Origin of the sequence: Clavibacter sp. CT19 (genome assembly GCF_027858075.1) — a bacterium.
Classification (GTDB): domain Bacteria; phylum Actinomycetota; class Actinomycetes; order Actinomycetales; family Microbacteriaceae; genus Clavibacter; species Clavibacter tessellarius_A.
Map to the genome: position 1 here is coordinate 1 of NZ_JAQHYR010000012.1, position 55,330 is coordinate 55,330.

A 55,330-nucleotide genomic window follows, 5' to 3' on the forward strand; every position below is an offset into this window, starting at 1 on the left:
TCACGCCCCGCGTCCCGGACGCACCAGAGGGGCGGGTGGCCGATGCCACCCGCCCCTCTCCGTCGTCCCGCGTGATCCGCGGCGCCGCGTCCTACGCCGCGTCGACCAGGTTCCGCCGGGCGTCCGGCACGCAGTGCGTCAGCACGAGGCCCGTGACGTCGCGCGGACCGTTGTGCCCGAGGTTCGCGAGTCGCGCCAGGTCCGCCTCCGAGAGCGTCTGCGACCGCAGCGGCGGCAGGTCCTTCACCTCGTCGAGGGCGATCCCGAGGCCGTCGCCCACGCGCTGCCCGAGCTCGTCCTCCACCAGGTACAGGTGCCAGACCATGCGCTCCTGCACGCCGCGCGAGCCCTGCCCGATGAGCTCCACGAAGTTGGCGACGAGGTCGTCGCGCTCCCACTGCTCCATGAGCAGGTAGCGCTGGCCGGCCTGCGTGTAGTCGTCGGTGCGGGGGATCCGCTTGCGCGTGAGCCGGCCGGTGATCTCCGGACCCTGCTCGTCGTGCGTCGGGTGCTGCCCCTCGCGCAACCCGCCGTCGATGGACGGCTCGTAGTTGATGTGCGGGTTCTGGCCGCCGTGATCCTGGTGGAACGTCATCTGCCCGTCGCGCTGGTTCGTCGCCACCTTCGCGTGCTGCGGCGCGTTCACCGGCAGCTGGAGGTAGTTCGGGCCCACGCGGTAGCGCTGCGCGTCCGAGTAGGAGAAGGTGCGGCCGACGAGCATCTTGTCGTCGGAGAAGTCGAGGCCGTCCACGAGCACGCCGGTGCCGAACGAGAGCTGCTCGTTCTCGGCGAAGTGGTTGGTCACGTTCCGGTCGAGCACCATCTTCCCGACGGTCTTCGGCGGGAAGTCGTTCTCGGGCCAGAGCTTGGTGTCGTCGAGCGGGTCGAAGTCGAGCTCCGTGTGGTCGTGGTCGTCCATCAGCTGCACGCGCAGCTCCCACTCGGGGAAGTCGCCGCGCTCGATGGCCTCGTAGAGGTCCTTCGAGGCGTGGCCGAGGTCGCCGCCCTGCACGACGGCCGCGTCGGCCGCCGTCATGCTGCTCACGCCCGCCTTCGGGATCCAGTGGTACTTCACGAGCTTCGTGCCGCCGTCGGCGTCCACCCACTTGTAGGTGTTCACGCCGAAGCCCTGCATGTGGCGGTAGTCGGCGGGGATGCCGCGCGGGCTGAACAGGTTGACGATGAGGTGCATCGACTCCGGCGTCTGCGAGATGAAGTCGAAGATGCGGCCCGGATCCTGGCGGAACGTCACGGGGTCGGGCTTGAACGCGTGGATCACGTCGGGGAACTTGATCGCGTCGCGGATGAAGAACACGCCGAGGTCGTTGCCCACGAGGTCCCAGTTGCCGTCCTCCGTGTAGAACTTCACGGCGAACCCGCGCGGGTCGCGGGCGGCCTCGGAGGAGTCGCGGCCGCCGATCACGGTGGAGAACCGGATCGCGACGTCGGTGCGCTTGCCGGCCTCCTGGAAGAGCTTGGCGCGCGTGTACTTCGCGATGGGCTCGTCGCCCCACGTGCCGGTGGCCTCGAAGTAGCCGAACGCGACGGCGCCGCGCGCGTGCACGACGCGCTCCGGGACCCGCTCGCGGTCGAAGTGGCTGATCTTCTCGAGGAACTGGTAGTTCTCCAGCGTCGCGGGGCCGCGGGCGCCCACGGTGCGCTGGTTCTGGTTGTCGTAGACGGGGTGGCCCTGGCGGTTGGTGAGGACCTCGCGGTCGTCGCCGTCGGCGGGGCCCCGGGAGGAGACGTCGGTCATGGGGAGTCCTTTCGTCGTCGTCCCCCCAGCCTGCCGAGCGGGCGGCGACACGCCCAGCGCCGGGCCCCGACTCCCAGCGCATGCGGACGGCGCTCCGGGCGCGGGCCGCGGGGTCAGCCCGCGCGGCCCCCGGCCCACCGGCGGCGGCGCAGGACGCCGACGGCCACGGCCGCGGCGCCCGCGAGCGCGAGTCCCGCGGCGATCACGGCGTTCTGCGCGAGCGTGTTGACGCCCACCCCGGCGATGCGCGCGGCGCCGGCGGCCTGCGGGACGGATGCCGGGGACGCTGGCCCGGGATCCGTCGCGTCGTCCCCCGCCGCCTCCTCGCGCTCGCCGGGCGCCGGCGGTTCCGCATCCGCGGCCGCCGCGAGCTCCGGCGTCGACGCGGGCGCGACCCGGTGCATCGTCGCCCGCTCGTACGCGTGGGCCATGGCGAGCAGGTCGCCGTCGCGGCTGCGCGGGGCCGCGAGCTCGAGGCCGACGGGCGCGCCGGTCGACGTGAAGCCCGCGGGCACCGAGATCGACGGGATGCCCGTGTTCGCGCCGATGTCGCAGAAGGTCGTGCCGGCCCAGGCGGGCGTCGCGCTGGTGGCGCTCGTCGGCATCGCGAGCGCGTCGACGCCGTGCTCGACGAAGAACGCGTCCATCGCGGCCCTGCCCGCGTCCTGCTCCGCGATCGCCGTCTCGTAGTCGGGGTGCGGGATGTCGCGCTGGCCGAGGAAGTGCGCGATGTCACCGTCGGTGAGCGCGCTCGGCCGGTCGGCCATCACGTCGGCGAACGTGAGCACGTCCGCGGGCGCGGTGCGCGCGGCGACGCGCGCCGGCCAGGTGGCGGGCGTCTCGCGGAGGAAGCGGTCGATGGACGGGCGCATGTCCATCCAGCCGCCGCTCTGCAGCGTCCCCTCCACGAACTCGCGCGTCAGCGGCACCTCCACCACCTCGGCGCCCTGGGCCTCGAGGTCGCGCACGGCCTGCTCGATCAGCGCGGTCGTCTCCGCGAGGCCCGGCTTCTCCGGGTCCTCCTCGAACGACCAGCGCACGACGCCGATCCGCTTGCCCGCCAGCGCGTCCGGGCGGAGGCCCGCGACGTAGGCGTCGGTGCGCTGCGGGTCGGCCACCTCGGTGAGCGGATCCGCCGGGTCGCGCCCCGCGAGCACCTCCATGAGCAGCGCGGCGTCGGCGACGGTGGTGGTCATCGGGCCCACGACGTCCTGCCGCGGGGAGAGCGGCACGACGCCCGCCGTGCTCGTGAGGCCCATGGTCGGCCGGAATCCCACGAGGCTCTGGTGCGCGGCCGGGCCGAGGACGGATCCGCACGAGTCGGTGCCGAGGCCCGCCGGCGCGTACGCGGCCGCGACCGCCGCGCCCGTGCCGCCGCTGGATCCGCTCGCGCTCCAGGACAGGTCGTACGGGTTCGCGGTGCGGCCGCGCGCGGAGCTGAGCGTGTGGGTGCCGTGCCACGCGAACTCCGACATGTTCGTCTTCGCGAGGATGATCGCGCCGGCCGCCCGGAGCCGGGCCACGACGGTCGCGTCGTCGGCCGTGCGGTAGTCGCGGAGCACGGCGCTGCCCGCGGTGGTGGGCATGTCGGCGGTGGCGAGGTTGTCCTTCACCACCACGGGCACGCCGTGGAGCGGACCCCGGACGGTGCCGGCGGCGCGCTCCGCGTCGCGCTCGGCGGCCGTGGCGAGCGCCTCGTCGTTGACGGTGATGACGGCCTTCAGCCCCTTCCGGTCGCCCTGCGGGTCGTCGTAGGCGGCGATCCGGGCGAGGTAGGCGCGGGTCAGCTCGACCGACGTCGTGCCGCCGGAGGAGAGGAGCGCGGCGGCGTCGGCGAGGGTCAGGCCGACGACGGCCGGGGCGGTCACGGGCGCGTCCGTCGCGGCGCGGGCGACAGGGGAGCCGAGGCCGAGGCCGATCCCGATGCCGCCGAGCGCGAGCGCGGTCGCGAGGGCGCCCGCCGCGAGGGCGCGGGCCACGCGGCCGCACGCGCCGCTGATCCGCGTGCGGGGGCGGCGGCGAGCGGGCATGCGGATCCATCCGGACGGGGGAGGGGCGTCTCCCCAGTCTGGGAACCGGGTGTTGCGGCGGCGTTTCGGGCGCGGGACGATCCGGGGTCGCCGCCTACGGTGCGGCGCGCGGGCGGGGCGCCCGCCGGCCGGGTCAGCGCTGCTTGGGGAACAGGATCCAGAGGATCAGGTACAGCAGCACCTGCGGACCGGGCAGCACGATGGAGATCACGAAGATCAGCCGCACGAGGAACGCGCTCATGCCGAAGCGGTTGGCGAGGGCGGCGCAGACGCCGGCGATGATCTTCCCGCGACGGGGACGCATGAGGGTGGCCATGCACCGAGCATGGCAGGCGCGGGTGCGCGGCGGGTGGGGCGAGGGGCGGATCCGACCCGCGGCGGATCAGGCGGGGTCGTCGCTCGCGGACGCTCCGGCCGAGCCCGACAGCGCGCGCGCCTCGTCGAGCGCCGCGATGACCTTCTGCCCGCCCCACACGACGAACAGGAGCCGCTGCCCGGTCTCGAGGGTCACCGCGAGAAGGCGGGTGAGCCCGCTCGAGGCGTCGCGGGCGTCCGCGATCCGGGCGATCGGCACGTCCAGCTGGCCCCGCACGAAGTTCACCGGGTGCGCGCGGAACCGGAGTCCGTCGGTCGTCACCGTGAGGACCCCGCCGACCGCTTCCGTGCCGGCGAGGCGGGAGACGCCCGGGTCGGGTCTGCCGCTCGCGCGGGGGAAGGTGTCGATGCGTAGCGGGCCGGAGCCCTGCGTGGCGAGGTGGATGACCACGTTGGCGGGGCGACGGATGAGGGTGTGCGGTGCGGAGGGCTCGGTCACGCCCCGACGCTAGCGCTCGGTGCCGCGCGCCCGTCGGAGCAGCGGACGTCTCCCCGTGAGTTCTCCCGCGTCTCGCTTTGGGCACAAACCCATGGTGCGATACTCGTAGCGTCGAGCCGGGGCTCGGCGTCTCCTCGCGGTGCGGCGGGCCAGGGCGGAGCCGCCCATCGAGCCGCCGACGCCCCGATCAGCGGGAGGAGTCGGATGGAGCAGCACCGGTCGGCCCTGCCCGCGCGCGTCGTCGCCGCGTTCCACTCCGCCCCGAGCCGCGCCGCCGGGGTGGACCTCCTGCTCGCCGCCCTCCTCGACTCCTCGTCCGCCACGGGCGCCGCCGTCGTGCTGCCGCGAGCGGCCGAGGTCGCCGTCGCGGGGGAGACCGGGGCGGACCTGCGGGCGCTGCTGTCCTCGCCCGACCCGTCCGGCGGATCCGGCGTCGTGGTCGTCGGGATGGACGATGCCGCCTCCGCGGTGCCGGGCACGGACAGCGACCTCGGCGCCGGTGCCGTCGCGCTGCACCGCGCGTCGGGGCCGCTCGGCGAGGCCGATCGCGTGGTCGCCGAGGAGGTGGCCGTGCACGCGCGCATCGCGCTCGCCGCGTGGGACTCCGCCGACGACCTCGCCCGCGGCCTCGCCTCGCGCTCCGTCATCGGGCAGGCGCAGGGCATCCTCATGGAGCGGTTCTCGCTCGACGCCGACCGCGCCTTCCAGGTGCTCCGCCGCTACTCGCAGGACGGCAACGTCAAGCTCGTCGAGGTCGCCCGCCGCGTGATCGAGACGGGTGCGCTGCCCACCGCCTGAGCCGATCCCCGCGCGCCGCGGCCCTCCCGTCGCGGGATGCCGCACCCGAGATCACGCCCGGCGGCGCTCCCGCCACGCGATGCCGCAGCCGCGATCACGCTCAGCAGTGCTCCCGTCGCGCGGTGCCGCACCCGACGTCAGGCCGAGCGGCGGTCCGCCACGCGCGCCCGGATCGGCGACACCTCCGCGAGCGGCGCGGCCTCGGGCAGCGCCTCCGGCTCGCCGCGCGTGAGCTCGGCGCGCAGTCGCCCGAGGATGCGCGCGAGCAGCCGCGACACCTGCATCTGCGTCACGCCGAGCTCCGCGGCGATCTCGCTCTGGCTGCACTCGTCGACGAAGCGGAGGTGCAGGATCCGCCGGTCGCGCTCGCTGAGCACCCCGCGCGCCGCGTCGAGCAGCACGCTGCGCTCGGTGCGGGCGTAGCCGGGGTCGTCGGCTCCGAGGGTCTCGGCGAGCGACGTGCCCTCCTCCTCGTGCACCGTGAAGTCGAGGGAGGCCGGCCGCAGGCTGGAGTGCGCGGCCAGCGCCTCGGCGACCTCCTCGCGCGTGTGCCCGGTGTGCGCGGCGAGCTCCGCGTCGGTCGGCGTCCGGCCGAGCCGCTGCGCGAGCGCGGGCGCGACCGCGGCGAGCGCGTGCCGCAGCTCCTGGATCTGCCGGGGCGGTCGCACGACCCAGCCGTTGTCGCGGAGGTGGCGCTTGATCTCGCCGGAGATCGTGGGGATCGCGAACGACACGAACGGCGCGCCGAAGCCGGGGTCGTAGCGGCGGGCGGCCTTCACGAGGCCGAGGTAGCCGACCTGGCGGAGATCGCTCCAGTCGTGGGCGCGGCCCGAGTGCTGGCGCGCCAGCTGGTCGGCGAGCTCGAGGTGGTCGAGCACGATCTGGCCGTGGAGGCGGCGGCGCTCGGCCTCGCCCGTCGGATCCCCGCCCGCGGCGGCGGCGCGCACGAACCGGTCGTGCGTCACCCGGCGCTTCTCCTCGCGCGCGGCGGCGAGGCCGGCGGGTACGGCGGCCGTGCGCGGCAGCGTCGCCGGCATCCGCGACGGCGCCGTCGTCCGCGGCGCGGATGCGGCCGGACGCGGCGAGGCGGACGAGGTGGCGACGGGGGCGCGCGAGCGCAGCGATGCGGTCACTCGGGACCTTCCGGACGGGTGTCGGACGCGGCACGCTGCTTGACCGCTCCTCCAGAGAAGCACTGCTCCTCGGGCGCGCCTAGGTCGGCCGAGCACTTCTCCTCCTGCTTCTCCTGCTCCGCCGGTGGGCCGGGCGTGTCGATCGGGCGCGGATCCGCACCAGTCCGGAGCAGCGCCCCCGGCCGGGGGCTCGGCCCGCCCGCCGGTAGGCTCGATCCCCGTTCCCCGCCGCCCCACCGAACGGACGCCCCATGAGCCTGTTCCGCACCAAGAGCATCGAGTCGTCGCTCGCCGACGCCGCGGGAGGCGAACGCAGCCTCACCCGCTCCCTCGGCACGTGGGACCTCATGCTGATGGGCGTGGCCGTCGCGGTCGGCGCCGGCATCTTCTCCGTCGGCGCGAAGGCCGCCGGGAACTACGCCGGACCGTCCGTCACGCTCGCGTTCGTGCTCGCCGCCGTCACGTGCGGCCTCGCCATCATGTGCTACGCCGAGTTCGCCTCAGCCGTGCCCGTCGCGGGCAGCGCGTACACGTTCACCTACGCGACCATGGGCGAGCTGCTCGCGTGGATCATCGGCTGGGACCTCATCCTCGAGATGCTCACGGCGGCCGCGGTCATCGCGAAGTACTGGGGCATCTACCTGGAGTCGGCGCTGAAGCTCGCGGGGCTCGACATCCCGTCCACCATCACGGTCGCCGGCGTCGGCATCAGCTGGGGCGCCGTGCTCATCACCGCGATCTTCACGGTGCTGCTCGTGCTCGGCACCAAGCTCTCCAGCCGCGTCTCGAGCGTCTTCACCGTGCTCAAGGTCGCGGTCGTGCTGTTCGTGATCGTGGTCGGCGCCTTCTACGTGAAGGCCGAGAACTACTCGCCGTTCATCCCGCCGCAGCGCCCCGCCGAGGGCGCATCGGCCGACGTCTGGACCCAGTCGCTCTTCTCCTGGGCGAGCGGCCAGGAGCCCACGCAGTACGGCCTCTACGGCCTGCTCGCCGGCGCCTCGCTCGTGTTCTTCGCGTTCATCGGCTTCGACGTCGTCGCCACGAGCGCCGAGGAGGTCAAGGACCCGCAGCGCACCCTGCCGCGCGGCATCTTCGCGGGCCTCGCGGTCGTCACCGTGCTCTACGTGCTCGTGACCCTCGTGCTCACCGGCATGGTGCCGTACACGGTGCTGGCCGATGCGAAGGAGCCGTCGCTCACGACCGCGTTCACCGCGGTGGGCGCCGGATGGGCGGCGCAGGTCATCTCCATCGGCACGCTGCTCGGCCTCACCACCGTGCTCATGGTGCTGCTGCTCGGCCTCGCGCGCGTGGTCTTCGCGATGAGCCGCGACGGCCTCCTGCCGCGCGGCCTCAGCCGCACCTCGGCGAAGCGCCGCACGCCGGTGCGGGTGCAGATCATCGCGGGCGTCGTGGTCGCGGCCCTCGCCGGGTTCACCGACGTCGGCGTGCTCGAGGAGATGATCAACATCGGCACGCTGTCCGCGTTCGTGCTCGTGAGCATCGGCGTGATCGTGCTGCGGCGCAAGCGCCCCGACATCCGCGCGTCGTTCCGCGTGCCCTTCATGCCGTGGCTGCCGATCCTCTCGGCCGTGCTCTGCGTGTGGCTGATGCTCAACCTCACGACGCTCACCTGGGTGCGCTTCCTCGTCTGGCTCGCGCTCGGCTTCGCCGTGTACTTCCTCTACGGACGCCGCCACTCGCTCGTCGGCAAGGAGGAGGCGCGGATCGCCGCGGGCGGGGAGCCCGCGCCCGAGCTGCCGTCGGCGGCGACGCCGCGGGACTGATCCCGGTCGCCCCCGCGACGCCCCTCGCGGCCGCCGTGTCCTCCCGCACGCGGCGGGCGCCGTGCGTGGTGCGGTCGTCGTGCGTGGTGCGGGCACCGTGCGGGGTGCAGGCGCCATGCGTGGCGCGTGCGTCGGCGGCGCGCGTCAGGTCTGGCAGCGCGGGCACCAGTAGGTGACCCGGTCCTGCGAGCCCATCCCGGGGCGGACCGGATCGCCGAGCTGGCCCTGCTGGATCCTGGTGCCGCAGCGGAGGCACGGCTTGCCCTTGCGCCCGTAGACCCAGTCGGTGCGGCCGCGGCGGAGGTCGCCCGTGGTGGTGCGCTCGATGCGGTCGCGGTTGGCGCGCATGGTGCGGCGGGCGAGGGCGATCATCGCGGGCAGGTCGGCCACCTCGCGCACCGGCCGCGTGGGCAGCACGCCGCGCAGGAAGCAGAGCTCGGCCCGGTAGACGTTGCCGATGCCCGCGGCGTTCCGCTGGTCGAGCAGCGCCAGGCCGATGGGCCGGTCGGGCTGCGCCTCGATGCGCCGCACGACCTCCGCCGCCGCCTCCTCGCCCCAGTCCGGCCCGAGGATGTCCGGCCCGAGGTGCCCGACGACCGTGTGCTCCTGGTCGCGCGGGATCACCTCCAGCACGCCCAGCGAGAACCCCACCGTGACGCGCTCCGCCGTCTCGAGCACGACGCGCGCCTCGAACGCCGGCCGCCGCCACGCGGTGCCGTGCTGGTAGATGTGCCAGGAGCCCTCCATCTTGAGGTGGCTGTGGATCGTGACGTCGCCGATCCGATGCAGGATGTGCTTCCCGACGCTCACCACCTCGTCGACCTCCTGCCCGGCGAGGTCGAGCGTCGCGTACTTCGGCACGCGGAAGTCGCTGCGCGTGAGCACCTGCCCGCCGATCGCCTCGTGCAGGTGCGCGGCGGTGCGGTAGACGGTGTCGCCCTCAGGCACGGGCGCGTCCCGCGACGGGGGTCGCGATCGCGCCGGCGTCGGCGCTCGCAGCCGGGCGCGCCACCGTGCCCGCGCGCCCGCGCCCGCGCCCGCTCACGACCGCATCCGCAGCCCGCGCGGCGTCGCCGAGAAGCCGTGCTCCTGCAGCGCCGCCCCGAGCGGCGTGCCCAGGATGAACGCGCCGTTGACCCTCTCGATCGCGAGCTTCGCGACCCCGCCGCGCCGCACGATCCCGCCGAGCGACTCGGCCGCCGCGCGCAGGACCGCCTCGTCGTCGTCGAACTGCAGCACGGTCTTGCCGCCGCGCTCCACGTAGAGCACGAGCTCGCCGTCGACCAGCACCACGAGCGCGCCCGCCTTCCGGCCGGCGCGGTGGCCGGTGGGCCGCTCGCCCCGCGCGTCGACGCTGCCGGCGAGCGCGACGGTGCTGCCGCTGCCGCTGCCGCTCGCGCCGCCTGCCTCTGCCTCGGCGTCCCGGCTCGCGCCCGCGCCGTCGTGCCCCTCGGCCGACGACCCGTCGAGCTGCGGCCACGGCAGCGCCGCCCCGTAGGCGTTGGCCGGATCCGTGGCCGCGAGCGTCAGCGCGTTCAACGGCCGCTCGCCCGCATCCGGATCCCGCGTGAACCCGCGCAGCCGGTCGACCGTGCCGCCGGTGGAGAACTGCGCCGCGCCCAGCGTCTCGATGAAGTACCCGCGGCGCGCACGACCCGTGTCCTCGAAGCCCGCGAGCACCTTGTACGTGAGCGCGAAGCCGCCGGGCACGCGCTCGGTCATGACGGACCCGCGCGTGACCACCCCGTACCGCTCCAGCAGCAGCTCGGCCGTGCCCGCGGCGCGCACGGTGGCGTCGGTCTCGGCGAGCGGCACGATCGACCAGCGCCCGGCCGCCGTCGGCGGCCCGGTGCGTGTGGGCATGTCGGGCCGCGGCATCCGCCCGCCGCGGTACATGCGCCCGCGCGGCGCCCGCTGCGGCGTCTTGTGCGCGGTGGATCCGCCCGCGAGCAGCGCCCGCAGCGGCGACAGCGTGTCGTTCGTGACGAGGCCCGCCCACACGAGGTCCCACAGCGCGGTGACGAGCGCCTTGTCGTCCGTGGATCCGACGGCGTCGCTCAGCTGCCGGAAGAAGTAGCCGCCGCCCGTGCCGAGCGTGGTGAGGATCTCGCGCTGCAGCTCGTCGGTGTCGTGCGCGTCGGGCTCGGGGAGCGTCAGCGCCACCTGGTCGGCGAGGTGCAGGCTGACCCAGCCGTCGGCGCCCGCGAGCGTGCCGGCGCCCGACCAGATGACCTCGCCCGTGGACGTGAGCTCGTCGAGGAACGCAGGGCTGTAGTCGCGCACCCGGGCGGGCAGCACGAGCGTCTCCCACGCGGAGGCGGGTACGGGCGCGCCCGCGAGCTGCTCGATGACCTGCAGGACGCCGTCGACACCGCGGAGCCCGCGTTCGCGATCCGCTCCCGCCACGTGCTGCCACGCCGGGAGGAACCTGGCGTACGCGGCCCGTTCGACCGGCTCGACCTCGCTGCGGAGCGCTGCGAGCGACCGGCTGCGGAGGCGACGCAGCACCTCGACGTCGCACCACTCGCTGCCGGAGGCGCCCGGCCGGAACTCGCCCTCGACCACGCGCCGCTGAGCGCCGAGCCGGGCGAGCGTGTCGGCGATGACGGCGGATCCGAGGCCGATGCCGGTGGCCGCGTCCGCGATGGTGAACGGGCCGTGCGTGCGCGCGTACCGGCCGACGAGGTCGCCCAGCGGATCGGCCACGGGCTCGACGAACGCGAGCGGCGTGCCGATGGGGAGCGGCACCCCGAGGGCGTCGCGGAGGCGGCTCGCGTCCTCGATGGCGGCGACGCGCGGCTGCCCTCCGAACGACACGCGGAGCGCGCGCTTGCCGGCGACGAGCGCGTCGAGGTGGTCGGCGGCGGATCCGGCCTCCTCGGGCTCCAGGCGCGCCGCGACCTCCTCGGCGTCGAGCGGCCCGAGGATCCGCAGCAGGTCGGCCACGCCCTCGAGCCCCTTCGCGCGCCGGTCGGGCGCGAGCCGCTGCAGCTCCAGCTCGGTGCGCGCGATGACCGCCGGATCGAGCAGCTCGCGCAGCTCCGCCCGGCCCAGGAGCTCCGAGAGCAGCCCGGCGTCGAGCGAGAGCGCGGCGGCCCGGCGCTCGGCGAGCGGGCTGTCGCCCTCGTACATGAAGGCGCCGACGTAGCTGAACAGGAGGCTGCGCGCGAACGGCGACGCGTCCTCCGTGGTGGTCTCGACGATCTTGATGCGCCGGGCCTCGATGTCCTTCGCGAGCGACGTGAGCGCGGGCAGGTCGTAGACGTCCTGCAGCACCTCGCGCACGGTCTCCAGCACGATCGGGAACGCGGGGAACTTCCGCGCCACGTCGAGCAGCTGCGACGCGCGCTGGCGCTGCTGCCAGAGCGGAGAGCGGCGGCCGGGGTTGTAGCGCGGAAGCAGCAGCGCGCGGGCGGCGCACTCCCGGAAGCGCGACGCGAAGAGGGCCGATCCGCCCACCTCGCGCGTGACGATGGCGTCGAGCTCGTCCGGCTCGAACACGAACAGGTCGGCCCCCGGCGGCTCGCCGTCGGTCTCGGGGATGCGCACGACGATGCCGTCGTCGTTGGCCATGGTGGCGCCGTCGATGCCGTACAGCTCGGTGACCCGCGCCCCGACCGCGAGCGCCCACGGCGCGTGCACCTGCATCCCGTAGGGGGAGTGCAGCACCACGCGCCAGTCGCCCAGCTCGTCGCGGAAGCGCTCGACCACGAGGGTGCGGTCGTTCGGCACGTGGCCCGTGGCCTTCTTCTGGTCGTCGAGGAATGCGAGGAGGTTGTTGACGGCGCGGTCGTCGAGACCCACGCGGCCGGCCCGGGCCCGGGCGTCGTCCACCGCGGATCCGGACAGCTCGCGCACGAACGCCCCGATGGCGCGGCCGAGCTCCAGCGGCCGGCCGAGCCCGTCGCCCTTCCAGAACGGGAGCTTGCCGGGTTCGCCGAACGCGGGCGTCACGAGCACGCGGTCGTGCGTGATCTCCTGGATCCGCCAGCTCGTGGCCCCCAGCGCGAACACGTCGCCGACGCGCGACTCGTAGACCATCTCCTCGTCGAGCTCGCCCACGCGCGACGCCTTCTCGCCCACCATGAACACGCCGAACAGGCCGCGGTCGGGGATGGTGCCTCCGGAGGTGACCGCGAGCCGCTGCGCGCCCGGCCGCCCCTCGATGGTGCCCTCGTCGCGGTCCCACACGATGCGCGGTCGCAGCTCCGCGAACTCGTCGGACGGGTAGCGGCCGCTCAGCAGGTCGAGCGTGGCCTCGTACGCGGAGCGCGGCAGGGTCGCGAACGGCGCGCTCCGCCGCACGATGTCGAACCACTCCTCGACGCCCACCGACTCGAGCGCGACGGCCGCCACCGTCTGCTGCGCGAGCACGTCGAGCGGGTTCGCGGGCACGCGCAACGACTCGATCTGCCCGCTCGCCATGCGCTCGGCGGCGACGGCCGAGTGGATGAGGTCGGCCCGGTGCTTGGGGAAGATGACGCCGCGCGAGACCTCCCCCACCTGGTGCCCGGCGCGGCCGACGCGCTGCAGGCCGCTCGCGACCGACGGCGGCGCCTCGACCTGCACGACCAGGTCGACGTCGCCCATGTCGATGCCGAGCTCGAGGCTCGAGGTGGCGACCACGCAGCGCAGGCGCCCCGACTTCAGGTCGTCCTCGATGAGGGCGCGCTGCTCCTTGGAGACGGATCCGTGGTGCGCCTTGGCGAGCACCGGATCCGCGCCCTCGGTGCTCCCCGCCTGCGCCATGACCTCGGCGGGCGGGCGCGCGGCCGTGCGGCGCGTGGCGGAGAACGCGGTGGCGTCCGCGCCGCCGCCCGACGCCGTGGAGGTCGACGACGTCAGCGCCGCGGCCCCCGCGAGCACGGGCACGGCATCCGCGGTGGCCTCCGCCGAGCCGGACGCGATCACCCGCCCCTCCGCGTCGATCCGCCCCTCCTCGATGCGCCCGGTGTAGATCTCGTTGAGCCGCGCCGTGAGCCGCTCCGCCAGCCGCCTGCTGTTCGTGAAGACGATGGACGACGTGTGCTGGAGCACGAGGTCGACGATGCCCTCCTCCACGTGCGGCCAGATGGACCCCTGCTGCGGCGCGTCGCCCTGCGCCGCCGACCCCTCGAGCGGCGCCGTGGTGCCGAGCTCCGTCATGTCGTCCACCGGCACGATGACCCGGAGGTCGAACTCCTTGGTGTTCTTCGGCGACACGATCGACACGGGCGAGCGCCCGCCGAGGAACCGCGCCACCTCCTCGGGCGGCCGCACGGTGGCTGACAGCCCGATCCGCTGGGCGGGCTTCTCGAGCAGCGCGTCGAGCCGCTCGAGCGAGAGCGCGAGGTGGCTGCCGCGCTTGGTGGCCGCGACCGCATGCACCTCGTCGACGATGACCGTCTCGACCCCCGCGAGCGTCTCGCGCGCGGCCGAGGTGAGCATGAGGAACAGCGACTCGGGCGTGGTGATGAGGATGTCCGGCGGCGTCTTCGCGAGCGCGCGCCGGTCGCCGGCCGGGGTGTCGCCGGAGCGCACGCCCACCGTGACCTCGGGCGGCTCGGCGCCCAGCCGCTTCGCGGTCTGCACGATGCCCACGAGCGGCGAGCGGAGGTTGCGCTCCACGTCGACCGCGAGCGCCTTGAGCGGCGAGATGTAGAGGACGCGCGTGCGGCGCATCGGATCCTCCGGCGCGGGCCGCGAGGCCAGCCGGTCGATGGACCACAGGAACGCCGCGAGCGTCTTGCCGGATCCGGTGGGCGCCACGACGAGCGCGTGCGACCCCTTCTGCACGGCCTCCCACGCGCCCACCTGCGCGGCGGTCGGGCCGGGGAACGCGCCCTGGAACCACTCCCGGGTGGCCGGGGAGAAGCGCGCGAGGACGGGATCCATCTGCTCATCCTCCTCCGGACCACCGACATCGGCGCCCGGCCGGATGCTCGCCGGGCTCTCGCCGGACGAAGGCCGCGCGGCCTGGTCCCGCGTCAGCCCGCGTGCTCCCGGATGAACGCCGACACGTCCCGCAGCTCCGGCGCCGAGACCGAGTGCGGGAGGTCCTCGTAGATCCGCTCGGTGAGGTCGGTGTGGGCGCCGATCCACGCGCTCGTGCGGGCGACGGCCGCGTCCGGGATCACCTGGTCGGCCGTGCCGCGGCCCCAGAAGACCGGCGTCGGCCCGGCTGCCAGCGCCGCATCGCCCGCGTGCTCGCCGCGCACGGAGAACCCGCTGAGCTGCACCGCGTACGAGAACCGTCCGGGCGCGAGCCGCAGCAGCTGGAGCGCGGTCGCGCCGCCCTGGCTGAAGCCGAGCAGGCCCACGGATCGCGGCGGCACGGGCAGCGCGTCGAGCCAGTCGAGCACGCCCTGCGCGGCGGCGTCGGCGGCCTCCGGATCCGGGTCGCCGGTGGATCCGGGCACGATCGGGAACCACGCGAACCCGCCCTGCAGGGGGAGGGGCGCGCGGAGCGACGCGACCACCGGCCCGAGCGGCAGGTACGGCGACAGCCCGAAGAGGTCGCCCTCGTGCGATCCGTAGCCGTGCAGCAGCAGGAGCAGCGGTCGATCGGCGAGCTCGGCGGTGGAGGCCGACCAGAGGACGGCGTCGGGATCCAGCGGGAGAGCGGTCACGGATGTCCTCGTCGACGGGCCGGGCGGCGGCGGATGCGCGGACGCGGGGATCGGCCGGCGCGCCCATCCTCGCATCCGCCCCTGGGCGGCGCCGGGCCGGCGGTGTCCACTACGACAGCCACGAGCACGGGCGCGCGGACGCCGGCACCCGTCCGCCAGCGCGCCGGGTGGTCGCCGCGCTCCGGCCGTGGGTCACAATGGACCATGACCGTTCGCACCCCGGACCCGAACATCCCCGACCCGAACTCCGGCTGGCTGTCGGACGTGGAGCTCGCGCAGATCCGGCAGCGGCTGCCCCTCCTCTACGTGGAGGCCGTGCCCGTGCGGGTCGACGGCATGGGCCGGGTGAAGGACATCGGCGTGCTCCTGCGCGCCACGGTCACCGGCCAGATGACCCGGATGCTCGTCTCCGGCCGCGTCATGTACGGCGAGACCCTGCGCGACGCGCTGTTCCGCCACCTCGAGAAGGACCTCGGGCCGATGGCGTTCCCGCAGCTCCCCGCGAACCCGACGCCGTTCTCGGTCGCCGAGTACTTCCCCTTCCCCGGTGCGAGCCCGTACACGGACGACCGGCAGCACGCCGTGTCGCTCGCCTACGTGGTGCCCGTGACCGGCACGTGCGATCCGCGCCAGGACGCGCTCGAGATCACGTGGATGACGCCCGAGGAGGCCGCGTCCGACGCCGTCTCCGCCGACATGGAGGGCGGCCGCGGCGCGCTGCTCCGCGCGGCCCTCGCCTCGGTGGGCGTGCTGCCCTAGCTGGTCGACGCCCCGAGCGCGGGCACCGCCGGGACGGCGATCGGCCCGCGCCGAGGGCGCGGGCCGAGGGGTGGAGCGGAGCGACCGGGATCAGACGGCTGCCGCGCGCTCCGCGAAGGCCGGCGGCTCGAGGTAGTGGCGGCGCAGGTCCTCGAAGGCCTCGCTCGCACCCGCGCCGACGCCGTAGCAGCGCTGCACGTGCAGCCCGTCCATGGCGGAGAGCACGACGGCTGCCGCCGCCTCCGGGTCGAGCCCGGGATCGATGAGGCCGCGCGCCTGGTCGACGACGACGCCGGCCGTGATGCGCTCGAGCTCGCGGGCGCGGCGCTCGCGGAAGAGCAGGTGCAGCGGGTGACCGGCGGCGGACGCCTCCGACGACACGACGGCGATGACGCGCGTGAGGCACGCGCTCTGCTCGCCGTCGGCGATGACGACGGCCGCGTGCTCCGCGACGCTGCGCGGGCGGTGCAGCTCGATGGCGGCGGCGAGGCGCTCCTCGCGGCGCGCCAGCACGGCGAGGAGCAGCTCCTCCTTGCCGGTGAAGTGGTGCAGCAGGCCGGCCGGCGTGATCTCGGCGCGGGAGGCGATCTCGCGCAGCGAGCTGCCGCGGTATCCCTGCTCGGCGAAGACCTCGATGGCCGTGCGGATGAGGAGCTCCCTGCGCTCCAGGCCCTTGCGGTAGGGGCCACGGGTGGCGAGGGCGGCGCGAGTCATTGGCACACCGTAGCCGCATGCGCCTGGGATCCCGCGCGACCGTCCCCAGGTCGTGCCTCGACTGTGGAGGATCGGGGCACGGACGCGTCGTCGGCGCGGGTGCGGGCCGTCCCGGATCGGCGGCGCGGGGACGACGGAGGGCCCCCGTCGTCGACGGGGGCCCTCGGCGTCATGCCGGCGTGCGCTGCACGCCGCGCGGTTCTAGCGTCCGCTGGAGACGCGGCGGTGCGTGCGCGCACGACCGCCGGCCGCGGCGCCGCCGGAGGCCGCGGGGCGGTCCTGGCGGGGACGCGCGGTGCCGACGGACGAGCCGCCGCCGAAGCCCTCGGAGGAGGTGCTGAAGGTGCGGGGCGTGCCGCCGCCGCGCTGTCCGCCCGAGGCGGCGCCGTCGCGACGACCGGACGCGGCGCCCTCACGGCGACCGCCGCCGACGGGCGCGCCGTCGCGGGCCGCGCGCTTGCGCTGCGCGTTGGCGCCCTGCGAGCGTCCGGCGCCGTTGGCGCGGCCGCCCTGCGACTGGCGCTGGGTGGTCTCGCGGACCGACTTCGTCTCGCGGGGCGCGGGCTTCACGTACGCCGCGACGGCGCCCGTCAGCTCGGCCACGGCGGGGGAGGACTCGGTGACCTGCTGCGGCGTGACGTGGATGTCGGCCTTGCGCATCAGGAGCTGCACGTCCTTGCGCTGCGCCGGCAGCATGATCGTGACGACGTCGCCCGCGGAGCCCGCGCGCGCCGTGCGGCCCGAGCGGTGCAGGTACGCCTTGTGCTCGGCCGGCGGGTCGACGTGGATCACGAGCTCGATGTCGTCGACGTGCACGCCGCGCGCCGCGACGTCGGTGGCCACGAGGACCTTGACGTCGCCCGCGGAGAACGCCGCGAGGTTGCGGTCGCGGGCGACCTGCGAGAGGTTGCCGTGCAGGTCCACCGACGGGATGCCCGCGTCGGTGAGCTGCTTCGCGAGCTTCTTCGCGTGGTGCTTCGTGCGCATGAAGAGGATGCGGCGGCCGGAGCCGGACGCGAGCTTCTGCACGAGGAGGCGCTTGGCCTCGACGTCGGTCGCCTCGAACACGTGGTGCGTCATGGCCGCGACGGGCGAGTTCGCCTCGTCGACGGAGTGCAGCACCTGGTCGTGCAGGTAGCGGCGCACGAGCTTGTCCACGCCGTTGTCGAGCGTGGCGGAGAACAGCATGCGCTGGCCGGTGTTCGGGGTCTTGTCGAGGATCCGCGTCACGACGGGCAGGAAGCCCAGGTCGGCCATGTGGTCGGCCTCGTCGAGGACGGTGATCTCCACGGCGTCGAGGTTCACGAAGCCCTGCTTCATGAGGTCCTCGAGGCGGCCGGGGCAGGCCACGACCACGTCGACGCCGGCCTTGAGGGCCGCGACCTGGCGCTGCTGCGAGACGCCGCCGAAGATCGTCGTGGTGGTGAGGTTGTACGCCTCCGCGAGCGGCGCCATGGCGGCCGTGATCTGCGTGGCGAGCTCGCGGGTCGGCGCGAGGATGAGGCCGAGCGGGCGGCCCGGGCGACGACGGCCGCCGGCGAGACCGCCGCCGAGGCGCGCGATCATCGGGATGGCGAACGCCAGCGTCTTGCCGGAGCCCGTCTTGCCGCGGCCGAGCACGTCGCGGCCGTTCAGGGTGTCGGGGAGCGTGTCGACCTGGATGGGGAACGGCGTCGTGATGCCGTTCGCCGTGAGGGCCTGGACGAGGGGTGCGGGCACGCCGAGCGCGCCGAAGGTGTCAGTGGACATGCGGGGGAGTTGCCTTCCAGGCAGGGGTCCGCCCCGGTGTGCGTTCTCGGGATGTGCGATGACGCACGGAAGCGGAGGATGGCGAAGGCGCCGATGGGCGCATCCGTTCGCCAAAAGAAAGATGTCACTCGACCCCGTCGGCCTGTGCGGCGATCTGATCGGGGCGAGGAGGGAACGCGTTCTCTCGACGCAGGGAGCACGATGGTGTGCTCGCAAGTCCTCCCACCGTAGCAGGTCAGCTCGGGGAGAAGCCCATCTCGCCCACGGGCACCTCGAATCCGAGCACGTTCCCGGCGGGCGCGAGGGGGCAGGCCCACTCGGGGTCGTAGGCGCAGGAGGGGTTGTAGGCGAAGTTGAGGTCGACCACGATCGAACCGGGCGCACCCGGGCCGAGGTCGGATCCCTTCACCGTGTCGAGCAGGTACCGGCCGCCCCCGTAGGTGCCGCCCTCGCGCCGGTGCGAGGCGTCCTTCACCGGCAGGTGCAGGCCGCCGCCGTAGCTGGCGAGGCGCCAGACGTCGAGGGTGCCGGCCTCACGTCCGTCGGCCGCGGGGAGGTGCACGGATCCGAGCAGCTCGAACGGGACGACGCCGTCGGTGCCCGTCTCGACCTCGTGGCGCTCCTCGCCGCGGTCGTCGTGGATCTCCAGCTCGAACCGCCACGCCGGGTCGTAGTCCGCCACGTCGAGACGGTCGAAGTCCGCGCGGTGCTCGGGGAGGAGCGGCGTCGCCGGGTGGCTGCGGAACAGGTCGTCGCGCGTCCGCCGCCAGATCGCGTGCGCGGCCGCGGGATCCGTCTGCGCGACCCAGCGCACCTCCGCGTACATCTCGTGCGTGCGGCGGCGCCAGTCGGCGACGTGGAGGGCGGTCTCGGCGGAGGGCATGGGGACACCGTACGCGTCAGGCGCCGCGGGGCGCGGGGACGCGGTGCCGGACATCATCCGGAGGACAGCCCGCGTCGGGCGCTCGTCAGGCGGCGGATGAGTCGGCGCCGGCGTCGTCCGCCGTGGGCTCCCAGTCGTACGCCCACGTCGGCGCGAGCTGGCGCAGCCGGAACGCGCGCCACTGCCAGAAGGCCCAGAAGGTCGGCCACATGGCCGGGCCGAGGAGCCCAGCCTCGAACTCGAGCTGGTCGCGGAAGAGGGTCTTCACGCGGCCGTCGGCGTCCGGGCCCGCGGGATCCGCGGAGACGGCCATGCTGTGCCGCATGCTCGTGGGGATCGCCATGAGCCCGGAGATCCCGTGACCGTCGTCGCGCACGATGCGCACGCCCTCGACGCGCGGCTTCATGTCGCGCAGGCGGATGCTCTGGCGACCGGCCGTGAACGGCCCGGTCTGCATCGCGGCGACGTGCTCGCGGCCGTCCCAGCTCGAGGGGAAGCCGCCGTCCTCCACCGGCACGAAGTCCACGAGCGGGCCCGCGACCTCGCGCATCACGGTGGGCGAGTGGAGCGCGCGCCAGGCGGCGTCGGGATCGCAGTCGAGGATGGTCTTCAGCAGCACGCGCATGCCCCCAGTGTGCTCCGCGCGGCTGGGCGCGCCCGCCGCCCGGCCGCCGTGGGACAGGATGGGACGGACATGATCAGGTACTGGGTGGGCGTCGTCTCGCGCGACCGCGTGCTCGACGGCCTGGACCTCGGCATCGCGCAGGTCAACCGCGGCGCCCGCGAACCCGTCGAGCGACTCGGCGAGGCCGACGGCTTCGTCTACTACTCGCCGCGCGAGTCGTACCCCGACGGGCAGCTCCTCCGCTCCTTCACGGCGATCGGCCGGGTCGCCGACGCCGCGCCGTACCAGGGCCGCGTCGGCGAGTGGCGGCCGTGGCGGCGCCGGATGGAGTGGGACCTCGGCGCGGTCGACGCGCCCATCCGCCCGCTCGTCCCCGTGCTCGACTTCACGCGCGACTCGCTCGAGTGGGGCCGGAAGCTCGCGCCGGGGCTGCTCGAGATCACGCGCGACGACTTCGAGGTGATCCGGCAGGCCATGCGCCGCGGGGCGCCCGAGCCGTCGCGCCGCGTCATCCGCGGAGGGTCCGGGCCGTGGACGCCCGTAGCATCGGATCGTGACCTCCTCCGCTGACGCCGCGCACCCGGACCCGGACCCGTCGACGCAGGCCCGCTACCAGGTGCGGCTCGACGGCGGCGTGGCCGGCGCCCGCCGCATCGCGACCGGCGCCGACGTCATCGTCTGGGTCGACGCCCTGCCGTCCGTCCCGCCGCCCACCGCCGCCCGGCGCGACGAGGTCCTCGCGACCATGCCCGCGCGCCCGGCCGTCGTGAGCGCCGGGCTCGCCGACGCCCCCGCCGTCGCCGACTGGATCCTCGCCCTCCAGACCGCGCTCGGCCGCCGCGCGTACGTGGCCGTGGTGGCCGCGGGCGCGGTGGAGGCCGACGGGTCCTGGCGCGCCTGCGCCGAGGACCAGCTCGCCGCGGGCGCCGTGGTCGACGCGCTCGCCGCCCTCGGGATCGACGCGACGTCGCCCGAGGCCGCCGTCGCGTGCGCGGCGTACCAGCAGCTCCGACCGGCCGTCGGGCACCTCGTGACCGCGAGCGTCTCCGCCCGCCGCCTCGACGCCGCCGGACACGACGGGGCGGTCGCCGAGGCGCTCGCCGCGGGTCCCGCCGACGTGGTCGTGCACCGCCTCCACCGCGACGCCTGACCCACCGCGACGCCTGATCCGCCGAGCCGCCGCGACGCCCGACCCGCCCTGGCCGGATTGCGACGCCGTCCCCGCCTGCGGGAACAGGCTCCCGGTCGCGCGTGTTCCCCTGTTCCAGGCGCCGCCGCCCGCGCGACGCACGCATCGTCAGGAAAGGCACCCCATGAAGGCACTGCTGAACGGCGTCACCGTCGCCGAGGCTCCCAAGGACGACCTCATCGAGATCGAGGGCAACTGGTACTTCCCGCCCCAGAGCGTCGACATGTCGCTCCTCGCGGAGACCGCCACCCCGTACCACTGCCCGTGGAAGGGCGACACGCAGTACTACTCCGTGAAGGACGGCGACACCGTCCTGCAGGACCGCGCCTGGTCGTACCCGACGCCCATCCCCTCCTCGTTCGACCGCGTGGGCCGCGACTACAGCGGCTACCTCGCGTTCTGGAAGGAGGTCCGCGTCGGCGAGTGACGCGGATCGGTCACGACGGCTCGGGGGCTCCGGCTCCCGGGCCGTCGTCGCGTCCGCGGACGGGCACGGGCGCGGCGGGGGTCGCGGTCCGCAGGGGCGCCACGCGGGCCGGGATCCCCGTCCGCCGCTCCCGCAGCTGCCGCGCGCGGTGGGCGCGCACCTTCGCGCGGTTGCCGCAGCGCCGCATCGAGCACCAGCGGCGGGTGCCCGAACGGGTCGTGTCGAGGTAGAGCACCGTGCAGTCGTCGGCCGAGCAGCGGTGGATGCGCTCGGATCCCGCCCCGAACACCGCCACCGCGTCGCGCGCGGCGGACGCGAGCGCCTGCGCGGGGCGGGCGAGCGCCCGGCCGGCCTGGCGGGATCCGCCGCCGAGCGCCGGCGGGAGGTCGGGCGTCGCCGCGTACAGGTTGAGCACGTCGACATCGCGCGGCGCGGGCTCCCGGCCGTCGGCGAGGGCCGCCGCGATGTCGCCGATCGCCTGCCGGAGGGTGCGCGCGTCCGCGAGGTCGCGCTCGCCCGGCTCTGAGACGGGCGCCAGGTGCTCGCTCAGCCAGGCGCCGAGCGCGGCCGCGTCGGGCAGCGTCTCGCGCGGCTCCGGATCCCCGAGCGCCCCCGTGTAGGCGAGGTCGAGGCTCACGGCGCCCGTGTCGAGGAACCAGCGCAGGCCGTCCGGGTCGTCGATCCACTGCCCGGTCGGCCGCTCGGATCCGGGCGCCCGGCTCACGCGGCGCCCTCGCGGTGCGCGGAGGCCGCCGAGGACCCCGACGGCACCTCGCGCTTGGTCCACGCGATGAGGTGCGCCCGGTCGAAGCGCTTCGAGCACAGCCCGCAGGCGAGCGGCCGGGTCGGCTTCCGGTAGCGGAAGTGCGCGTGGCCGGCCGGGCACGCGCCCACCCACGGCGCGAGCTCCTCGGCGACGGCGCCCGAGTGCAGCCGCGATCCCTCGTAGCCGAGCTCCGCGGCCACCTTCTTCCACCTCGGGCCATGCCCGGCGCGGGATCCGGCCAGCGCGTGCGCGACCTCGTGCAGCAGCACCTGGTGGATCTCGTCGTCCTCGAAGCGCCCCGCGAGGTGCCGCGACACCGTGATGCGCTTGTCGCCGTAGTGGCAGGCGCCGGCCCGCGTGCGGGCGTGGTCGAACGCGAAGGACCAGGAGGGGTCGAGGTGCAGCGCGATCAGGGCCTCGGCCCAGATGCGCACGCGGGCGAGATCAGCCACGGCCGGCCGCCGTCGGCCGGGGGAGGAGGGGGCCCATCACGCGGGCTGGGCGGCGATGCGCTCCTTGGCGACGTCGATCGCGAGCGCCGAGCTCTCGAGCTGGTCGCTGGGCAGGCCCTCGCGGGTGCGGAGCGTGTACGCGTCCTCGAAGTCGCTGAGCGCGAGGCGGTAGTCGCCGCGGTCGAAGTGCACCTTGCCGCGGTGCTGGAGCGCGAAGGCCTCCAGCGCGTACCACTCGTGCGCGCGGGCCTCGTCGACGCAGCCGCCGAGGTCCTGGAGCGCGATGTCGAGCTTGCCCTGGTACTGCTGCACCTGGGCGCGGCGGATGCGGCAGGCGAGCAGCGTCTCCCGGTCGCCCGTGAAGCGCGCCTGGCGGACCGCGGCGTTCGCCATGTCCCACGCCTCGTCGAGCCGGCTGAGCATGCGCAGGAGCGCCACCTTCTCGGTGATCGCGGAGAGGCTGCGGAGGTTCTCCAGCTCGTCCAGGCGCTCGCCGGCCGCCCGCAGGTCCACCTTCTCCCGGAGGGTGTCCCTGTCGTAGCCGATGATGATCGCGGTGCCTGTCACGAGGAAGAGATTATCCCGCCTGGATCGGCATGAGCTCGACCCGGAGCAGCTTGTCGTCGCCCTCGCGCGGCGTCCCGCGGCCGTCGGTGTTGTTCGTGAGCATGCGCAGCGAGCCGTCGGGTGCGGCCTGCACGTCGCGGATCCGGCCGAACTCGCGCGTGTAGAACTCGGTCACGCGGTCGTCGGGGATGGGGTCGGTGACGACGGCGCCGGGCCGGATGACCCAGAGGCGCTGGCCGCCGAGGCCCGCCATGAAGATCGTGTCGCCCGCGACCGCGATGCCGCTCGGGCTCGCGTCGTCGGTCCTCCACTGGTGCACGGGGTCGACGTACCCGTCGTCCGCGGCGTCGTCCGTCGCGCCCTCCACGACCGGCCAGCCGTAGTTCCCGCCGGGCCGGATGAGGTTCAGCTCGTCCCAGGTGTCCTGCCCGAACTCCGCGGACCAGAGGTTGCCCTCGGCGTCCCACGCGATCCCCTGCGGGTTCCGGTGCCCGAGCGAGTAGACGGGCGAGCCGGGCGTCGGGTTGTCGGGCGCGCCCTGCCCGTCGGGCGTGAGGCGGAGGATCTTGCCGGCGAGCGAGATCGGGTCCTGCGCGGCGTCGCGGAGGTTCGCGTCGCCCGTGGTCGCGTAGAGCATGCCGTCGGGACCGAACGCGATGCGGCCGCCGTTGTGGTTCGCGTCGCGCGGGATCCCCGTGACGACGTCCTCGGCCGGCCCGAGCCCGAGCGATCCGGGCTCGCCCGTGACGTCCATGCGCACGATGCGGTTGTCGACGGCGCTGGTCAGGTACGCGTAGAGCTGCGTGGCGCCCTCGGCCTCGCGCACCGCGATCCCGAGCAGCCCGCCCTCGCCGAGCGGACCCACGCCCGCGACCGTGCCGGCCGTGCGCGTGGTCCCGTCGCCGAGCACCTCGACGATCCGGGCCGTGTCCCGCTCGCTGACGAGCAGCGCGCCCGACGGCAGCTCCGCGGTCGACCACGGCGACACGAGGCCCGTCGTGATCGCCGTCGGGGTGCCGGAGGGGGCGACGCCGGCGCTCGCCGCGTCCGTGCTCGTGGGGGAGGGCGACGGCGGCTCGGTCGCGCGCACGTCCACGGGCGAGCCGTCGTCGGTGGTGCAGCCCGTGAGCGCGACGAGGGCGGCGAGCCCGAGCGCGGCGAGGCGCGCCGGGCGGGTGCGGGAGCGGCGGTTCATGGGACTCCGGTGGATCGGCGGGCGACGTCGCCCGGGTGACCGGTCAGGGCCTCGTCTGGAAGACGCTGCGGGCGGGGGAGGGGGACGGCACGGCGGTGGCGTCGGTGACGACGGACGCGCCCGCGATGAAGTCGGCGAGCTCGCGGCCCTCGACGACCTTGGCGGGGTGCGGCCCGCCCGCGAGCAGGCGCGGGACGAAGTCGAACGGGAGCGGCGTGGCCGACGCCGCGAACACGACGTTGCCGAAGCGGCGGCCCTTGAGCACCTGCGTCTCGGCGAGCGCGGCGACGTGCGGCAGCACGTCCCGGATGGTCGCCGCCTGCCCGCGCGCGAACGCGAGGCCGTGGCCGTCGGCGACGTTGACGGTCATGATCCCGCCGGGCGCGAGGAACGACGCCGCCTCCGCGTGGAACTCGCGGCTCGTGATGTGGGCGGGCGTGCGGGCGCCGCTGAACACGTCCGTCACGACGAGGTCGACGGATCCGCGGAGGCCCTGCGGCAGCCGCCCCAGCACGTCGCGCGCGTCGCCGTAGCGGAGCCGGATGGAGGCCTTCCGCGACCACGGCAGGTGCTCGCGCACCAGGTCGACGAGGTCCTGCTCCAGCTCGATGACCTGCTGGCGGGATCCGGGCCGGGTGGCCTCGACGTACCGCGGGATGGTGAGGGCGCCGGCGCCGAGGTGCAGCGCCGTGATGGGCTGGCCGGGGTCGCCGAGCAGGTCGATGACGTGCCCCATGCGCTGCACGTACTCGAAGAACAGCTCACCCGGGTCGTCCATGTTCACGTGCGACTGGGGCGTGCCGTCGACCACGAGCTGGTACGCGCCCGGCACGAACCGGTCGGGCTCGATGACGGCCCGGTGCCCGCTCAGGGACAGGACGGTCGACGGGTGCTCGGGCATCTCCTCAGCCTAGGCGCAGGCCCCGGGCGTCGACCGGGCGGCCCGGCGTCCCGTCACCAGCCGCGCGCCCGCCAGCCGGCGAGGGATCCGCGCTCGGCGCCGAGCGTCGTCGCGTCGCCGTGGCCGGGGTGCACGATCGCGTCGTCGGGGAAGCGGGCGAACAGGCGCGCCTCCACGTCGTCCATCAGCTGCCGGAAGCGATCCGCGTCGCCCTGCGTGTTCCCGACCCCGCCCGGGAAGAGCGAGTCGCCCGTGAAGAGGTGCGTGCTGCCGTCGCCCGGCTCGAGGACGAGCGCGACGCTCCCCGGGGTGTGTCCGCGGAGGGCGACGACGCGGAGCGCGACGCCGCCGAACGCGACCTCGTCGCCGTCCGTGAGGCGCCGGTCCGCGTCGACCGGCAGGTCGCCCGCGTCCGCCGCGCCCACGGCGCTGGTCGCGTCGGTCGCGTCGAGCACGGCCGCCAGCGCGCCGTGGTGATCCGCGTGGCCGTGGGTCGTGACGACGACCGCGAGCCGGCCGACGGGATCCGGCTCCGCCACGAGCGCCAGCAGCCGGTCGACGTCGGCCGCCGCGTCGACGAGCAGGCGCTCGCCGGAGTCGAGGTCGGTGAGGAGGTACGCGTCGTTGTCCATCGGCCCGACGGAGGCCTTCCGGATCTCCACGTCGCCCGCCCGGTGCACGTGCGAGGGGCCGCCGGGGGTCACGTGCCAGGGGGAGCTCATGCCCCGACGCTACGCGTGCCGGGACGCCCGGCGAGAGGGCGACCGGACGTTATACACCGAGACACGCCGAGGATGCAAGATTCCGCTGGACATGGCGCGTCGCGACCCGTATGGTGATCCTTTGCGCTCCCACTCCCTTTTGCCTTCATATTGCGGTCGGTCATCGTGTGCGCTCGGGTCCATCCCGAGCCCCACCCGCGAGGTGTGGCGAGCAACTCCATCAGGATCGGCACGGGTCACCACCCGGGTCGGTCTCGGCGTATCGACGACATCGGAGCCCGACGGGGCCCACGGAGGTAATTTCCTTGGCTGCTGCGCGCAACGCAACTCCCACTCCCAAGAACGGTCGCGACGCATCGCGGCTCTCGTTCGCGAAGATCACTGACACCCTCACCGTCCCCGACCTGCTCGCGCTGCAGACCGAGAGCTTCGACTGGCTCGTCGGCTCGGACGCGTGGAAGCGCCGGGTCGAGGAGGGCACCGCGCAGGGTCGCACCGACCTGGCCCTCAACTCCGGCCTCGAGGAGATCTTCGAGGAGATCTCCCCCATCGAGGACCTGGGCGAGACCATGCAGCTCGGGTTCACGAACCCGTACCTCGAGGAGCAGAAGTACTCCATCGACGAGTGCAAGGAGCGGGGCAAGACCTACTCCGCCCCCCTCTACGTCGAGGCCGAGTTCATGAACCACCTCACGGGTGAGATCAAGACCCAGACGGTCTTCATGGGCGACTTCCCCCTCATGACGGAGAAGGGCACGTTCATCATCAACGGCACCGAGCGTGTCGTCGTGTCCCAGCTCGTCCGCTCGCCCGGCGTGTACTTCGAGCGCCAGCAGGAGAAGACCTCCGACAAGGACATCTACTCCGCCCGCGTCATCCCGTCCCGCGGAGCCTGGCTCGAGTTCGAGATCGACAAGCGCGACCAGGTCGGTGTCCGCATCGACCGCAAGCGCAAGCAGTCGGTCACCGTGTTCCTGAAGGCCCTCGGCCTCACCAGCGAGCAGATCCTCGAGGAGTTCAAGGGCGTCGCGTCCATCGAGCTCACGCTCGAGAAGGACTCCATCCTCACCAAGGAGGAGGCCCTCAAGGACATCTACCGCAAGCTCCGTCCGGGCGAGCAGGTCGCCGCCGAGGCCGCCCGCGCGCTGCTCGACAACTTCTACTTCAACCCGAAGCGCTACGACCTGGCGAAGGTGGGTCGCTACAAGATCAACCGCAAGCTCGGCATCGACAAGCAGCTCACCGACTCGGTGCTGACGGTCGAGGACATCCTCGCGACCATCAAGTACCTCGTCTCGCTGCACGCCAACGAGACGAAGATGAACGGCACCCGCGACGGCAAGCCCGTCGAGCTCCGCCTCGACGTGGACGACATCGACCACTTCGGCAACCGCCGCATCCGCGCGGTCGGCGAGCTCATCCAGAACCAGGTGCGCACCGGCCTGTCCCGCATGGAGCGCGTCGTCCGCGAGCGCATGACCACGCAGGACATCGAGGCCATCACGCCGCAGACCCTGATCAACGTGCGCCCCGTCGTCGCCGCGATCAAGGAGTTCTTCGGCACGAGCCAGCTGTCGCAGTTCATGGACCAGAACAACCCGCTCGCGGGTCTCACCCACAAGCGCCGCCTCTCGGCGCTCGGCCCGGGTGGTCTGTCCCGTGAGCGCGCCGGCGTCGAGGTCCGCGACGTCCACCCGTCGCACTACGGCCGCATGTGCCCCATCGAGACCCCGGAAGGCCCGAACATCGGCCTGATCGGCTCGCTGGCGTCGTTCGCCCGCATCAACTCGTTCGGCTTCATCGAGACCCCGTACCGTCGCGTCGTCGACGGCGTGGTCACCGACACGATCGACTACCTCACGGCCAGCGAGGAGGACGAGTTCCTCGTCGCCCAGGCCAACGCGCCCCTCACGAAGGACTTCCGCTTCGCGGAGGACCGCGTCCTCGTCCGTCCCAAGGGCGGTGAGGTGGAGCTCGTCGCGAAGGAGAACGTCCACTACATGGACGTCTCCCCGCGCCAGATGGTGTCGGTCGCGACCTCGCTCATCCCGTTCCTCGAGCACGACGACGCGAACCGGGCCCTCATGGGCGCGAACATGCAGCGTCAGGCCGTCCCGCTGCTGCGCAGCGAGAGCCCGCTCGTCGGCACCGGCATGGAGGGCTACGCGGCGATCGACGCCGGCGACGTCCTCACCGCCGACGCCGCGGGTGTCGTCCAGGAGGTGTCGGCCGAGGTCGTCACCATCCAGCTCGACGCGGGCGGCACGCAGACCTACTACCTGCGCAAGTTCGACCGCTCCAACCAGGGCACGAGCTACAACCACCGCGTCCTGGTCTCGGCCGGCGACCGCATCGAGGCCGGCGAGGTCATCGCCGACGGCCCCGCCACGGAGAACGGCGAGCTCGCGCTCGGCAAGAACCTGCTCGTCGCGTTCATGCCGTGGGAGGGCCACAACTTCGAGGACGCCATCATCCTGAGCCAGAACCTGGTCAAGGACGACACCCTCTCCTCCATCCACATCGAGGAGTACGAGGTCGACGCGCGCGACACCAAGCTCGGCAAGGAGGAGATCACCCGCGACCTCCCCAACGTCAGCCCGGAGCTGCTCGCCGACCTCGACGAGCGCGGCATCATCCGCATCGGCGCCGAGGTCCGCCCCGGCGACATCCTCGTGGGCAAGGTCACGCCGAAGGGCGAGACCGAGCTCAGCGCCGAGGAGCGCCTGCTGCGCGCGATCTTCAACGAGAAGAGCCGCGAGGTCCGCGACACGTCCCTGAAGGTGCCCCACGGCGAGCAGGGCACGATCATCGGCGTCAAGGTCTTCGACTCGCAGGACGGCGACGACGAGCTCGGCTCGGGCGTCAACCAGCGCGTCGTGGTGTTCATCGCGCAGAAGCGCAAGATCACCGAGGGCGACAAGCTCGCCGGCCGTCACGGCAACAAGGGCGTCATCTCCAAGATCCTGCCGGTCGAGGACATGCCGTTCCTCGCCGACGGGACCCCGGTCGACGTCATCCTCAACCCGCTCGGCATCCCCGGCCGCATGAACTTCGGCCAGGTCCTGGAGACCCACCTCGGGTGGATCGCCAAGCAGGGCTGGGAGGTCGAGGGCAAGCCGAAGTGGGCCGAGCGCCTGCCCGACCACGCGCGCCAGGCCCCGGCCGGCACGAAGGTCGCCACCCCGGTGTTCGACGGAGCGCTCGAGGAGGAGATCGCCGGCCTGCTCGACTCGACGACGGTCACCCGCGACGGCGACCGCCTCATCGGGTCCAGCGGCAAGACGCGCCTGTTCGACGGCCGCTCCGGCGAGCCGTTCCCCGAGCCCGTCTCGGTCGGCTACATGTACATCCTGAAGCTGCACCACCTGGTGGACGACAAGATCCACGCGCGCTCGACGGGTCCCTACTCGATGATCACGCAGCAGCCCCTGGGCGGTAAGGCCCAGTTCGGCGGCCAGCGGTTCGGCGAGATGGAGGTGTGGGCGCTCGAGGCATACGGAGCGGCCTACGCGCTCCAGGAGCTCCTCACCATCAAGTCGGACGACATCCTCGGCCGCGTGAAGGTGTACGAGGCCATCGTCAAGGGCGAGAACATCCAGGAACCGGGTATCCCCGAGTCCTTCAAGGTCCTGATCAAGGAGATGCAGTCCCTCTGCCTGAACGTCGAGGTCCTCTCGGCGGACGGCCAGGCGGTCAGCCTGCGCGACACGGATGACGAGGTCTTCCGCGCGGCGGAGGAGCTCGGCATCAACATCTCCACCCGCTTCGAGTCGTCCAGCATCGACGACATCTAAGCCCGACACGACTTTCGACTCGAAGCTTTCCAAGGAGAGAAGGAAAATTGCTCGACGTAACAACTTTCGATGAGCTGCGGATCGGCCTGGCCACGGCCGACGACATCCGCCGCTGGTCGCACGGTGAGGTCAAGAAGCCCGAGACCATCAACTACCGCACGCTGAAGCCCGAGAAGGACGGCCTCTTCGGAGAGCAGATCTTCGGACCCAGCCGCGACTGGGAGTGCTCCTGCGGCAAGTACAAGCGGGTGCGCTTCAAGGGCATCGTCTGCGAGCGCTGCGGCGTCGAGGTCACCAAGTCCGCGGTCCGCCGCGAGCGCATGGGCCACATCGAGCTCGCCGCGCCCGTCACGCACATCTGGTACTTCAAGGGCGTCCCGTCGCGCCTCGGCTACCTGCTCGACATGGCGCCGAAGGACCTCGAGAAGGTCATCTACTTCGCCGCCTACATGGTGATCAGCGTGGACGAGGATGCTCGCCACGAGGACATGCCCGGCCTCGAGAACGAGCTCCGGCTCGAGATCAAGACCCTGCAGGACCAGCGCGACAGCCAGATCGCGGAGCGCCTCGGGCGCCTCGAGACCGACCTGGCCGCGCTGGAGGCCGAGGGCGCCAAGAGCGACCAGAAGCGCCGCGCGAAGGACGGCGCCGAGAAGGAGATGGGTCAGACGCGCAAGGCGTTCGACGAGGACATCTCCCGCCTCGAGCGCGTCTGGGAGGAGTTCCGCAGCCTCAAGGTCGGCGAGCTCAAGCCCGAGGACGCCGTCTTCCACGAGCTGCAGGACCGCTTCGGCATCTACTTCGAGGCCCACATGGGCGCCGAGGCGATCCAGAAGCGCCTGGAGGCCTTCGACCTCGAGGCCGAGGGGGAGCTGCTCCGCGAGCAGATCGCCACCGGCAAGGGCCAGAAGAAGATCCGCGCCATCAAGCGCCTGCGCGTCGTCAGCTCCTTCCTCGCCACCGGCAACTCGCCGGCCGCGATGGTGCTGCAGGTCGTCCCGGTCATCCCGCCGGAGCTGCGCCCGATGGTGCAGCTCGACGGCGGACGCTTCGCGACCAGCGACCTGAACGACCTCTACCGCCGCGTCATCAACCGCAACAACCGCCTCCGTCGTCTGCTGGATCTCGGCGCCCCCGAGATCATCGTGAACAACGAGAAGCGCATGCTGCAGGAGGCCGTCGACGCGCTGTTCGACAACGGCCGCCGCGGTCGTCCCGTCACGGGCACCGGCAACCGCGCGCTCAAGTCCCTCAGCGACATGCTGAAGGGCAAGCAGGGCCGGTTCCGCCAGAACCTGCTCGGCAAGCGCGTGGACTACTCGGGCCGCTCGGTCATCATCGTCGGACCGCAGCTCAAGCTGCACCAGTGCGGTCTGCCCAAGCAGATGGCGCTCGAGCTGTTCAAGCCGTTCGTCATCAAGCGCCTGATCGACCTGAGCCACGCCCAGAACATCAAGGCCGCCAAGCGCATGGTCGAGCGCAGCCGCGGACAGGTCTGGGACGTGCTCGAGGAGATCATCCGCGAGCGCCCCGTGCTGCTCAACCGCGCGCCCACGCTCCACCGCCTGGGCATCCAGGCGTTCGAGCCCCAGCTCGTGGAGGGCAAGGCCATCCAGCTGCACCCGCTCGTCTGCGCCGCGTTCAACGCGGACTTCGACGGCGACCAGATGGCCGTCCACCTGCCCCTGTCGGTCGAGGCCCAGGCCGAGGCGCGCATCCTGATGCTCGCCTCGAACAACATCCTCAAGCCGTCGGACGGACGCCCGGTCACCCTGCCCACGCAGGACATGATCATCGGCCTGCACCACCTGACCACCCTCAAGGAGGGCGTCGCCGGTGAGGGTCGCGCGTTCAGCTCGGTGGCCGAGGCCATCCTGGCGAAGGACCAGCTCTCGCTGGACCTCAACGCCAAGGTGCGCATCCGCCTGCACGACCTCTACTTCGCCGAGGGCGAGACGCCCGAGGGCGTCGAGCTCGACGAGAAGGGCAAGACGGTCGGTCCCGTGCTGCTCGAGACCACCCTCGGTCGCGCGCTGTTCAACGAGACCCTGCCGGTCGACTACCCCTACATCGAGGCCGTCGCCGACAAGGGCAAGCTCTCCGAGATCGTCAACGACCTCGCGGAGCGCTACCCCAAGGTCGAGGTCGCCGCGGCGCTCGACCGGATCAAGGACGCGGGCTTCTACTGGGCCACGCGCTCCGGCGTCACGGTCGCGCTCTCCGACGTGCTGACCCCGCCCACCAAGGCGGCCATCCTGTCGGGCTACGAGAAGCAGGCCGCCAAGGTCCAGGGCCAGTTCGAGAAGGGCCTCACGACGAACGCCGAGCGTCGTCAGGAGCTCATCGAGATCTGGAACAAGGCCACGGCCGAGGTCGCGAAGGCGATGGAGGACAACCTCCCCGCCGACAACAACATCAACCGCATGGTGTCCTCCGGGGCACGAGGCAACTGGATGCAGGTCCGCCAGATCGCCGGCATGCGCGGCCTCGTGTCGAACCCGAAGGGCGAGATCATCCCCCGCCCGATCGTCCACTCGTACCGCGAGGGCCTGACGGTGGCGGAGTACTTCATCTCCACCCACGGCGCCCGCAAGGGACTGGCCGACACCGCGCTGCGCACCGCCGACTCCGGGTACCTCACCCGTCGTCTGGTGGACGTGTCGCAGGACGTCATCATCCGCGAGGACGACTGCGGCACCGGCCGTGGCCTCGACCTGCCGATCGCCACCCCGGCGGCGGACGGCACGTCGGTCCGCGACTCCAACGTGGAGAACTCCGTGTACGCCCGCTCGCTGGCCGCCGACGCGGTCAACGAGGCCGGCGAGGTCGTCGCCCCCGCGGGCAGCGACGTCGGCGACGTCATGATCGACCACCTGATCGCGGCCGGCGTGCACGAGATCAAGGTGCGCTCGGTCCTCACGTGCGAGTCCGCCGTCGGCGTGTGCGCGGCCTGCTACGGCCGCTCGCTCGCCACCGGCAAGCTCGTCGACATCGGTGAGGCCGTCGGCATCATCGCGGCCCAGTCGATCGGCGAGCCCGGCACGCAGCTCACGATGCGCACCTTCCACACCGGTGGTGTGGCATCGGCGGACGACATCACGCAGGGTCTGCCCCGCGTGCAGGAGCTCTTCGAGGCACGCACCCCCAAGGGTGCGTCGCCCATCGCGGAGGCCGCCGGTCGCATCACGATCGAGGACACGGATCGCAGCCGCAAGGTGATCCTGACCCCGGACAACGGCGACGAGCCGCACATCTACCCGGTGCTCAAGCGCGCGACCCTCCTCGTCGAGGACGGCCAGCACGTCGAGCTCGGGCAGCAGCTGCACGTCGGCGCCATCGACCCGAAGGAGGTCCTCCGGGTCAAGGGCGTGCGCGAGGTGCAGAAGCACCTCGTGGGCGGTGTCCAGGGCGTCTACCGCTCGCAGGGCGTCCCGATCCACGACAAGCACATCGAGGTCATCGTGCGGCAGATGCTGCGCAAGGTCACGGTCGTCGAGCACGGCGACACCGACCTCCTCCCCGGTGAGCTGGTCGACCGGGCCCGCTACAACGAGGTCAACCGCGCCACGCTGACGGAGGGCAAGAAGACCGCCTCCGCCCGTCAGGAGGTCATGGGCATCACCAAGGCCTCGCTCGCGACCGAGTCGTGGCTGTCGGCCGCGTCCTTCCAGGAGACGACCCGCGTGCTCACGCAGGCCGCCATGGAGGGCAAGTCCGACCCGCTGATGGGCCTCAAGGAGAACGTCATCATCGGCAAGCTGATCCCGGCCGGCACGGGGCTCGCGAAGTACCGCGACGTCACCGTCACCGCGACGGAGGAGGCCAAGGCCGAGCGCTACCCGAACCGCATCTTCACGGATGAGTCGGTGTTCAACGAGTCCGACCTGAGCTTCGTCGACTTCGACAGCTTCAGCTCGGACGACTACACGCCCGGCACCTACAACTAGGACCGCCGGCGCGCGAGCGCACGATGAGAAGGGCCCCGCTCCGGCGGGGCCCTTCCTCGTCCCCGGCCCCTCTCCCGGCCGGCGATACAGTGGGGCGCGTACCGGCGGCCCCGCGCCGGGACCCGAGGAGGCGTCGTGCGGATGCTCGAGGACGTGGTCCTGGCCTGGCGCGCGCACGCCCTCCGCCACGCGACCGAGGCGGCCTCGTCGGCGACCGGGCCGTGCGGATCCTGCGCCGCGTGCGACGCGTCCGCGTTCGCCCAGCACGAGGCGATCCCCCGCGACGCCCCGCACTCCGCCATGCACCCGCTGCTGGCCGCCCTCGAGACGGCCCGCGCCGAGGCCGCCCAGGACGCACGCGAGCGCCTCTACCTCGACTCCCGCGGCCCCGTGTACCGCGACCATCCCTTCGGCATGCCCGCGTTCGTCGACTACGGCGAGCACCACGCGGAGATCCAGCAGGCGGTCGACGCCGCCCTCGCACGCGAGCTGGCGCCTCTCGCGCCCGTCATCCGCCAGGCCCTCGACCGCATCGTGAACCTGCGGCTCGAGGAGCTCGAGGGCGAGATCGGCCCTGTGGGGGAAGGCGACGGCACGGATCCCGAGCCGCTCTTCTGACGGGCGGGTGCGTCGCCGCGCCGACCGGGCGTCATCCGCCGACATGGGAATACCGACGTGGCGTCGGCGTTGAGACCATGGCGGACGGCGCTCCCCGGCAGACCCGGGCATCCCGCCGCCGCTTCCGCATCCCGCACGCGCCGATCCCCCGCGGATCCGCCGAGAACGCAAGGACCCCCATGACCCTCCGCTCCCGCCTCCGTCCCGCACTCGCCCTCACGGGCCTCGTCGCCGTCGCCGCCCTCGGCCTCGCCGGCTGCGCCTCGGGCGACGCGGGCACGGGCGGCGGCACGGGCACCTCCGGCACGCCGGCAGCCGCCTCGAGCCTCTCCGACGTGAAGGCCGCGGGCGAGCTGGTCATCGGCACCGAGGGCACCTACTCGCCGTTCTCCTTCCACGAGGGATCCGGCTCCGGCGCGCTCTCCGGCTACGACGTCGAGGTCGCCACGGCGGTCGCGGGGAAGCTCGGCGTGAAGCCGGTCTTCGAGGAGACCCAGTTCGACGGGATCTTCGCCGGCCTCGAGTCCGGCCGCTGGGACGTCATCGCGAACCAGATCTCCATCACCGACGACCGGAAGAAGGCCTACGACTTCTCCGAGCCGTACACGGTGTCGCCGGGCGTGATCATCGTGAAGGGCTCGGACTCCGGCATCTCCTCGTTCACCGACCTCGCCGGCAAGACCACCGCGCAGTCGCTCACCAGCAACTGGAACGAGCTCGCCACGAAGAGCGGCGCCAAGGTGGAGGCCGTCGAGGGCTTCGCGCAGGCCGTCGCGCTCCTCCAGCAGGGCCGGGTCGACGCGACGATCAACGACCGCCTCACGCTCCTCGACTACCAGAAGCAGCAGGGCGCCTCCGACCTGCAGGTCGCCGCCGAGACCGACGACCCGTCGCTCAGCGCGCTCGTCTTCCGCAAGGGCAGCGACGACCTCGTCACCGCGGTCGACCAGGCCCTCGCCGACCTGCGCGCCGACGGCACGCTCGCGCAGATCTCCGAGAAGTACTTCGGCGCGGACGTCTCCCAGTAGCCGCCCGCGTACGCTGACGGTCGAGGACGGGACGAGGGGGACGCATGTCGAGGGAGTGGGAGCTGATCCTGTCGTCCTTCGGGCCGCTCGCGCTCGAGACGATCCGCGGCACCATCCCGCTCGCGCTCGTCACGTTCGTCCTCGGGCTCGTGATCGCGCTGGGCATCGCGCTGATGCGCCTCTACGGCAACCGCGTGGTCTCCGCGATCGCCCGGTTCTACATCTCCGTCGTGCGGGGCACGCCGCTGCTGGTGCAGCTCTTCGTCATCTTCTACGGCCTCCCGGCCATCGGCGTCGTGCTGCCGCCGTGGCCGAGCGCGGTCATCGCCCTGTCGGTGAACGTCGGCGGGTACGCCGCCGAGATCATCCGGGCGTCGATCCTCTCCGTGCCCCGCGGGCAGTGGGAGGCGGGCCACACCATCGGCATGTCCCGGGCCATGACGCTGCGGCGCGTCATCGTGCCGCAGGCCGCGCGTGTGTCCGTGCCGCCGCTGTCGAACACCTTCATCAGCCTCGTGAAGGACACGTCCCTCACCTCGACCATCCTCGTGACCGAGCTCTTCCGGCAGTCGCAGCAGATCGCGGCCGTCACGGGCGAGTTCATGATCCTCTACCTCGAGGCCGCGCTGATCTACTGGCTCGTCTGCCTCGTGCTGTCGTTCGCGCAGACCCGCCTCGAGAGGAGGCTCGACCGGTATGTCGCCCACTGATCCCGCGCCCGTGGCGCCCCGTGCGCCCGGAGAGCCCGTCCTCACCGTCCGGGGGCTCCGCAAGTCGTTCGGCGACAACGAGGTCCTCCGCTCCATCGACCTCGAGGTGCGCCGCGGCGGCGTGACCGCGCTCATCGGCCCGAGCGGATCCGGCAAGACCACCGTCCTCCGCTCGCTCAACGGCCTCGAGGTGCCCGAGGCCGGCGTCGTCGAGGTGGCGGCCGCCGACGCCGACTCGCGCGCCGGCACCACGGGCCCGCTCCGCGTGGACTTCGGCGCGAAGCCGCGGAACCGCGAGCTCCTCGCCCTCCGCGACCGCTCCGCGATGGTCTTCCAGCAGTACAACCTGTTCCCGCACCGGACGGTGCTGGAGAACGTCATCGAGGGTCCTGTCCACGTGCAGCGCCGGCCCGTGGCCGAGGCGACGCGCGAGGCGGAGGAGCTGCTCGCGCGCGTCGGCCTCGCCGACAAACGCGACCAGCACCCGTTCCAGCTCTCCGGCGGCCAGCAGCAGCGCGTGGGCATCGTGCGCGCGCTCGCGCTGCGGCCGCAGATCCTGCTCTTCGACGAGCCGACGTCCGCGCTCGACCCGGAGCTCGTGGGCGAGGTGCTGAGCGTGATCAAGGAGCTCGCCGACGAGTCCTGGACGATGGTGATCGTGACGCACGAGCTCGCGTTCGCCCGGCAGGTCGCGGACGAGGTCGTCTTCATGGACGGCGGGGTCGTGGTCGAGCGCGGGCATCCGTCGCAGCTGCTCCAGCACCCGGCCGAGGAGCGCACGCGGCGCTTCCTCCAGCGCCTCCTCGAGCCGTTCTAGGCCCCCTGTCCGTTCTGGCCGATCCCCGGCACGCCGCCCGGGTGCGCGGCCCGCGCCGAGGTAGGTTCGTGCCATGACCGACGACAGGCCCGCCCCGCACCGACAGCCCGACGAGGCCGACCAGCCGCGGGACGCCCGCCCCGCCGACGAGTCGACGGCCGCCGCCTTCGACGACGGCCCCGCCGACCGCACGGTCGACGACGCCCGCGCCGACAACACCTCGACCTTCGACGAGACGGCCTTCGCCGCCCCGGTCGACGAGGACCACGAGTCCCGCGAGGCACGCGAGCGCGAGTCCCGCGAGGCGGAGGCCCGCATCGCCGAGGCCCGCGAGCGCGATGCCCGGGAGCGCGAGTCCCGCGAGGTCGAGGCGCGCGAGGCGGAGGCGCGCCAGCGCGACGTCGAGGAGCGGGAGCGCCGCGAGCGCGAGGCCCGCGAGGCCGACGCCCGCGAGCGCGACGAGCGCGACCGCCGGGCCCGCGACGAGGAGACGGCGCGCCAGTCGCAGCCCATCTACGTCCAGGCGCCGACCCCGCCGGAGAAGCGCGGCAACCGCGGCTTCGGCGTGCTCATCGCCGTCGTCGCCGGCATCCTCTTCGCCCTGCTCTTCTCGCTCGGCGCAGCGCTCCTCGGCTCGGTCCGCGACCCGAACGCGTTCGGCGACTCCTTCACGCGCTACATCTCGTCGCCCGTCTTCTACGTCCCGGCGATCGCGTTCCTCGTCCTGTTCGTCCTGTTGACGCTCCTCGTGAACCGCGGCGGCTGGTGGGCGTTCGTCCTCGGCGGCCTGCCGATGGCGATCCTCGTCTACGTCGCCTACGTCGCGACGCGCCTCCTGCAGAACGACGTGCTCGCCCTGGCGCCGTCCGAGCAGGCGCTCGTGCTGCAGCGCATCGTGACCTTCCCCGACGGGATCCTCGCGGGCCTGCTCGCGCGCGAGCTCATCACCTGGTTCGGCCTCGGCATCAGCGCCCGCGGTCGCCGCGTGAAGGCCAAGAACACCGAGGCGCGCGCCGAGTACGACCGCAAGCTGCAGGAGCAGCCGGACCACCGCTGACGCGTGACAGGCTGGGGGAGTGATCCCCCTCCTGGCCGCCGTGATGCACGTCGCGCTCGTCGTCTGCCTCTTCGGCTTCGTCGCCCTGTTCGGAGGCGACGACGTGATCCCCGAGCGGGATGCCGGCGTGCTGCTCGGCCCGGTCATGGTGGTCTCGGCCACCCTCGTCTTCGCCGGCGGGCTGATCCGCACGACGCGGGAGGCCGACCGCGAGCGCCGGATCCCGGCGGCCGGGGTGCTCGGCTGGGCTGCGGCGTCGTGGCTGGCCTACGGGATCCTCGGCGGCGCGCTCTACCTCCTCGGCGGGGCCGACGCGTTCGCGAGCCTCGCGTTCGCCGGGCGGCATCTGGTGGATCCGTTCGGGATCGCCGTGCTCGGGGTATCCGCGCTCCTCGGCCTCGGGGCCGTGGCCTTGGCCGCTCGGGGCCCCTCGTCCACCGTTTGACCGGCGAGTCGCGGAACTGTATCGTTGCGGGGGTGTGCGCTCAGGCGTGCGCTCGTGTCGTGCCGTGAAGTCGGGGCGCCCGAGCCGGCCATACGCGCACCGTCCAGGGTTCGGTCATTCGGCCGGCCCCCACGGCATACCCGCCGGCGCCTCCCACTCCCGTGGTCGGCGGACGCGCGGGTCCAGTTGAACTCGATCCCGTCCGCGGGCGTCGAATGCTGACCATCAACCCGCTGTCACCGTGCAGCATCGAGGAGTCCCGTAGTGCCAACCATCCAGCAGCTGGTCCGCAAGGGCCGCACGCCCAAGGTCGTCAAGACCAAGGCGCCCGCCCTGAAGGCCAACCCGCAGCAGCGCGGCGTCTGCACCCGCGTGTACACGACCACGCCGAAGAAGCCGAACTCGGCTCTCCGCAAGGTCGCCCGCGTCAAGCTCAGCAACGGCCAGGAGGTGACGGCCTACATCCCCGGTGAGGGCCACAACCTGCAGGAGCACTCCATGGTGCTCGTCCGCGGCGGTCGCGTGAAGGACCTCCCCGGCGTGCGCTACAAGATCGTCCGCGGCGCGCTCGACACCCAGGCCGTGAAGAACCGCAAGCAGGCTCGCAGCCGGTACGGCGCGAAGATGGAGAAGAAGTAATGCCTCGCAAGGGTCCCGCCCCCAAGCGCCCTGTCGTCGCAGATCCCGTCTACGGTGCGCCGATCGTCAGCCAGCTCGTCAACAAGATCCTGCTCGACGGCAAGAAGGGCCTCGCCGAGAAGATCGTGTACGACGCCCTCGCCGGCGTCGCCGCCAAGAACGGCCAGGACGCCGTCGTCACGCTGAAGAAGGCGCTCGACAACGTCCGTCCGGCCCTCGAGGTGCGTTCGCGCCGCGTGGGTGGCTCCACCTACCAGGTGCCGATCGAGGTCAAGCCGCACCGCGCGAACACCCTCGCGCTCCGCTGGCTCACGACGTACGCCAAGTCGCGTCGCGAGAAGACCATGACCGAGCGTCTCACCAACGAGATCCTCGACGCATCCAACGGCCTCGGTGCCGCGGTCAAGCGCCGCGAGGACACCCACAAGATGGCCGAGTCGAACAAGGCCTTCGCGCACTACCGCTGGTAGTCGTTCACCTCGTTCGACAGCACCACCAACCCCTTTCGGAGGAACCTGTGGCACAGGACGTGCTCACCGACCTGAACAAGGTCCGCAACATCGGCATCATGGCTCACATCGATGCCGGCAAGACCACCACCACCGAGCGCATCCTGTTCTACACGGGCATCACTCACAAGATCGGCGAGGTCCACGACGGCGCCGCCACGATGGACTGGATGGCCCAGGAGCAGGAGCGCGGCATCACGATCACGTCCGCCGCGACGACGTGCTTCTGGAACAAGAACCAGATCAACATCATCGACACCCCCGGGCACGTCGACTTCACCGTCGAGGTGGAGCGTTCGCTCCGCGTCCTCGACGGCGCGGTCGCCGTGTTCGACGGCAAGGAGGGCGTCGAGCCCCAGTCCGAGACGGTGTGGCGCCAGGCCGACAAGTACGACGTGCCGCGCATCTGCTTCGTCAACAAGATGGACAAGCTCGGTGCGGACTTCTACTTCACGGTCGACACCATCGTGAACCGCCTCGGCGCCAAGCCGCTGGTCATCCAGCTGCCCATCGGCGCCGAGAGCGGCTTCGAGGGCGTCATCGACCTGGTCGAGATGCGCGCGCTCACGTGGCGCGGCGACTCCAAGGGAGACGTCGAGCTCGGTGCGAAGTACGAGATCGAGGAGATCCCCGCGGACCTGAAGGACAAGGCGGACGAGTACCGGGCCAAGCTGCTCGAGACCGTCGCCGAGACCGACGACGCGCTGCTCGAGAAGTACTTCGGCGGCGAGGAGCTGACGGTGGCGGAGATCAAGGCCGCCATCCGCAAGCTCACCGTCAACAGCGAGATCTACCCCGTGCTGTGCGGCTCCGCGTTCAAGAACCGCGGCGTCCAGCCGATGCTCGACGCGGTGATCGACTACCTCCCCAGCCCGCTCGACGTGCCCCCCATGGAGGGCCACGACGTGCGCGACGAGGAGAAGATCATCATCCGCAAGCCCGACGCGACCGAGCCGTTCTCGGCTCTCGCGTTCAAGGTCGCGGTGCACCCGTTCTTCGGCCGCCTCACGTACGTCCGGGTCTACTCGGGCACCATCGCGGGCGGCTCGCAGGTCATCAACTCGACCAAGGGCAAGAAGGAGCGCATCGGCAAGATCTTCCAGATGCACTCCAACAAGGAGAACCCGGTCGACTCGGTCACCGCCGGTCACATCTACGCGGTCATCGGCCTCAAGGACACGACCACGGGCGACACGCTCTGCGACCCGAGCGAGCAGATCGTGCTCGAGTCCATGACGTTCCCCGAGCCCGTCATCGAGGTCGCGATCGAGCCGAAGACGAAGGCCGACCAGGAGAAGCTGGGTGTCGCCATCCAGAAGCTCGCCGAGGAGGACCCGACCTTCCGCACCGAGCAGAACCAGGAGACCGGTCAGACGGTCATCAAGGGCATGGGCGAGCTCCACCTCGACATCCTGGTCGACCGCATGAAGCGCGAGTTCAACGTCGAGGCGAACGTGGGCAAGCCGCAGGTCGCGTACCGCGAGACCATCCGCGGCACGGTCGACAAGCACGACTTCACCCACAAGAAGCAGACGGGTGGATCGGGCCAGTTCGCCAAGATCCAGATCAAGATCGAGCCCATGGAGGTGACCGCGGAGAAGACCTACGAGTTCGACAACAAGGTCACCGGCGGTCGCGTCCCGCGGGAGTACATCCCCTCGGTCGACGCGGGCATCCAGGACGCGCTCCAGGTCGGCGTCCTCGCCGGCTACCCGATGGTCGGCGTGAAGGCGACGCTGCTCGACGGCGCCGCGCACGACGTCGACTCCTCGGAGATGGCGTTCAAGATCGCCGGCTCGATGGCCTTCAAGGAGGCCGCGCGCAAGGCGAAGCCCGTGCTGCTCGAGCCGCTCATGGCCGTCGAGGTCCGCACGCCCGAGGAGTACATGGGCGACGTCATCGGCGACCTGAACTCGCGGCGCGGGCAGATCCAGGCGATGGAGGACGCCAGCGGTGTGAAGGTCATCACCGCGAACGTCCCCCTGTCGGAGATGTTCGGCTACGTCGGCGACCTGAGGAGCAAGACCTCGGGCCGCGCGGTGTACTCGATGAGCTTCGGCAGCTACGCCGAGGTCCCGAAGGCTGTCGCCGACGAGATCGTCCAGAAGAACAAGGGCGAGTAGCCCTCCAGTTCGAGCGGCATCCGCCGTTTCAGTACCATAAGCAAGATCTCCAACACGCAGGGCGTCCGGGAACACCGGACGCCCCGCAACCGAGTCCTGAGGAGGACCCACAGTGGGTAAGGCCAAGTTCGAGCGGACCAAGCCGCACGTCAACATCGGAACGATCGGTCACGTCGACCACGGCAAGACGACGCTGACGGCAGCGATCTCCAAGGTCCTGGCGGACAAGTACCCGTCGGCGACCAACGTGCAGCGCGACTTCGCGTCCATCGACTCCGCTCCCGAGGAGCGCCAGCGTGGCATCACGATCAACATCTCGCACGTCGAGTACGAGACGCCCAAGCGTCACTACGCTCACGTCGACGCCCCGGGTCACGCTGACTACATCAAGAACATGATCACGGGCGCGGCGCAGATGGACGGCGCGATCCTCGTGGTCGCCGCCACCGACGGCCCCATGGCCCAGACGCGCGAGCACGTGCTGCTCGCGAAGCAGGTCGGCGTGCCGTACCTGCTCGTCGCGCTCAACAAGTCCGACATGGTCGACGACGAGGAGATCCTCGAGCTCGTCGAGCTCGAGGTCCGCGAGCTGCTCTCCAGCCAGGACTTCGACGGCGACAACGCCCCCGTCGTCCAGGTCTCCGGCCTCAAGGCGCTCGAGGGCGACGAGAAGTGGGTCGAGCAGATCGTCAAGCTCATGGACGCGGTCGACGAGTCCATCCCGGAGCCCGTCCGCGACAAGGACAAGCCGTTCCTCATGCCCGTCGAGGACGTCTTCACGATCACCGGTCGTGGAACCGTCGTCACGGGTCGCGCCGAGCGCGGCACGCTGGCCATCAACTCGGACGTCGAGATCGTGGGCATCCGTCCCACCGTCAAGACCACCGTCACGGGCATCGAGATGTTCCACAAGCAGCTCGACGAGGCCTGGGCCGGCGAGAACTGCGGTCTCCTGCTCCGCGGCACCAAGCGCGAGGACGTCGAGCGCGGCCAGGTCATCGTCAAGCCGGGTTCGGTCACGCCGCACACCGACTTCGAGGGCACCGCGTACATCCTCTCCAAGGAGGAGGGCGGGCGTCACAACCCGTTCTACGCGAACTACCGCCCGCAGTTCTACTTCCGCACCACCGACGTCACCGGCGTCATCACGCTGCCCGAGGGCACCGAGATGGTCATGCCCGGCGACACCACCGACATGAACGTCGCGCTGATCCAGCCGATCGCCATGGAGGAGGGCCTCGGCTTCGCCATCCGCGAGGGTGGCCGCACCGTCGGCGCCGGCACGGTCACGAAGATCATCAAGTAGCACCCCGCACCACCAGCACCACCTCCGACAGGGTCGGGCCGTCATGGCCCGGCCCTGTCGGCCGTTAACCGGCGACGGAGATCACGGGCTCCTGCGGATGGGGGCGCCTGATCGATCGTGGGCTAACGAACGGTGTCCCGGCGCGTAGGTTCGAGGGATGGTCAGACTCCGGCGCAGCGACGCCACCGGCAAGGGCTACACGCGCAAGCGCTCCGGCACGGGCTGGACCTACCTCGACTCCGACGGGAACCGCGTCACCGACCGGGCGCTGCGGGCGCGCATGGAGCACCTCGGCATCCCGCCCGCGTGGACCGACGTGTGGATCGCGCCGTACGAGAACGGGCACGTGCAGGCCACGGGAATGGACAGCGCGGGCCGACGGCAGTACATCTACCACCCGACCTGGCGCGAGCAGAAGGACCGGATCAAGTTCGACCGCGCCCTGCAGCTCGCCGAGTCGCTCCCGGCCGCGCGCCGCCAGGTCACGATGCACCTCCGTCAGGACGGCTTCACGCGCGAGCGCGCGCTGGCCGCCGGCTTCCGGATGCTCGACACGGGCAGCCTCCGGGTGGGCAGCGAGCGCTACACGGAGTCGAACGGCAGCCACGGGCTGTCCACGCTCCTCTGCTCGCACGTGACGATCCACGGTGACACCGTCCACCTCGAGTTCCCCGCGAAGAGCGGGCAGGAGTGGTCGAGCGACATCCGGGACGCCGACCTCGTGAAGGCCATCCGGGGCCTCAAGCGCCGCGGCCCGAACGCGCGGCTGCTGGCCTACGAGGACGGCCGCACGTGGCACCCGCTGGGGGCCGCGGACATCAACGACTACGTGCGCGAGCGGACGGGCGGCGAGTTCACCGCGAAGGACTTCCGCACCCTGCACGGCACGGTCGCCGCGGCGATCAGCCTCGCGAAGCACGGGCCGGAGCCGACCAAGGGCAAGCGGCAGCGGGCGCTCGCGCAGGCCTACCGCGACGCGGCGGAGGTGCTGAGCAACACCCCGACCATCGCGAAGAACAGCTACGTGGACCCGCGTCTCGTCGACGAGTACGTGCACGGCCGGACCATCGATCCGCAGCGCACCGCGTCGGGCGAGACGGAGCTCCGGGTGCTGCTGTTCCGGTGACCCGACGGCGGTCGGGAGCCGGCTGGGCGGAGGCGGCGTGAGGCCCGGAATCACGGGGGAGCGGGCGCGACACGCCCGGGTTGCACGCATGGCCGGACTGTGACAAACTCGTCTAGTTCAACATTCCGGTGCACGCCGCCCTGCGCGCGAGACACCGGATCACTGCCAGGCAGTGCATAGCCGCCCGGAGCGCACGTCGCTCCCTGGGCAGGTTAGGCCGCGGGCAGCAGAGCAGAGGCACACGACACCCACCGGATGAGCACCGCTCGTCCGCGCCCGCATGCGGGCGGGTGCACGAGCTGCCCGAGGCCGCGTCCCACGATGCGCGCCCGGGTGCACCACGGATCGGCGCGCCACGAGGCGCACCGCTCCGAGCGAGGGACACACGCGTCCAATACGGTCCGAGGCCGCATGACGCACGAAAGAGAGAGAGTCACGCATGGCGGGACAGAAGATCCGCATCCGACTTAAGTCGTACGACCACTCGGTCATCGACTCCTCGGCCCGGAAGATCGTCGACACGGTGACCCGCGCGGGCGCCACGGTCGTCGGCCCGGTGCCGCTGCCCACGGAGAAGAACGTGATCTGCGTGATCCGTTCCCCCCACAAGTACAAGGACAGCCGCGAGCACTTCGAGATGCGCACGCACAAGCGTCTGATCGACATCGTCGACCCGACGCCGAAGGCGGTCGACTCGCTCATGCGACTCGACCTCCCGGCCGACGTCAACATCGAGATCAAGCTCTAAGGGAACCCATGTCTACCGCTAACAGGACTTTCACCGGTCTGCTCGGCACGAAGCTGGGCATGACGCAGGTGTGGGACGAGAACAACAAGCTCATCCCCGTGACCGTCGTCCAGATCACCCCGAACGTCGTCACCCAGGTGCGCACGCCCGAGGTCGACGGCTACGGCGCGATCCAGATCGCCTACGGCCAGATCGACCCGCGCAAGGCCGACAAGCCGAGCACCGGCCACTTCGACAAGGCCGGCGTCACGCCGCGCCGCCACCTCACCGAGGTCCGCACCGCCGACTTCGCCGAGTACACGCTCGGCCAGGAGATCACGGTCGGCGTTTTCGAGGTCGGCGCCAAGGTCGACGTCGTCGGCACCAGCAAGGGCAAGGGCTTCGCCGGCGTCATGAAGCGCCACAACTTCCGGGGCGACAACGCCTCGCACGGTGCGCACCGCAACCACCGCAAGGCCGGCTCCATCGGCGCCTCCTCGACCCCCAGCCGTGTCTTCAAGGGCATGCGCATGGCCGGTCGCATGGGCGGCGAGCGCGTCACCGTGCTGAACCTCGTCGTCCACAGCGTGGACGCCGAGAAGGGCCTCCTGCTCGTCAAGGGCGCAGTGCCCGGCGCGCGTGGCCGCATCGTCTTCGTCCGCAACGCAGTGAAGGGGAAGTAGTCATGGCTACCGACACCCAGCTCGACGTCCTCGACGCGACCGGTGCAGTCACCGGCTCCGTCGACCTGCCCGCGTCGATCTTCGACGTGCAGACCAACGTCCCGCTCATCCACCAGGTCGTCGTCGCCCAGCTCGCCGCGGCGCGCCAGGGAACGCACAAGACCAAGGGCCGCGGCGAGGTCTCCGGCGCCGGCCGCAAGCCGTTCAAGCAGAAGGGCACCGGCCGCGCTCGTCAGGGCTCCATCCGCGCGCCCCAGATGACCGGCGGTGGCATCGTCCACGGCCCGACGCCCCGCAGCTACGCGCAGCGCACCCCCAAGAAGATGATCGCCGCGGCTCTCCTCGGCGCCCTCTCCGACCGCGCGCGCGGCGCCCGCCTCCACGTCATCGAGAGCCTCTCCGCCGGAGACGTCCCCTCGACGAAGACCGTGGTCGCGCTGCTCGAGGGCATCGCCACGAGCAAGCACGTGCTCATCGTCCTGGAGCGCACCGACGAGGTCAGCCTCCGCAGCGTGCGCAACATCCCGACGGTCCACGTGCTGTCCTACGACCAGCTCAACGCGTACGACGTGCTCGTGAGCGACGACATCGTCTTCACGAAGGGCGCGTTCGACGCGTTCGTCGAGTCGAAGACGGCCAAGGAAGAGGTTGCCGCATGAGCGCCACCCAGAAGGACCCCCGCGACATCATCATCGCGCCGGTCGTCTCCGAGAAGAGCTACGGCCTGATCGACCAGGGCAAGTACACGTTCATCGTGGACCCCCGCTCGAACAAGACGGAGATCAAGCTCGCGATCGAGAAGATCTTCGGCGTGCAGGTGGCGTCGGTCAACACGCTCAACAAGCAGGGCAAGACCCGCCGGACCAAGTTCGGGATGGGCAAGCGCAAGGACACCAAGCGCGCCATCGTCTCCCTCAAGTCGGGCTCCATCGACATCTTCACGACCGTCGGCTGAGACCGGGACTAGGAAAACACCAATGGCCATTCGCAAGTACAAGCCCACGACCCCGGGTCGTCGCGGTTCGTCCGTCGCCGACTTCGTGGAGATCACGCGCTCGACGCCCGAGAAGTCGCTGCTGCGCCCCCTCTCCAAGACCGGTGGACGCAACAACCAGGGCCGCATCACCACGCGTCACATCGGTGGCGGCCACAAGCGCCAGTACCGGGTCATCGACTTCAAGCGCAACGACAAGGACGGCGTCCTCGCCACCGTCGCGCACATCGAGTACGACCCCAACCGCACGGCGCGCATCGCGCTCCTGCACTTCATCGACGGCACGAAGCGCTACATCCTCGCGCCGAACAAGCTGCAGCAGGGCGACAAGATCGAGTCCGGCGCCCTGGCCGACATCAAGCCGGGCAACAACCTGCCGCTGCGCAACATCCCGACGGGTACCGTCATCCACGCCATCGAGCTCCGCCCCGGTGGCGGCGCGAAGATGGCCCGCTCCGCCGGCGCCTCCGTGCGCCTGGTGGCGAAGGACGGCCCCTACGCCCAGCTGCGCCTGCCCTCCGGCGAGATCCGGAACGTCGATGCGCGCTGCCGCGCGACCATCGGCGAGGTCGGCAACGCCGAGCAGTCGAACATCAACTGGGGCAAGGCCGGCCGCATGCGCTGGAAGGGCGTCCGCCCGACCGTCCGCGGTGTCGCCATGAACCCGGTCGACCACCCGCACGGTGGTGGTGAGGGCAAGACCTCCGGTGGACGCCACCCGGTCAGCCCGTGGGGCCAGAAGGAAGGCCGCACGCGCCACATCAACAAGCCCAGCGACAAGCTCATCGTTCGCCGCCGCAACGCCGGCAAGAAGCGCAAGTAGGAGTTGTAGAAGATGCCACGCAGTCTGAAGAAGGGCCCCTTCGTCGACGACCACCTGCTCCGCAAGGTGATCTCGGCGAACGAGGCCAGCAGCAAGAACGTGATCAAGACCTGGTCGCGCCGATCGATGATCATCCCGGCGATGCTGGGTCACACCATCGCGGTGCACGACGGTCGCAAGCACACCCCGGTGTTCATCACCGAGTCGATGGTGGGCCACAAGCTCGGCGAGTTCGCTCTCACGCGCACCTTCCGCGGCCACGTGAAGGACGACAAGAAGGGTCGTCGTCGCTAACGCGGCGACGAGAAGGAGGAGAGAAATGGTGGAGTCGATCGCACGCGTGCGTCACATCCGCGTCACCCCCCAGAAGGCCCGTCGTGTCGTGGACATGATCCGCGGGAAGCAGGCCGAGGAGGCCCTGGCCATCCTGAAGTTCGCGCCCCAGGGCGCGAGCGAGCCGGTGTACAAGCTGGTGGCCTCGGCCATGGCGAACGCGCGGGTCAAGGCCGACGCGTCCAACAGCTTCCTGGCCGAGCAGGACCTCTACATCGCCAAGGCGTTCGTGGACGAGGGCACCACCCTCAAGCGGTTCCAGCCGCGCGCACAGGGTCGCGCATTCCGTATCAACAAGCGCACCAGCCACATCACGGTCGTCCTCGCGACGCCGGATGAGGCGGACGTGGCGACGACCACGAAGAAGGCGAGCAAGTAATGGGACAGAAGGTCAACCCGTACGGGTTCCGTCTCGGGATCACCACCGACCACGTGTCGCGCTGGTTCTCGGACAGCACGAAGAAGGGGCAGCGTTACAGCGACTACGTCGCCGAGGACGTGCGCATCCGCACCATGCTCAAGACGAGCCTCGACCGCGCCGGTGTGGCGCGCATCGAGATCGAGCGCACCCGTGACCGCGTCCGCGTGGACATCTACACGGCGCGCCCGGGCATCGTCATCGGACGCCGCGGCGTCGAGGCCGAGCGCATCCGCGCCGACCTCGAGAAGCTCACGGGCAAGCAGATCCAGCTCAACATCCTCGAGGTGAAGAACCCCGAGGCCGAGGCTCAGCTGGTCGCCCAGGGCATCGCCGAGCAGCTGGCGGGTCGCGTGGCCTTCCGCCGCGCGATGCGCAAGGGCCTGCAGGGCGCGCAGCGCGCCGGCGCCAAGGGCGTCCGCATCCAGGTGTCCGGCCGTCTCGGCGGCGCCGAGATGAGCCGGTCGGAGTTCTACCGCGAGGGCCGCGTGCCGCTGCACACCCTCCGCGCGAACATCGACTACGGCTTCTACGAGGCCCGCACCTCCTTCGGCCGCATCGGCGTGAAGGTCTGGGTCTACAAGGGCGACATCACGAACAAGGATCTCGCTCGCGAGCAGGCGAACCAGAAGTCGTCCCGCCCCGAGCGCCGTAACGACCGTTCCGACGGTCGGACCGGGGACCGCCGCACCAACGCGCCGCGCACCGCGCCGGCCGCCGAGGCAGCGCCGGTCGCCGCAGCAGGAGTTGAGGCGTAACCATGTTGATCCCCCGCAAGCTCAAGCACCGCAAGCAGCACCACCCGGGTCGAACCGGTCACGCGACGGGCGGCACCGTGGTGTCGTTCGGCGAGTACGGCATCCAGGCCCTCACGCCCGCCTACGTCACGAACCGGCAGATCGAGTCCGCTCGAATCGCCATGACGCGTCACGTCAAGCGCGGCGGCAAGGTGTACATCAACATCTTCCCCGACCGCCCGATCACCAAGAAGCCCGCCGAGACCCGCATGGGTTCCGGCAAGGGCTCGGTCGAATGGTGGGTCGCGAACGTCAAGCCGGGCCGCGTGCTCTTCGAGCTCTCCGGAGTCGACGAGGTCACGGCGCGCGAGGCGCTCACCCGGGCCATCCACAAGCTGCCCCTCAAGGCACGCATCATCAAGCGCGAGGAAGGCGACGCATAATGGCGATCGGTTCCAAGGAGCTCGCCCCCGTCGAGCTGGACACTTTCGAGGACGAGCGACTCGTCGAAGAGCTGAAGAAGGCCAAGGAGGAGCTGTTCAACCTGCGCTTCCAGTCGGCCACCGGTCAGCTCGACAGCCACGGCCGCCTGCGCGCCGTCAAGCGCGACATCGCTCGGATCTACACGGTCATCCGCGAGCGCGAGCTGGGCATCCGTCCCACGCCCGCCCCCGTCGAGGTCCCCGAGAAGCCCGAGAAGAAGAAGGCGACGAAGAAGGCCGCGAAGGCCGACGACGCCGCCGTCACCGAGAAGGCTGAGGAGGCTTGATCATGGCGAACGCCGAAGAGAAGAACACGGCTGACACCGCGACGGTCGACCGCGGCTACCGCAAGTCGCGTCGTGGCTACGTCACCAGCGACAAGATGGACAAGACCATCGTCGTCGAGGTCGAGGACCGCGTGAAGCACCCGCTGTACGGCAAGGTCATCCGCCGCACCTCCAAGGTCAAGGCGCACGACGAGGCGAACACCGCCGGCATCGGCGACCTGGTCCTGATCAACGAGACCCGTCCCCTCAGCGCCTCCAAGCGCTGGCGCCTGGTCGAGATCCTCGAGAAGGCCAAGTAGCCCCGGCTGCTTGGATGAAGGAGCAACAGTGATTCAGCAGGAATCCCGCCTGAAGATCGCCGACAACACCGGTGCCAAGGAGATCTTGACCATCCGCGTGCTCGGTGGCTCGGGTCGTCGCTACGCCGGACTCGGGGATGTCATCGTCGCGACCGTCAAGGACGCGATCCCCGGCGGCAACGTCAAGAAGGGCGAGGTCGTCAAGGCGGTCATCGTCCGCACCAAGAAGGAGACGCGCCGTCCCGACGGCTCGTACATCAAGTTCGACGAGAACGCGGCCGTCATCCTGAACAGCAACGGGGAGCCCCGCGGCACCCGCATCTTCGGACCGGTGGGCCGCGAGCTCCGGGACAAGAAGTTCATGAAGATCATCTCGCTGGCACCGGAGGTCATTTAGTCATGGCGAACATCAAGAAGGGTGACCTCGTGCAGGTCATCACGGGTCGCACGCAGGCCAAGGGCGGCGACCGGGGCAAGCAGGGCAAGGTCCTGTCCGTCCTGGTCGAGCGCAACCGCGTCGTCGTCGAGGGCGTGAACTTCGTCACGAAGCACGTCCGCGTCGGCCAGACGCAGCGCGGCTCCAAGACGGGCGGCATCGAGACCGTCGAGGCGCCCATCCACATCTCCAACGTCGCGCTCGTCGACCCCGAGTCCAAGAAGCCCACGCGAGTCGGCTTCCGGACCGAGACGGTCGAGAAGGACGGGGTCTCCAAGACCGTCCGCGTGCGCTACGCCAAGAAGTCAGGTAAGGACCTCTAGCAATGACCGACACCGCCACCGCTGGCACGGCCGAGAGCACGCCGCTCCCGCGCCTCAAGCAGAAGTACCGCTCCGAGATCGTCAGCCAGCTGACCGCTGATCTCGGCTTCACGAACGTGCACCAGGTGCCCGGGCTCACGAAGATCGTCGTGAACATGGGCGTCGGCGACGCGGCCCGTGACGGCAAGATCATCGACGGCGCGGTCGCCGACCTCACCAAGATCACCGGCCAGAAGCCGCAGGTCACGAAGGCCCGCAAGTCGATCGCCCAGTTCAAGCTGCGTGAGGGCCAGGCCATCGGCACCCACGTGACGCTGCGCGGCGACCGCATGTGGGAGTTCCTCGACCGCCTGCTGTCCCTCGCCCTGCCGCGCATCCGCGACTTCCGCGGGCTCAGCCCGAAGCAGTTCGACGGCAACGGCAACTACACGTTCGGCCTCAACGAGCAGAGCATGTTCCACGAGATCGACCAGGACCGCATCGACCGGGTCCGCGGCATGGACATCACGGTCGTCACGACCGCTCGGACGGACGACGAGGGACGCGCGCTGCTCAAGGCGCTCGGCTTCCCGTTCCAGACGCCCGAGAACACGCCGTAGCCTCTTCGGAGACGCAGCACCAGCTCCACCGCACGACCAGCACCACCGCACGATCGGCGCCGGGCACCTCCGCCCGGCGCCGCCACCACCACAGGTCGTCATCCGTGTCCGGATGAACGAAACCAGGCGAGAGAGGCACCACCAGATATGACAATGACCGACCCGGTCGCTGACATGCTGACCCGACTCCGGAACGCGAACTCCGCGCACCACGACACGGTCTCCATGCCGCACTCCAAGCTCAAGTCGCACATCGCCGACATCCTCAAGTCCGAGGGCTTCATCGCCGGCTGGGACGTCGCGGACGCCCGCGTCGGCCAGACGCTGACGCTCAGCCTCAAGTTCGGCCCCGACCGCCAGCGCTCCATCCGGGGCATCAAGCGCGTGTCGAAGCCCGGACTGCGCGTGTACGCGAAGTCCGCGGAGATCCCCCAGGTCCTCGGTGGCCTCGGGGTCGCCATCCTGTCCACCTCCTCGGGGCTCCTCACGGACCGCCAGGCTGCGAAGAAGGGCGTGGGTGGGGAAGTCCTCGCCTACGTGTGGTAACGCCATGTCACGTATCGGAAGACTCCCCATCGACGTCCCCGCAGGGGTCGACGTCGCCGTGGACGGCCAGCTCGTCACGGTGAAGGGCCCGAAGGGCGAGCTCAGCCTCACCATCGCGCAGCCCATCCGCGCCGAGGTCCAGGACGGGCAGGTGCTCGTCACCCGTCCGGACGACGAGCGCGAGTCGCGTTCGCTCCACGGCCTCACGCGCAGCCTCATCGCGAACAACATCATCGGCGTCACCACCGGCTACACCAAGGGCCTCGAGATCGTCGGCACGGGTTACCGCGTCGCGGTCAAGGACAAGGGCGTCGAGTTCGCGCTCGGCTTCTCCCACCCCGTGTACGTCGAGGCGCCCGAGGGCATCAGCTTCACAGTCGAGGGCGTCAACAAGATGACCGTCATCGGCATCGACAAGCAGCTCGTCGGCGAGACGGCCGCCAACATCCGCAAGATTCGCAAGCCCGAGCCCTACAAGGGCAAGGGCGTCCGCTACGCCGGCGAGAACGTTCGCCGCAAGGCCGGAAAGAGTGGTAAGTGATCATGGCTCTCGGAGTTAGAGGAAAAAGCAAGTCCGCCGCCCGCGGCCGCAGGCACGCACGCCTGCGCAAGAAGGTCGAGGGCACCGAGCTGCGTCCGCGCCTGGTCGTCACCCGTTCGGCCCGCCACGTCTTCGTGCAGGTCGTCGATGACAGCCGTGGTCACACCGTCGCGTCCGCATCGACCCTCGAGGCCGACATGCGCACGTTCGACGGCGACAAGACCGCCAAGTCGCGCAAGGTCGGCGAGCTCGTCGCCGAGCGCGCCAAGGCGGCCGGCGTGGAGAGCGTCGTATTCGATCGTGGTGGCAACCGCTACGCAGGACGCGTCGCGGCCATCGCCGAAGGAGCTCGAGAGGGTGGTCTGAGCCTGTGAGCGCAGCCGAGAACAACAACAAGGAGCCCGAGGTCGTGGCAGTGGCGGAGACGCCCGTCGAGACCGCGGCGTCCACCGCACCCGCGCAGAACGAGGGCCGCGAGGGCCGTCGTGGCGGACGCGACCGGAACCAGGGCGGCCGCGACAGCCGCGGTGGCCGTGATGCCGACAAGAGCCAGTTCCTGGAGCGCGTCGTCACCATCAACCGCGTGTCCAAGGTCGTCAAGGGCGGTCGTCGCTTCAGCTTCACCGCGCTCGTGATCGTCGGAGACGGCAACGGACTGGTGGGCGTCGGCTACGGCAAGGCCCGCGAGGTCCCGACCGCCATCTCCAAGGGCGTCGAGGAGGCGAAGAAGAACTTCTTCCGCGTCCCCCGCATCGGCCTGACCATCCCGCACGCCGTGCAGGGTGAGGCCTCCGCCGGAGTCGTCCTCCTGCGTCCCGCGTCCGCGGGTACCGGCGTCATCGCCGGTGGCCCCGTCCGTGCGGTGCTCGAGTGCGCCGGCATCCACGACGTGCTGAGCAAGTCGCTCGGCTCGTCCAACACGATCAACATCGTGCACGCCACGGTGGAGGCGCTGCAGCAGCTCGAGGAGCCGCGCGCGGTCGCCGCCCGTCGTGGGCTCGAGCTGGAGCAGGTCGTCCCGGCCCGCATCCTGCGCGCCCAGCGTGCCGAGGCCGACGCGAAGGCAGGTGTCTGATGGCTCAGCTCCGAGTGACGCAGATCAAGTCCAAGATCAGCGAGAAGCAGAACCAGCGCGACACCCTGCGGAGCCTCGGGCTCCGTCGCATCGGTGCCGTGGTGGTCCGAGAGGACAACGCCCAGAACCGCGGCTACGTCAACACCGTCGCGCACCTGGTGAAGGTGGAGGAGATCGACTGATGGCTGAGAAGAACGAGTCGGCCGAGACGCCCGTGAAGGCGTCCAAGGCCGCACCCAAGAAGACCGCGAAGGCCCCGGCCGCCGCCGCTTCCGCCGAGACGACCACGGTCGGCTCGACGGAGACGGTCAAGCGCGACCAGGTCCTCAAGGTCCACCACCTCCGTCCCGCTGCCGGGGCCAAGAAGGCACGCCAGCGTGTCGGCCGCGGTGAGGGCTCGAAGGGCAAGACCGCGGGTCGCGGCACCAAGGGCACGAAGGCCCGCTACACGGTGCGCGTCGGCTTCGAGGGTGGGCAGATGCCGCTGCACATGCGCACCCCGAAGCTCCGCGGGTTCAAGAACCCGTTCCGCGTCGAGTACCAGGTCGTGAACCTGGAGAAGCTCGCCGCGCTCTACCCCGACGGCGGCGACGTCACCACGAGCGACCTGGTCGCCAAGGGTGCGGTCCGCAAGAACGAGAAGGTCAAGGTCCTCGGGGACGGCGACATCTCGGTTAAGCTGACCGTTGCCGTCGACAAGGTCTCCGGTTCCGCTGCGGAGAAGATCGTCGCAGCAGGCGGCTCCGTCAAGTAGCACTGCAGGACGCTCAGGAGGGGCGGTCGGGGAACCGACCGCCCCTACTGGCACCTGGGGCCGCATCGGGTCGGCCCGACCCCCGCCTCCCGGCGGACCCTCCACAGAAAGCAGGACACCCTCCGTGTTGAGCGCCGTCGTCAGGATCTTCCGCACCCCCGACCTGCGTCGCAAGATCGGGTTCACGCTGGGCATCATCGCCCTCTTCCGCCTGGGCTCCTTCATCCCCGCGCCGTTCGTCGACTTCGCCAACGTGCAGTCGTGCCTCGCCGCCAACCAGGGCACGTCGGGCCTCTACGAGCTCGTCAACCTCTTCAGCGGCGGCGCGCTGCTGAAGCTCTCCATCTTCGCGCTGGGGATCATGCCGTACATCACGGCGTCGATCATCGTCCAGCTGCTCCGCGTGGTCATCCCGCACTTCGACACCCTCTACAAGGAGGGCCAGTCCGGCCAGGCCAAGCTCACGCAGTACACGCGCTACCTCACGATTGCGCTCGCGGTGCTCCAGTCCACGACGCTCATCACCGTCGCGCGCAGCGGCGCGCTGTTCGGCCAGACCAACGTCAGCGCCTGCACGCAGCTCGTCACGAACGACGCCTGGTACGCGATCATGCTCATGGTCATCACCATGACCGCCGGCACCGGCCTCATCATGTGGATGGGCGAGCTCATCACCGAGCGCGGCATCGGCAACGGCATGTCGCTCCTCATCTTCACGTCGGTCGCCGCGGCGTTCCCGACCTCGCTCATCGCGATCCAGCAGAGCCGCGGCTGGGAGGTCTTCGCCCTCGTCATCCTGGTCGGCCTGCTGGTCGTCGCCGCCGTCGTCTACGTCGAGCAGTCGCAGCGCCGCATCCCCGTCCAGTACGCCAAGCGCATGGTCGGGCGCCGCACCTACGGCGGCAACAACACGTACATCCCCATCAAGGTGAACATGGCCGGCGTCGTGCCCGTCATCTTCGCGTCGTCGCTGCTGTATCTGCCCGCGCTCGTCGCGCAGTTCAACCAGCCGCCCGTCGGCCAGCCGCCGGCACCGTGGGTGCAGTGGATCACCGACAACCTCACCACGGGCGACCACCCGCTCTACATGGCGATGTACTTCCTGCTCATCGTCGGGTTCACGTACTTCTACGTCGCCATCACCTTCAACCCGGAGGAGGTCGCCGACAACATGAAGAAGTACGGCGGCTTCATCCCCGGGATCCGCGCCGGGCGTCCGACGGCCGAGTACCTCGACTACGTGCTCACGCGCATCACGCTGCCGGGCTCGCTGTACCTCGGC

The 55,330-nt window shown here is 71.5% G+C and carries 58 protein-coding genes (1 of these 58 cut by a window edge); 40 read left to right on the forward strand and 18 right to left on the reverse strand.

Annotated elements, in window-relative coordinates; all coding sequences use genetic code 11:
- Positions 1 to 91: 91 nt before the first annotated feature.
- The 4 genes from PED38_RS14175 to PED38_RS14190 form a co-directional block, all read right to left on the reverse strand.
- Positions 92 to 1,756 (reverse strand): catalase, encoded by a 1,665-nt coding sequence (locus PED38_RS14175; protein WP_270981765.1) that lies wholly within the window; start codon positions 1,754 to 1,756, stop codon positions 92 to 94.
- Between the two features lie 113 nt (positions 1,757 to 1,869).
- On the reverse strand, positions 1,870 to 3,786 hold the full coding sequence (locus PED38_RS14180) for an amidase (RefSeq protein WP_270981766.1): 1,917 nt from the start codon (positions 3,784 to 3,786) through the stop codon (positions 1,870 to 1,872).
- A 133-nt stretch (positions 3,787 to 3,919) separates the two neighbouring features.
- Positions 3,920 to 4,102 (reverse strand): PspC domain-containing protein, encoded by a 183-nt coding sequence (locus tag PED38_RS14185; protein ID WP_063070757.1) that lies wholly within the window; start codon positions 4,100 to 4,102, stop codon positions 3,920 to 3,922.
- A 66-nt stretch (positions 4,103 to 4,168) separates the two neighbouring features.
- Complete coding sequence (locus PED38_RS14190; protein WP_270981767.1) at positions 4,169 to 4,600, reverse strand: hypothetical protein; 432 nt, start codon at positions 4,598 to 4,600, stop codon at positions 4,169 to 4,171.
- 204 nt (positions 4,601 to 4,804) lie between these two features.
- Between PED38_RS14190 and PED38_RS14195 the strand changes: the two genes are divergently transcribed.
- Positions 4,805 to 5,398, forward strand: coding sequence for an ANTAR domain-containing protein (locus tag PED38_RS14195; protein WP_063070759.1), 594 nt, complete (start codon positions 4,805 to 4,807; stop codon positions 5,396 to 5,398).
- Positions 5,399 to 5,535: 137 nt separating this feature from the next.
- Here PED38_RS14195 and PED38_RS14200 read toward each other — a convergent pair whose 3' ends face one another.
- Complete coding sequence (locus PED38_RS14200; RefSeq protein WP_270981768.1) at positions 5,536 to 6,531, reverse strand: sigma-70 family RNA polymerase sigma factor; 996 nt, start codon at positions 6,529 to 6,531, stop codon at positions 5,536 to 5,538.
- Positions 6,532 to 6,782: 251 nt separating this feature from the next.
- On the opposite strand from PED38_RS14200, the gene PED38_RS14205 reads away from it, so the two are divergent.
- Positions 6,783 to 8,315 carry an amino acid permease gene (locus tag PED38_RS14205; RefSeq protein WP_063070761.1) on the forward strand — a complete coding sequence of 511 codons (1,533 nt, stop codon included), beginning with the start codon at positions 6,783 to 6,785 and terminating at the stop codon, positions 8,313 to 8,315.
- Positions 8,316 to 8,459: 144 nt separating this feature from the next.
- On the opposite strand, the gene PED38_RS14210 is transcribed toward PED38_RS14205, so the two are convergent.
- From PED38_RS14210 to PED38_RS14220, 3 genes are all read right to left on the reverse strand, one after another.
- Complete coding sequence (locus PED38_RS14210; protein WP_063070762.1) at positions 8,460 to 9,263, reverse strand: DNA-formamidopyrimidine glycosylase family protein; 804 nt, start codon at positions 9,261 to 9,263, stop codon at positions 8,460 to 8,462.
- A 93-nt stretch (positions 9,264 to 9,356) separates the two neighbouring features.
- A complete protein-coding gene (locus tag PED38_RS14215) occupies positions 9,357 to 14,189 on the reverse strand; it encodes a DNA glycosylase AlkZ-like family protein (RefSeq protein WP_270981769.1) in 4,833 nt (1,610 codons plus the stop codon).
- Between the two features lie 92 nt (positions 14,190 to 14,281).
- The gene (locus PED38_RS14220) at positions 14,282 to 14,923 is read right to left on the reverse strand and encodes an alpha/beta hydrolase (RefSeq protein WP_063070764.1); all 642 of its coding nucleotides are present in this window, start codon (positions 14,921 to 14,923) and stop codon (positions 14,282 to 14,284) included.
- Between the two features lie 204 nt (positions 14,924 to 15,127).
- On the opposite strand from PED38_RS14220, the gene PED38_RS14225 reads away from it, so the two are divergent.
- Positions 15,128 to 15,682 (forward strand): NUDIX hydrolase family protein, encoded by a 555-nt coding sequence (locus tag PED38_RS14225; RefSeq protein ID WP_043668722.1) that lies wholly within the window; start codon positions 15,128 to 15,130, stop codon positions 15,680 to 15,682.
- A gap of 90 nt (positions 15,683 to 15,772) precedes the next feature.
- Here the strand turns inward: PED38_RS14225 and PED38_RS14230 are convergent, their stop codons facing one another.
- From PED38_RS14230 to PED38_RS14245, 4 genes are all read right to left on the reverse strand, one after another.
- Positions 15,773 to 16,396, reverse strand: coding sequence for a TetR/AcrR family transcriptional regulator (locus PED38_RS14230; RefSeq protein ID WP_063070765.1), 624 nt, complete (start codon positions 16,394 to 16,396; stop codon positions 15,773 to 15,775).
- Positions 16,397 to 16,597: 201 nt separating this feature from the next.
- The gene (locus tag PED38_RS14235; protein WP_063070766.1) at positions 16,598 to 18,145 is read right to left on the reverse strand and encodes a DEAD/DEAH box helicase; all 1,548 of its coding nucleotides are present in this window, start codon (positions 18,143 to 18,145) and stop codon (positions 16,598 to 16,600) included.
- Between the two features lie 235 nt (positions 18,146 to 18,380).
- A complete protein-coding gene (locus tag PED38_RS14240; RefSeq protein ID WP_063070775.1) occupies positions 18,381 to 19,028 on the reverse strand; it encodes a DUF1684 domain-containing protein in 648 nt (215 codons plus the stop codon).
- An 85-nt stretch (positions 19,029 to 19,113) separates the two neighbouring features.
- Entirely contained in the window at positions 19,114 to 19,653 is a 540-nt protein-coding gene (locus PED38_RS14245; RefSeq protein ID WP_063070767.1) for a hypothetical protein, read from the reverse strand.
- 69 nt (positions 19,654 to 19,722) lie between these two features.
- Between PED38_RS14245 and PED38_RS14250 the strand changes: the two genes are divergently transcribed.
- From PED38_RS14250 to PED38_RS14260, 3 genes are all read left to right on the forward strand, one after another.
- Positions 19,723 to 20,223: an EVE domain-containing protein gene (locus tag PED38_RS14250; protein ID WP_063070768.1), complete on the forward strand. Its 501-nt coding sequence runs from the start codon at positions 19,723 to 19,725 to the stop codon at positions 20,221 to 20,223.
- A complete protein-coding gene (locus PED38_RS14255; protein WP_063070769.1) occupies positions 20,207 to 20,803 on the forward strand; it encodes a 2-phosphosulfolactate phosphatase in 597 nt (198 codons plus the stop codon). The genes PED38_RS14250 and PED38_RS14255 overlap by 17 nt, the downstream gene beginning before the upstream one ends.
- 163 nt (positions 20,804 to 20,966) lie before the next feature.
- Complete coding sequence (locus PED38_RS14260) at positions 20,967 to 21,269, forward strand: DUF427 domain-containing protein (protein ID WP_063070770.1); 303 nt, start codon at positions 20,967 to 20,969, stop codon at positions 21,267 to 21,269.
- Positions 21,270 to 21,279: 10 nt separating this feature from the next.
- Here PED38_RS14260 and PED38_RS14265 read toward each other — a convergent pair whose 3' ends face one another.
- The 6 genes from PED38_RS14265 to PED38_RS14290 are packed head-to-tail and all read right to left on the reverse strand — an operon-like array spanning position 21,280 to position 25,872.
- Positions 21,280 to 21,993 carry a CGNR zinc finger domain-containing protein gene (locus tag PED38_RS14265; protein WP_063070771.1) on the reverse strand — a complete coding sequence of 238 codons (714 nt, stop codon included), beginning with the start codon at positions 21,991 to 21,993 and terminating at the stop codon, positions 21,280 to 21,282.
- Entirely contained in the window at positions 21,990 to 22,487 is a 498-nt protein-coding gene (locus PED38_RS14270; protein ID WP_063070772.1) for a SprT-like domain-containing protein, read from the reverse strand. Before PED38_RS14270 ends, PED38_RS14265 begins: the two co-directional genes overlap by 4 nt.
- A gap of 36 nt (positions 22,488 to 22,523) precedes the next feature.
- Positions 22,524 to 23,054, reverse strand: coding sequence for a hypothetical protein (locus PED38_RS14275; RefSeq protein WP_270981770.1), 531 nt, complete (start codon positions 23,052 to 23,054; stop codon positions 22,524 to 22,526).
- Positions 23,055 to 23,064: 10 nt separating this feature from the next.
- On the reverse strand, positions 23,065 to 24,249 hold the full coding sequence (locus tag PED38_RS14280; RefSeq protein ID WP_063070774.1) for a PQQ-dependent sugar dehydrogenase: 1,185 nt from the start codon (positions 24,247 to 24,249) through the stop codon (positions 23,065 to 23,067).
- Positions 24,250 to 24,292: 43 nt separating this feature from the next.
- Positions 24,293 to 25,150, reverse strand: coding sequence for a spermidine synthase (locus tag PED38_RS14285; RefSeq protein WP_063070776.1), 858 nt, complete (start codon positions 25,148 to 25,150; stop codon positions 24,293 to 24,295).
- 53 nt (positions 25,151 to 25,203) lie between these two features.
- On the reverse strand, positions 25,204 to 25,872 hold the full coding sequence (locus PED38_RS14290) for an MBL fold metallo-hydrolase (RefSeq protein ID WP_270981771.1): 669 nt from the start codon (positions 25,870 to 25,872) through the stop codon (positions 25,204 to 25,206).
- Positions 25,873 to 26,177: 305 nt separating this feature from the next.
- Here PED38_RS14290 and rpoB point away from each other — a divergent pair, with 305 nt between their 5' ends.
- The 34 genes from rpoB to secY all read left to right on the forward strand — a co-directional run.
- Positions 26,178 to 29,666 (forward strand): DNA-directed RNA polymerase subunit beta, encoded by a 3,489-nt coding sequence (gene rpoB, locus PED38_RS14295; RefSeq protein ID WP_270981772.1) that lies wholly within the window; start codon positions 26,178 to 26,180, stop codon positions 29,664 to 29,666.
- Positions 29,667 to 29,713: 47 nt separating this feature from the next.
- Entirely contained in the window at positions 29,714 to 33,613 is a 3,900-nt protein-coding gene (locus PED38_RS14300) for a DNA-directed RNA polymerase subunit beta' (protein WP_063070779.1), read from the forward strand.
- A 141-nt stretch (positions 33,614 to 33,754) separates the two neighbouring features.
- Positions 33,755 to 34,231, forward strand: coding sequence for a hypothetical protein (locus tag PED38_RS14305; RefSeq protein WP_254654464.1), 477 nt, complete (start codon positions 33,755 to 33,757; stop codon positions 34,229 to 34,231).
- Positions 34,232 to 34,410: 179 nt separating this feature from the next.
- Positions 34,411 to 35,259 carry an amino acid ABC transporter substrate-binding protein gene (locus PED38_RS14310; protein ID WP_063070781.1) on the forward strand — a complete coding sequence of 283 codons (849 nt, stop codon included), beginning with the start codon at positions 34,411 to 34,413 and terminating at the stop codon, positions 35,257 to 35,259.
- Between the two features lie 44 nt (positions 35,260 to 35,303).
- Positions 35,304 to 35,969, forward strand: coding sequence for an amino acid ABC transporter permease (locus PED38_RS14315; RefSeq protein ID WP_063070782.1), 666 nt, complete (start codon positions 35,304 to 35,306; stop codon positions 35,967 to 35,969).
- Entirely contained in the window at positions 35,956 to 36,786 is an 831-nt protein-coding gene (locus PED38_RS14320; protein ID WP_063070783.1) for an amino acid ABC transporter ATP-binding protein, read from the forward strand. The genes PED38_RS14315 and PED38_RS14320 overlap by 14 nt, the downstream gene beginning before the upstream one ends.
- Positions 36,787 to 36,859: 73 nt before the next feature.
- Positions 36,860 to 37,843, forward strand: coding sequence for a hypothetical protein (locus tag PED38_RS14325; RefSeq protein WP_063070784.1), 984 nt, complete (start codon positions 36,860 to 36,862; stop codon positions 37,841 to 37,843).
- A 19-nt stretch (positions 37,844 to 37,862) separates the two neighbouring features.
- Positions 37,863 to 38,288 (forward strand): DUF6121 family protein, encoded by a 426-nt coding sequence (locus tag PED38_RS14330; protein ID WP_270981773.1) that lies wholly within the window; start codon positions 37,863 to 37,865, stop codon positions 38,286 to 38,288.
- A 264-nt stretch (positions 38,289 to 38,552) separates the two neighbouring features.
- The gene (gene rpsL, locus PED38_RS14335) at positions 38,553 to 38,927 is read left to right on the forward strand and encodes a 30S ribosomal protein S12 (RefSeq protein ID WP_012039312.1); all 375 of its coding nucleotides are present in this window, start codon (positions 38,553 to 38,555) and stop codon (positions 38,925 to 38,927) included.
- Complete coding sequence (rpsG, locus tag PED38_RS14340) at positions 38,927 to 39,397, forward strand: 30S ribosomal protein S7 (protein WP_012039311.1); 471 nt, start codon at positions 38,927 to 38,929, stop codon at positions 39,395 to 39,397. The genes rpsL and rpsG overlap by 1 nt, the downstream gene beginning before the upstream one ends.
- A 47-nt stretch (positions 39,398 to 39,444) precedes the next feature.
- Positions 39,445 to 41,559, forward strand: coding sequence for an elongation factor G (gene fusA, locus PED38_RS14345; RefSeq protein WP_063070785.1), 2,115 nt, complete (start codon positions 39,445 to 39,447; stop codon positions 41,557 to 41,559).
- 112 nt (positions 41,560 to 41,671) lie between these two features.
- On the forward strand, positions 41,672 to 42,865 hold the full coding sequence (gene tuf, locus PED38_RS14350) for an elongation factor Tu (protein WP_063070786.1): 1,194 nt from the start codon (positions 41,672 to 41,674) through the stop codon (positions 42,863 to 42,865).
- 157 nt (positions 42,866 to 43,022) lie between these two features.
- The gene (locus PED38_RS14355; protein WP_063070787.1) at positions 43,023 to 43,991 is read left to right on the forward strand and encodes a DNA topoisomerase IB; all 969 of its coding nucleotides are present in this window, start codon (positions 43,023 to 43,025) and stop codon (positions 43,989 to 43,991) included.
- Between the two features lie 439 nt (positions 43,992 to 44,430).
- Entirely contained in the window at positions 44,431 to 44,739 is a 309-nt protein-coding gene (gene rpsJ / locus PED38_RS14360; protein WP_012039307.1) for a 30S ribosomal protein S10, read from the forward strand.
- Positions 44,740 to 44,747: 8 nt separating this feature from the next.
- Positions 44,748 to 45,401, forward strand: a complete 654-nt coding sequence (gene rplC / locus PED38_RS14365) for a 50S ribosomal protein L3 (RefSeq protein WP_270981774.1) — start codon at positions 44,748 to 44,750, stop codon at positions 45,399 to 45,401.
- Between the two features lie 2 nt (positions 45,402 to 45,403).
- The gene (gene rplD, locus PED38_RS14370; RefSeq protein ID WP_063070789.1) at positions 45,404 to 46,060 is read left to right on the forward strand and encodes a 50S ribosomal protein L4; all 657 of its coding nucleotides are present in this window, start codon (positions 45,404 to 45,406) and stop codon (positions 46,058 to 46,060) included.
- Positions 46,057 to 46,356 (forward strand): 50S ribosomal protein L23, encoded by a 300-nt coding sequence (rplW, locus tag PED38_RS14375; RefSeq protein ID WP_012039304.1) that lies wholly within the window; start codon positions 46,057 to 46,059, stop codon positions 46,354 to 46,356. The genes rplD and rplW overlap by 4 nt, the downstream gene beginning before the upstream one ends.
- Before the next feature lie 22 nt (positions 46,357 to 46,378).
- The gene (gene rplB / locus PED38_RS14380; RefSeq protein ID WP_063070790.1) at positions 46,379 to 47,218 is read left to right on the forward strand and encodes a 50S ribosomal protein L2; all 840 of its coding nucleotides are present in this window, start codon (positions 46,379 to 46,381) and stop codon (positions 47,216 to 47,218) included.
- A 12-nt stretch (positions 47,219 to 47,230) separates the two neighbouring features.
- Positions 47,231 to 47,512: a 30S ribosomal protein S19 gene (gene rpsS / locus PED38_RS14385; RefSeq protein WP_063070791.1), complete on the forward strand. Its 282-nt coding sequence runs from the start codon at positions 47,231 to 47,233 to the stop codon at positions 47,510 to 47,512.
- Between the two features lie 25 nt (positions 47,513 to 47,537).
- Positions 47,538 to 47,930, forward strand: a complete 393-nt coding sequence (gene rplV, locus PED38_RS14390; protein WP_063070792.1) for a 50S ribosomal protein L22 — start codon at positions 47,538 to 47,540, stop codon at positions 47,928 to 47,930.
- Positions 47,930 to 48,727, forward strand: a complete 798-nt coding sequence (gene rpsC / locus PED38_RS14395; protein WP_012039300.1) for a 30S ribosomal protein S3 — start codon at positions 47,930 to 47,932, stop codon at positions 48,725 to 48,727. Before rplV ends, rpsC begins: the two co-directional genes overlap by 1 nt.
- Positions 48,728 to 48,729: 2 nt before the next feature.
- The gene (rplP, locus tag PED38_RS14400) at positions 48,730 to 49,149 is read left to right on the forward strand and encodes a 50S ribosomal protein L16 (RefSeq protein WP_063070793.1); all 420 of its coding nucleotides are present in this window, start codon (positions 48,730 to 48,732) and stop codon (positions 49,147 to 49,149) included.
- Positions 49,149 to 49,475: a 50S ribosomal protein L29 gene (rpmC, locus tag PED38_RS14405; RefSeq protein WP_063070794.1), complete on the forward strand. Its 327-nt coding sequence runs from the start codon at positions 49,149 to 49,151 to the stop codon at positions 49,473 to 49,475. The genes rplP and rpmC overlap by 1 nt, the downstream gene beginning before the upstream one ends.
- A 2-nt stretch (positions 49,476 to 49,477) precedes the next feature.
- Positions 49,478 to 49,774: a 30S ribosomal protein S17 gene (rpsQ, locus tag PED38_RS14410; protein ID WP_063070795.1), complete on the forward strand. Its 297-nt coding sequence runs from the start codon at positions 49,478 to 49,480 to the stop codon at positions 49,772 to 49,774.
- A gap of 28 nt (positions 49,775 to 49,802) precedes the next feature.
- Positions 49,803 to 50,171, forward strand: a complete 369-nt coding sequence (gene rplN / locus PED38_RS14415) for a 50S ribosomal protein L14 (RefSeq protein WP_012039296.1) — start codon at positions 49,803 to 49,805, stop codon at positions 50,169 to 50,171.
- A gap of 2 nt (positions 50,172 to 50,173) precedes the next feature.
- Positions 50,174 to 50,533 carry a 50S ribosomal protein L24 gene (gene rplX / locus PED38_RS14420; protein ID WP_063070796.1) on the forward strand — a complete coding sequence of 120 codons (360 nt, stop codon included), beginning with the start codon at positions 50,174 to 50,176 and terminating at the stop codon, positions 50,531 to 50,533.
- Between the two features lie 2 nt (positions 50,534 to 50,535).
- The gene (gene rplE, locus PED38_RS14425) at positions 50,536 to 51,132 is read left to right on the forward strand and encodes a 50S ribosomal protein L5 (protein WP_063070797.1); all 597 of its coding nucleotides are present in this window, start codon (positions 50,536 to 50,538) and stop codon (positions 51,130 to 51,132) included.
- 147 nt (positions 51,133 to 51,279) lie between these two features.
- Complete coding sequence (rpsH, locus tag PED38_RS14430; RefSeq protein ID WP_063070798.1) at positions 51,280 to 51,678, forward strand: 30S ribosomal protein S8; 399 nt, start codon at positions 51,280 to 51,282, stop codon at positions 51,676 to 51,678.
- Between the two features lie 4 nt (positions 51,679 to 51,682).
- On the forward strand, positions 51,683 to 52,219 hold the full coding sequence (gene rplF / locus PED38_RS14435) for a 50S ribosomal protein L6 (RefSeq protein ID WP_063070799.1): 537 nt from the start codon (positions 51,683 to 51,685) through the stop codon (positions 52,217 to 52,219).
- Between the two features lie 2 nt (positions 52,220 to 52,221).
- Positions 52,222 to 52,593 carry a 50S ribosomal protein L18 gene (gene rplR, locus PED38_RS14440; RefSeq protein WP_012039291.1) on the forward strand — a complete coding sequence of 124 codons (372 nt, stop codon included), beginning with the start codon at positions 52,222 to 52,224 and terminating at the stop codon, positions 52,591 to 52,593.
- A 35-nt stretch (positions 52,594 to 52,628) separates the two neighbouring features.
- Positions 52,629 to 53,294 carry a 30S ribosomal protein S5 gene (gene rpsE, locus PED38_RS14445; RefSeq protein WP_063070807.1) on the forward strand — a complete coding sequence of 222 codons (666 nt, stop codon included), beginning with the start codon at positions 52,629 to 52,631 and terminating at the stop codon, positions 53,292 to 53,294.
- Entirely contained in the window at positions 53,294 to 53,476 is a 183-nt protein-coding gene (gene rpmD, locus PED38_RS14450) for a 50S ribosomal protein L30 (RefSeq protein ID WP_012039289.1), read from the forward strand. The genes rpsE and rpmD overlap by 1 nt, the downstream gene beginning before the upstream one ends.
- Positions 53,476 to 54,048: a 50S ribosomal protein L15 gene (rplO, locus tag PED38_RS14455; protein WP_063070800.1), complete on the forward strand. Its 573-nt coding sequence runs from the start codon at positions 53,476 to 53,478 to the stop codon at positions 54,046 to 54,048. Before rpmD ends, rplO begins: the two co-directional genes overlap by 1 nt.
- A gap of 124 nt (positions 54,049 to 54,172) precedes the next feature.
- Positions 54,173 to 55,330 carry the 5' portion of a preprotein translocase subunit SecY gene (secY, locus tag PED38_RS14460; protein ID WP_063070801.1) on the forward strand. It continues 165 nt past the right edge of the window, so 1,158 of the gene's 1,323 nt are visible here — the first part of the coding sequence; it begins with the start codon at positions 54,173 to 54,175; its stop codon lies beyond the right edge, outside the window.

What these genes read in the sequence shown, in the direction of transcription:
- PED38_RS14175 (WP_270981765.1), bottom strand. Translation starts at nt 1,756, where the DNA reads ATGACCGACGTCTCCTCCCGGGGCCCCGCCGACGGCGACGACCGCGAG.
- PED38_RS14180 (WP_270981766.1), bottom strand. Translation starts at nt 3,786, where the DNA reads ATGCCCGCTCGCCGCCGCCCCCGCACGCGGATCAGCGGCGCGTGCGGC.
- PED38_RS14185 (WP_063070757.1), bottom strand. Translation starts at nt 4,102, where the DNA reads ATGGCCACCCTCATGCGTCCCCGTCGCGGGAAGATCATCGCCGGCGTC.
- PED38_RS14195 (WP_063070759.1), top strand. Translation starts at nt 4,805, where the DNA reads ATGGAGCAGCACCGGTCGGCCCTGCCCGCGCGCGTCGTCGCCGCGTTC.
- PED38_RS14205 (WP_063070761.1), top strand. Translation starts at nt 6,783, where the DNA reads ATGAGCCTGTTCCGCACCAAGAGCATCGAGTCGTCGCTCGCCGACGCC.
- PED38_RS14215 (WP_270981769.1), bottom strand. Translation starts at nt 14,189, where the DNA reads ATGGATCCCGTCCTCGCGCGCTTCTCCCCGGCCACCCGGGAGTGGTTC.
- PED38_RS14225 (WP_043668722.1), top strand. Translation starts at nt 15,128, where the DNA reads ATGACCGTTCGCACCCCGGACCCGAACATCCCCGACCCGAACTCCGGC.
- PED38_RS14230 (WP_063070765.1), bottom strand. Translation starts at nt 16,396, where the DNA reads ATGACTCGCGCCGCCCTCGCCACCCGTGGCCCCTACCGCAAGGGCCTG.
- PED38_RS14235 (WP_063070766.1), bottom strand. Translation starts at nt 18,145, where the DNA reads ATGTCCACTGACACCTTCGGCGCGCTCGGCGTGCCCGCACCCCTCGTC.
- PED38_RS14240 (WP_063070775.1), bottom strand. Translation starts at nt 19,028, where the DNA reads ATGCCCTCCGCCGAGACCGCCCTCCACGTCGCCGACTGGCGCCGCCGC.
- PED38_RS14245 (WP_063070767.1), bottom strand. Translation starts at nt 19,653, where the DNA reads ATGCGCGTGCTGCTGAAGACCATCCTCGACTGCGATCCCGACGCCGCC.
- PED38_RS14250 (WP_063070768.1), top strand. Translation starts at nt 19,723, where the DNA reads ATGATCAGGTACTGGGTGGGCGTCGTCTCGCGCGACCGCGTGCTCGAC.
- PED38_RS14260 (WP_063070770.1), top strand. Translation starts at nt 20,967, where the DNA reads ATGAAGGCACTGCTGAACGGCGTCACCGTCGCCGAGGCTCCCAAGGAC.
- PED38_RS14280 (WP_063070774.1), bottom strand. Translation starts at nt 24,249, where the DNA reads ATGAACCGCCGCTCCCGCACCCGCCCGGCGCGCCTCGCCGCGCTCGGG.
- PED38_RS14285 (WP_063070776.1), bottom strand. Translation starts at nt 25,150, where the DNA reads ATGCCCGAGCACCCGTCGACCGTCCTGTCCCTGAGCGGGCACCGGGCC.
- PED38_RS14290 (WP_270981771.1), bottom strand. Translation starts at nt 25,872, where the DNA reads ATGAGCTCCCCCTGGCACGTGACCCCCGGCGGCCCCTCGCACGTGCAC.
- PED38_RS14305 (WP_254654464.1), top strand. Translation starts at nt 33,755, where the DNA reads ATGCTCGAGGACGTGGTCCTGGCCTGGCGCGCGCACGCCCTCCGCCAC.
- PED38_RS14310 (WP_063070781.1), top strand. Translation starts at nt 34,411, where the DNA reads ATGACCCTCCGCTCCCGCCTCCGTCCCGCACTCGCCCTCACGGGCCTC.
- PED38_RS14315 (WP_063070782.1), top strand. Translation starts at nt 35,304, where the DNA reads ATGTCGAGGGAGTGGGAGCTGATCCTGTCGTCCTTCGGGCCGCTCGCG.
- PED38_RS14320 (WP_063070783.1), top strand. Translation starts at nt 35,956, where the DNA reads ATGTCGCCCACTGATCCCGCGCCCGTGGCGCCCCGTGCGCCCGGAGAG.
- PED38_RS14325 (WP_063070784.1), top strand. Translation starts at nt 36,860, where the DNA reads ATGACCGACGACAGGCCCGCCCCGCACCGACAGCCCGACGAGGCCGAC.
- rpsG (WP_012039311.1), top strand. Translation starts at nt 38,927, where the DNA reads ATGCCTCGCAAGGGTCCCGCCCCCAAGCGCCCTGTCGTCGCAGATCCC.
- PED38_RS14355 (WP_063070787.1), top strand. Translation starts at nt 43,023, where the DNA reads ATGGTCAGACTCCGGCGCAGCGACGCCACCGGCAAGGGCTACACGCGC.
- rpsJ (WP_012039307.1), top strand. Translation starts at nt 44,431, where the DNA reads ATGGCGGGACAGAAGATCCGCATCCGACTTAAGTCGTACGACCACTCG.
- rplC (WP_270981774.1), top strand. Translation starts at nt 44,748, where the DNA reads ATGTCTACCGCTAACAGGACTTTCACCGGTCTGCTCGGCACGAAGCTG.
- rplD (WP_063070789.1), top strand. Translation starts at nt 45,404, where the DNA reads ATGGCTACCGACACCCAGCTCGACGTCCTCGACGCGACCGGTGCAGTC.
- rplW (WP_012039304.1), top strand. Translation starts at nt 46,057, where the DNA reads ATGAGCGCCACCCAGAAGGACCCCCGCGACATCATCATCGCGCCGGTC.
- rplB (WP_063070790.1), top strand. Translation starts at nt 46,379, where the DNA reads ATGGCCATTCGCAAGTACAAGCCCACGACCCCGGGTCGTCGCGGTTCG.
- rpsS (WP_063070791.1), top strand. Translation starts at nt 47,231, where the DNA reads ATGCCACGCAGTCTGAAGAAGGGCCCCTTCGTCGACGACCACCTGCTC.
- rplV (WP_063070792.1), top strand. Translation starts at nt 47,538, where the DNA reads ATGGTGGAGTCGATCGCACGCGTGCGTCACATCCGCGTCACCCCCCAG.
- rpsC (WP_012039300.1), top strand. Translation starts at nt 47,930, where the DNA reads ATGGGACAGAAGGTCAACCCGTACGGGTTCCGTCTCGGGATCACCACC.
- rplP (WP_063070793.1), top strand. Translation starts at nt 48,730, where the DNA reads ATGTTGATCCCCCGCAAGCTCAAGCACCGCAAGCAGCACCACCCGGGT.
- rpmC (WP_063070794.1), top strand. Translation starts at nt 49,149, where the DNA reads ATGGCGATCGGTTCCAAGGAGCTCGCCCCCGTCGAGCTGGACACTTTC.
- rpsQ (WP_063070795.1), top strand. Translation starts at nt 49,478, where the DNA reads ATGGCGAACGCCGAAGAGAAGAACACGGCTGACACCGCGACGGTCGAC.
- rplX (WP_063070796.1), top strand. Translation starts at nt 50,174, where the DNA reads ATGGCGAACATCAAGAAGGGTGACCTCGTGCAGGTCATCACGGGTCGC.
- rplE (WP_063070797.1), top strand. Translation starts at nt 50,536, where the DNA reads ATGACCGACACCGCCACCGCTGGCACGGCCGAGAGCACGCCGCTCCCG.
- rpsH (WP_063070798.1), top strand. Translation starts at nt 51,280, where the DNA reads ATGACAATGACCGACCCGGTCGCTGACATGCTGACCCGACTCCGGAAC.
- rplF (WP_063070799.1), top strand. Translation starts at nt 51,683, where the DNA reads ATGTCACGTATCGGAAGACTCCCCATCGACGTCCCCGCAGGGGTCGAC.
- rplR (WP_012039291.1), top strand. Translation starts at nt 52,222, where the DNA reads ATGGCTCTCGGAGTTAGAGGAAAAAGCAAGTCCGCCGCCCGCGGCCGC.
- rpmD (WP_012039289.1), top strand. Translation starts at nt 53,294, where the DNA reads ATGGCTCAGCTCCGAGTGACGCAGATCAAGTCCAAGATCAGCGAGAAG.
- rplO (WP_063070800.1), top strand. Translation starts at nt 53,476, where the DNA reads ATGGCTGAGAAGAACGAGTCGGCCGAGACGCCCGTGAAGGCGTCCAAG.